51 protein-coding genes and 1 pseudogene (2 of these 52 only partly in view) are annotated in these 56,612 nt (G+C 59.9%); 22 read left to right on the forward strand and 30 right to left on the reverse strand.

From position 1 onward, the window contains the following. The 12 genes from purD to AC1MDT_RS24915 all read right to left on the reverse strand — a co-directional run. Positions 1–1,164, reverse strand: partial view of a phosphoribosylamine--glycine ligase gene (gene purD / locus AC1MDT_RS24860; RefSeq protein WP_480419395.1) — the 5' portion only. Its footprint begins 132 nt before the window's first position; 1,164 of the gene's 1,296 nt are visible here — the first part of the coding sequence; the start codon lies at positions 1,162–1,164; its stop codon lies beyond the left edge, outside the window. 157 nt (positions 1,165–1,321) lie between these two features. Continuing rightward, on the reverse strand, positions 1,322–2,929 hold the full coding sequence (gene purH, locus AC1MDT_RS24865; protein ID WP_480419396.1) for a bifunctional phosphoribosylaminoimidazolecarboxamide formyltransferase/IMP cyclohydrolase: 1,608 nt from the start codon (positions 2,927–2,929) through the stop codon (positions 1,322–1,324). Positions 2,930–3,010: 81 nt separating this feature from the next. Next, complete coding sequence (gene fis, locus AC1MDT_RS24870; RefSeq protein WP_007907419.1) at positions 3,011–3,331, reverse strand: DNA-binding transcriptional regulator Fis; 321 nt, start codon at positions 3,329–3,331, stop codon at positions 3,011–3,013. After that, a complete protein-coding gene (dusB, locus tag AC1MDT_RS24875) occupies positions 3,328–4,338 on the reverse strand; it encodes a tRNA dihydrouridine synthase DusB (protein WP_414908866.1) in 1,011 nt (336 codons plus the stop codon). The genes fis and dusB overlap by 4 nt, the downstream gene beginning before the upstream one ends. A gap of 184 nt (positions 4,339–4,522) precedes the next feature. Beyond that, entirely contained in the window at positions 4,523–5,734 is a 1,212-nt protein-coding gene (locus tag AC1MDT_RS24880) for a DUF3426 domain-containing protein (RefSeq protein ID WP_480419397.1), read from the reverse strand. A gap of 30 nt (positions 5,735–5,764) precedes the next feature. Then, positions 5,765–6,643, reverse strand: a complete 879-nt coding sequence (gene prmA / locus AC1MDT_RS24885; RefSeq protein WP_201115066.1) for a 50S ribosomal protein L11 methyltransferase — start codon at positions 6,641–6,643, stop codon at positions 5,765–5,767. Positions 6,644–6,983: 340 nt separating this feature from the next. Beyond that, positions 6,984–8,342, reverse strand: a complete 1,359-nt coding sequence (gene accC / locus AC1MDT_RS24890) for an acetyl-CoA carboxylase biotin carboxylase subunit (protein WP_480419398.1) — start codon at positions 8,340–8,342, stop codon at positions 6,984–6,986. 17 nt (positions 8,343–8,359) lie between these two features. Next, positions 8,360–8,821: an acetyl-CoA carboxylase biotin carboxyl carrier protein gene (accB, locus tag AC1MDT_RS24895; RefSeq protein WP_480419399.1), complete on the reverse strand. Its 462-nt coding sequence runs from the start codon at positions 8,819–8,821 to the stop codon at positions 8,360–8,362. A gap of 46 nt (positions 8,822–8,867) precedes the next feature. Further along, entirely contained in the window at positions 8,868–9,320 is a 453-nt protein-coding gene (aroQ, locus tag AC1MDT_RS24900; RefSeq protein WP_480419400.1) for a type II 3-dehydroquinate dehydratase, read from the reverse strand. A gap of 131 nt (positions 9,321–9,451) precedes the next feature. Continuing rightward, on the reverse strand, positions 9,452–11,197 hold the full coding sequence (locus tag AC1MDT_RS24905; RefSeq protein ID WP_480419401.1) for a protein-disulfide reductase DsbD: 1,746 nt from the start codon (positions 11,195–11,197) through the stop codon (positions 9,452–9,454). A 174-nt stretch (positions 11,198–11,371) separates the two neighbouring features. After that, on the reverse strand, positions 11,372–13,318 hold the full coding sequence (locus tag AC1MDT_RS24910) for a methyl-accepting chemotaxis protein (protein WP_480419402.1): 1,947 nt from the start codon (positions 13,316–13,318) through the stop codon (positions 11,372–11,374). 52 nt (positions 13,319–13,370) lie between these two features. Then, positions 13,371–15,041: a diguanylate cyclase gene (locus AC1MDT_RS24915; protein ID WP_480419403.1), complete on the reverse strand. Its 1,671-nt coding sequence runs from the start codon at positions 15,039–15,041 to the stop codon at positions 13,371–13,373. 325 nt (positions 15,042–15,366) lie between these two features. Here AC1MDT_RS24915 and AC1MDT_RS24920 point away from each other — a divergent pair, with 325 nt between their 5' ends. From AC1MDT_RS24920 to AC1MDT_RS24965, 10 genes are all read left to right on the forward strand, one after another. Continuing rightward, positions 15,367–16,518, forward strand: coding sequence for a DUF2515 family protein (locus AC1MDT_RS24920; protein ID WP_480422866.1), 1,152 nt, complete (start codon positions 15,367–15,369; stop codon positions 16,516–16,518). Further along, positions 16,515–17,252, forward strand: a complete 738-nt coding sequence (locus AC1MDT_RS24925; protein WP_480419404.1) for a hypothetical protein — start codon at positions 16,515–16,517, stop codon at positions 17,250–17,252. Before AC1MDT_RS24920 ends, AC1MDT_RS24925 begins: the two co-directional genes overlap by 4 nt. Then, entirely contained in the window at positions 17,231–17,737 is a 507-nt protein-coding gene (locus AC1MDT_RS24930; protein WP_480419405.1) for an Hcp family type VI secretion system effector, read from the forward strand. Before AC1MDT_RS24925 ends, AC1MDT_RS24930 begins: the two co-directional genes overlap by 22 nt. After that, positions 17,734–18,210, forward strand: a complete 477-nt coding sequence (locus tag AC1MDT_RS24935) for a hypothetical protein (protein ID WP_480419406.1) — start codon at positions 17,734–17,736, stop codon at positions 18,208–18,210. Before AC1MDT_RS24930 ends, AC1MDT_RS24935 begins: the two co-directional genes overlap by 4 nt. Before the next feature lie 151 nt (positions 18,211–18,361). Continuing rightward, positions 18,362–19,429, forward strand: coding sequence for a DUF2333 family protein (locus tag AC1MDT_RS24940; RefSeq protein ID WP_480419407.1), 1,068 nt, complete (start codon positions 18,362–18,364; stop codon positions 19,427–19,429). A gap of 3 nt (positions 19,430–19,432) precedes the next feature. Beyond that, positions 19,433–19,990, forward strand: coding sequence for an NUDIX hydrolase (locus AC1MDT_RS24945; protein WP_480419408.1), 558 nt, complete (start codon positions 19,433–19,435; stop codon positions 19,988–19,990). A gap of 401 nt (positions 19,991–20,391) precedes the next feature. Then, positions 20,392–20,763 carry a translation initiation factor Sui1 gene (locus AC1MDT_RS24950; RefSeq protein WP_414908858.1) on the forward strand — a complete coding sequence of 124 codons (372 nt, stop codon included), beginning with the start codon at positions 20,392–20,394 and terminating at the stop codon, positions 20,761–20,763. A 220-nt stretch (positions 20,764–20,983) separates the two neighbouring features. Beyond that, a complete protein-coding gene (speA, locus tag AC1MDT_RS24955) occupies positions 20,984–22,897 on the forward strand; it encodes an arginine decarboxylase (RefSeq protein ID WP_480419409.1) in 1,914 nt (637 codons plus the stop codon). 233 nt (positions 22,898–23,130) lie between these two features. After that, complete coding sequence (locus tag AC1MDT_RS24960) at positions 23,131–24,438, forward strand: contractile injection system protein, VgrG/Pvc8 family (protein ID WP_480419410.1); 1,308 nt, start codon at positions 23,131–23,133, stop codon at positions 24,436–24,438. Beyond that, positions 24,435–25,217 (forward strand): DUF4123 domain-containing protein, encoded by a 783-nt coding sequence (locus AC1MDT_RS24965; RefSeq protein WP_480419411.1) that lies wholly within the window; start codon positions 24,435–24,437, stop codon positions 25,215–25,217. The genes AC1MDT_RS24960 and AC1MDT_RS24965 overlap by 4 nt, the downstream gene beginning before the upstream one ends. A 13-nt stretch (positions 25,218–25,230) precedes the next feature. On the opposite strand, the gene AC1MDT_RS24970 is transcribed toward AC1MDT_RS24965, so the two are convergent. Next, the gene (locus tag AC1MDT_RS24970; RefSeq protein ID WP_480419412.1) at positions 25,231–26,580 is read right to left on the reverse strand and encodes an MATE family efflux transporter; all 1,350 of its coding nucleotides are present in this window, start codon (positions 26,578–26,580) and stop codon (positions 25,231–25,233) included. Between the two features lie 174 nt (positions 26,581–26,754). Continuing rightward, complete coding sequence (locus AC1MDT_RS24975) at positions 26,755–27,048, reverse strand: hypothetical protein (protein WP_480419413.1); 294 nt, start codon at positions 27,046–27,048, stop codon at positions 26,755–26,757. A 144-nt stretch (positions 27,049–27,192) separates the two neighbouring features. Between AC1MDT_RS24975 and AC1MDT_RS24980 the strand changes: the two genes are divergently transcribed. The 5 genes from AC1MDT_RS24980 (at position 27,193) to AC1MDT_RS25000 (ending at position 31,693) form a co-directional block, all read left to right on the forward strand. Continuing rightward, a complete protein-coding gene (locus AC1MDT_RS24980; protein WP_480419414.1) occupies positions 27,193–27,495 on the forward strand; it encodes a MazG-like family protein in 303 nt (100 codons plus the stop codon). After that, on the forward strand, positions 27,495–28,244 hold the full coding sequence (locus AC1MDT_RS24985) for a methyltransferase domain-containing protein (RefSeq protein ID WP_480419415.1): 750 nt from the start codon (positions 27,495–27,497) through the stop codon (positions 28,242–28,244). Before AC1MDT_RS24980 ends, AC1MDT_RS24985 begins: the two co-directional genes overlap by 1 nt. A 12-nt stretch (positions 28,245–28,256) precedes the next feature. Further along, a complete protein-coding gene (locus tag AC1MDT_RS24990; protein WP_480419416.1) occupies positions 28,257–28,871 on the forward strand; it encodes a DUF4136 domain-containing protein in 615 nt (204 codons plus the stop codon). A gap of 54 nt (positions 28,872–28,925) precedes the next feature. Continuing rightward, a complete protein-coding gene (locus tag AC1MDT_RS24995; RefSeq protein WP_480419417.1) occupies positions 28,926–29,483 on the forward strand; it encodes a DUF4136 domain-containing protein in 558 nt (185 codons plus the stop codon). Between the two features lie 239 nt (positions 29,484–29,722). Continuing rightward, complete coding sequence (locus tag AC1MDT_RS25000; RefSeq protein ID WP_480419418.1) at positions 29,723–31,693, forward strand: TadG family pilus assembly protein; 1,971 nt, start codon at positions 29,723–29,725, stop codon at positions 31,691–31,693. Here AC1MDT_RS25000 and AC1MDT_RS25005 read toward each other — a convergent pair. Both AC1MDT_RS25005 and AC1MDT_RS25010 read right to left on the reverse strand, forming a co-directional pair. Further along, positions 31,690–34,416 carry a PAS domain-containing sensor histidine kinase gene (locus AC1MDT_RS25005; RefSeq protein WP_480419419.1) on the reverse strand — a complete coding sequence of 909 codons (2,727 nt, stop codon included), beginning with the start codon at positions 34,414–34,416 and terminating at the stop codon, positions 31,690–31,692. The genes AC1MDT_RS25000 and AC1MDT_RS25005 overlap by 4 nt on opposite strands. Continuing rightward, positions 34,413–34,853 (reverse strand): TadE/TadG family type IV pilus assembly protein, encoded by a 441-nt coding sequence (locus AC1MDT_RS25010; RefSeq protein WP_480419420.1) that lies wholly within the window; start codon positions 34,851–34,853, stop codon positions 34,413–34,415. The genes AC1MDT_RS25005 and AC1MDT_RS25010 overlap by 4 nt, the downstream gene beginning before the upstream one ends. Before the next feature lie 75 nt (positions 34,854–34,928). On the opposite strand from AC1MDT_RS25010, the gene AC1MDT_RS25015 reads away from it, so the two are divergent. Continuing rightward, complete coding sequence (locus tag AC1MDT_RS25015; RefSeq protein WP_480419421.1) at positions 34,929–35,420, forward strand: A24 family peptidase; 492 nt, start codon at positions 34,929–34,931, stop codon at positions 35,418–35,420. A 94-nt stretch (positions 35,421–35,514) separates the two neighbouring features. Then, positions 35,515–36,303 (forward strand): response regulator, encoded by a 789-nt coding sequence (locus tag AC1MDT_RS25020; RefSeq protein ID WP_480419422.1) that lies wholly within the window; start codon positions 35,515–35,517, stop codon positions 36,301–36,303. A gap of 749 nt (positions 36,304–37,052) precedes the next feature. Here the strand turns inward: AC1MDT_RS25020 and AC1MDT_RS25025 are convergent. Genes AC1MDT_RS25025 through cpaB form a run of 8 tightly spaced genes read right to left on the reverse strand, consistent with a single transcriptional unit; the run spans position 37,053 to position 44,542 of the window. Next, positions 37,053–37,328, reverse strand: coding sequence for a DUF3613 domain-containing protein (locus AC1MDT_RS25025; RefSeq protein WP_480419423.1), 276 nt, complete (start codon positions 37,326–37,328; stop codon positions 37,053–37,055). A gap of 12 nt (positions 37,329–37,340) precedes the next feature. Beyond that, positions 37,341–38,054, reverse strand: coding sequence for a hypothetical protein (locus AC1MDT_RS25030; protein ID WP_480419424.1), 714 nt, complete (start codon positions 38,052–38,054; stop codon positions 37,341–37,343). Between the two features lie 10 nt (positions 38,055–38,064). Continuing rightward, positions 38,065–38,955 (reverse strand): type II secretion system F family protein, encoded by an 891-nt coding sequence (locus AC1MDT_RS25035; protein WP_480419425.1) that lies wholly within the window; start codon positions 38,953–38,955, stop codon positions 38,065–38,067. Then, on the reverse strand, positions 38,952–39,836 hold the full coding sequence (locus AC1MDT_RS25040) for a type II secretion system F family protein (protein ID WP_480419426.1): 885 nt from the start codon (positions 39,834–39,836) through the stop codon (positions 38,952–38,954). Before AC1MDT_RS25040 ends, AC1MDT_RS25035 begins: the two co-directional genes overlap by 4 nt. Positions 39,837–39,846: 10 nt before the next feature. Continuing rightward, positions 39,847–41,127, reverse strand: a complete 1,281-nt coding sequence (locus AC1MDT_RS25045) for a TadA family conjugal transfer-associated ATPase (protein ID WP_480419427.1) — start codon at positions 41,125–41,127, stop codon at positions 39,847–39,849. Next, positions 41,124–42,314: a CpaE/TadZ family protein gene (locus AC1MDT_RS25050; protein ID WP_480419428.1), complete on the reverse strand. Its 1,191-nt coding sequence runs from the start codon at positions 42,312–42,314 to the stop codon at positions 41,124–41,126. The genes AC1MDT_RS25045 and AC1MDT_RS25050 overlap by 4 nt, the downstream gene beginning before the upstream one ends. Beyond that, entirely contained in the window at positions 42,311–43,573 is a 1,263-nt protein-coding gene (locus AC1MDT_RS25055) for a type II and III secretion system protein family protein (RefSeq protein WP_480419429.1), read from the reverse strand. Before AC1MDT_RS25055 ends, AC1MDT_RS25050 begins: the two co-directional genes overlap by 4 nt. A gap of 21 nt (positions 43,574–43,594) precedes the next feature. Further along, positions 43,595–44,542 carry a Flp pilus assembly protein CpaB gene (gene cpaB / locus AC1MDT_RS25060; RefSeq protein ID WP_480419430.1) on the reverse strand — a complete coding sequence of 316 codons (948 nt, stop codon included), beginning with the start codon at positions 44,540–44,542 and terminating at the stop codon, positions 43,595–43,597. A 325-nt stretch (positions 44,543–44,867) separates the two neighbouring features. Here cpaB and AC1MDT_RS25065 point away from each other — a divergent pair, with 325 nt between their 5' ends. Beyond that, positions 44,868–45,080 (forward strand): Flp family type IVb pilin, encoded by a 213-nt coding sequence (locus tag AC1MDT_RS25065; RefSeq protein WP_480419431.1) that lies wholly within the window; start codon positions 44,868–44,870, stop codon positions 45,078–45,080. A 58-nt stretch (positions 45,081–45,138) separates the two neighbouring features. Further along, positions 45,139–45,561, forward strand: coding sequence for a response regulator (locus AC1MDT_RS25070; protein WP_480419432.1), 423 nt, complete (start codon positions 45,139–45,141; stop codon positions 45,559–45,561). Positions 45,562–45,718: 157 nt separating this feature from the next. Here AC1MDT_RS25070 and AC1MDT_RS25075 read toward each other — a convergent pair whose 3' ends face one another. Then, on the reverse strand, positions 45,719–46,573 hold the full coding sequence (locus tag AC1MDT_RS25075; RefSeq protein WP_480419433.1) for a MaoC family dehydratase: 855 nt from the start codon (positions 46,571–46,573) through the stop codon (positions 45,719–45,721). Positions 46,574–46,575: 2 nt separating this feature from the next. Then, positions 46,576–47,928, reverse strand: a complete 1,353-nt coding sequence (locus AC1MDT_RS25080) for a 3-oxoacyl-ACP reductase (protein WP_480419434.1) — start codon at positions 47,926–47,928, stop codon at positions 46,576–46,578. 273 nt (positions 47,929–48,201) lie between these two features. Between AC1MDT_RS25080 and AC1MDT_RS25085 the strand changes: the two genes are divergently transcribed. Together AC1MDT_RS25085 and AC1MDT_RS25090 are read left to right on the forward strand one after the other, a co-directional pair. Beyond that, positions 48,202–49,479, forward strand: coding sequence for an acetyl-CoA C-acetyltransferase (locus AC1MDT_RS25085; protein WP_480419435.1), 1,278 nt, complete (start codon positions 48,202–48,204; stop codon positions 49,477–49,479). Positions 49,480–49,696: 217 nt separating this feature from the next. Continuing rightward, a complete protein-coding gene (locus tag AC1MDT_RS25090; protein WP_480419436.1) occupies positions 49,697–50,488 on the forward strand; it encodes an AraC family transcriptional regulator in 792 nt (263 codons plus the stop codon). Between the two features lie 128 nt (positions 50,489–50,616). Here the strand turns inward: AC1MDT_RS25090 and AC1MDT_RS25095 are convergent, their stop codons facing one another. Both AC1MDT_RS25095 and AC1MDT_RS25100 read right to left on the reverse strand, forming a co-directional pair. Further along, the gene (locus AC1MDT_RS25095; RefSeq protein WP_480422867.1) at positions 50,617–51,384 is read right to left on the reverse strand and encodes a methyl-accepting chemotaxis protein; all 768 of its coding nucleotides are present in this window, start codon (positions 51,382–51,384) and stop codon (positions 50,617–50,619) included. 90 nt (positions 51,385–51,474) lie between these two features. Beyond that, a pseudogene (locus tag AC1MDT_RS25100) lies at positions 51,475–52,563 on the reverse strand (cache domain-containing protein); the annotation flags it as partial. A gap of 445 nt (positions 52,564–53,008) precedes the next feature. Between AC1MDT_RS25100 and AC1MDT_RS25105 the strand changes: the two are divergent. Then, on the forward strand, positions 53,009–53,902 hold the full coding sequence (locus AC1MDT_RS25105) for a PA4780 family RIO1-like protein kinase (RefSeq protein ID WP_201115026.1): 894 nt from the start codon (positions 53,009–53,011) through the stop codon (positions 53,900–53,902). Positions 53,903–54,063: 161 nt separating this feature from the next. Here the strand turns inward: AC1MDT_RS25105 and cueR are convergent, their stop codons facing one another. Together cueR and AC1MDT_RS25115 are read right to left on the reverse strand one after the other, a co-directional pair. Beyond that, positions 54,064–54,477 carry a Cu(I)-responsive transcriptional regulator gene (gene cueR / locus AC1MDT_RS25110; RefSeq protein ID WP_480419437.1) on the reverse strand — a complete coding sequence of 138 codons (414 nt, stop codon included), beginning with the start codon at positions 54,475–54,477 and terminating at the stop codon, positions 54,064–54,066. Next, on the reverse strand, positions 54,474–56,612 hold the 3' portion of the coding sequence (locus AC1MDT_RS25115) for a heavy metal translocating P-type ATPase (protein ID WP_480419438.1). It continues 255 nt past the right edge of the window; only the last 2,139 of its 2,394 coding nucleotides appear in the window; its start codon lies off the right edge, out of view; its stop codon occupies positions 54,474–54,476. Before AC1MDT_RS25115 ends, cueR begins: the two co-directional genes overlap by 4 nt.

Raw genomic sequence — 56,612 nt, forward strand, 5'->3', positions numbered from 1 at the left:
CATGGCGGTTGCGCAGAGCACCCGACCACCGGCCGTCACCACTTGACCGTCCTTGAGCGCAGTGCCGGCGTGGAAGACTTTACCTTCCAGTGCCGCAGCTGCATCCAGGCCATTGATGGCCACACCTTTGGCATAGTCACCCGGATAGCCGCCAGCGGCGAGCACGATACCGACACTCGGACGTGGATCCCATTGCGCTTCGACCTTGTCCAGGGCTTGCGCCAGGGCTGCTTCGACCAGCAACACCAGGCTCGACTGCAAGCGCAGCATCACGGGTTGGGTCTCAGGGTCGCCGAAACGGCAGTTGAATTCGATGACTTTTGGGTTACCAGCCTTGTCGATCATCAGACCGGCGTACAGGAAACCAGTGTAGACGTTGCCTTCATCGGCCATGCCACGCACGGTGGGCCAGATCACCAGGTCCATGACGCGCTTGTGCACTTCGCTGGTGACCACCGGGGCAGGGGAGTAAGCCCCCATGCCACCGGTGTTTGGGCCGGTGTCGCCGTCGCCGACGCGTTTGTGGTCCTGACTGGTTGCCATTGGCAGCACGTTCTTGCCGTCGACCATGACGATGAAGCTGGCTTCTTCGCCGTCGAGGAACTCTTCAATCACTACCCGCGACCCGGCTTCGCCGAATGCGTTGCCCGCCAACATGTCGCGAACGGCGTCTTCGGCTTCGGTCAGCGTCATGGCAACGATGACGCCTTTACCGGCGGCCAGGCCATCGGCCTTGATCACGATCGGGGCGCCTTTTTCACGCAGATAAGCCAGGGCAGGCTCGATCTCGGTGAAGTTCTGGTAGTCGGCAGTCGGGATCTTGTGGCGAGCCAGGAAATCCTTGGTGAAGGCTTTCGAGCCTTCAAGCTGAGCAGCACCCGCGGTCGGACCAAAGCAGTCCAGGCCACGCTTGCGGAACAGATCGACAACGCCGGCGACCAGCGGCACTTCCGGGCCGACGATGGTCAGGGAAACGTTGTTCTCGGCAAAGTCGGCCAGTTGCTCAAGGGCCAGCACGTCGATAGCGACGTTCTCGCACTTGGCTTCAATGGCGGTGCCGGCATTTCCCGGGGCCACGAAGACCTTCTGCACGCGTGGATCCTGGGCTACTTTCCAGGCCAGGGCGTGTTCACGGCCACCGCTGCCAATGATCAAAACATTCATTTCAAAAACCTCGGATGACGCTCATCTGGGACTGTAGGAGCAGCCGATCGACGCTCGATTGCTCGCGATGGTGGTTAACGATGACGCGGGGCATCAGAAGCAGTGCGGCGCCTTATCGTTTTTCGCGAGCAAGCTCGCTCCTACAGTGGACGTGTTATCAGTGACGGAAGTGGCGCATGCCGGTGAATACCATAGCGATGCCGGCTTCATCGGCTGCAGCAATCACTTCGTTATCCCGCATCGAGCCACCCGGCTGGATCACCGCGGTGATGCCAACCTTGGCCGCGTTGTCGATGCCGTCGCGGAACGGGAAGAACGCGTCGGAAGCCATGACCGCACCCTGCACTTGCAGACCGGCGTGTTCAGCCTTGATCGCGGCAATACGGGCAGAGTTCACGCGGCTCATCTGGCCCGCGCCGACACCGATGGTCTGACGGTTTTTGGCGTAGACGATGGCATTGGATTTAACGTACTTGGCGACTTTCCAGGCGAAGATCAGGTCGTTGATTTCCTGTTCGGTCGGGGCGCGCTTGGTCACGACTTTCAGGTCATCGGCGCTGATCATGCCGATATCACGGCTCTGCACCAGCAGACCACCGTTGACGCGTTTGTAGTCCCACGCCGCGGCGCGATCTGCCGACCATTCGCCGCAGGCCAGCAAACGCACGTTGGCTTTCGCTGCCACGATGGCTCGGGCTTCTGCGCTGACGGATGGCGCGATGATCACTTCGACAAACTGACGCTCGACGATGGCCTTGGCAGTCTCGGCATCCAGTTCGCGGTTGAACGCGATGATGCCGCCGAACGCCGATTCGGTGTCGGTCGCGTAAGCCAGTTCGTAGGCCTGACGGATGCCGCCTTCGGCGTCCGGGCTGACGGCAACGCCGCATGGGTTGGCGTGCTTGACGATGACGCACGCTGGCTTGACGAAGCTCTTCACGCATTCCAGCGCGGCATCGGTGTCGGCCACGTTGTTGTACGACAGTTCTTTGCCTTGCAGTTGGGTCGCGGTGGCGATACCGACCTCGCTTGGCTTGGCTTCCACGTAGAACGCCGCGCTCTGATGCGGGTTCTCGCCGTAGCGCATTTCCTGAGCCTTCACGAACTGGCTGTTGAACGTGCGCGGGAACTCACTGCGACCTTCGGTGCTGAGGGTGTCAGCGGCCTGGTTCACGGTGCCCATGTAGTTGGCGATCATGCCGTCGTAGGCGGCGGTGTGTTCGAAGGCCTTGAGCATCAGGTCGAAACGCTGAGCGTAGGTCAGACCGCCGGCCTTGAGGCCTTCAAGAACACTGGTGTAATCGCTGGCATTCACCACGATGGCCACGTCTTTGTGGTTCTTGGCTGCCGAACGGACCATGGTCGGGCCGCCGATATCGATGTTCTCGATGGCAGTCGGCAGGTCGCAGCCTGGCTTGTTGATGGTGGCTTCGAACGGGTACAGGTTGACCGCGACCAGATCGATCGGCTTGATGCCGTGCTCGTTCATGATGGCGTCGTCGATACCGCGACGACCGAGGATCCCGCCGTGGATTTTCGGGTGCAGGGTTTTCACCCGACCGTCCATCATTTCTGCGAAACCGGTGTAGTCCGCGACTTCCACAGCGGCAACACCGTTGTCGCGCAGCAGCTTGAACGTTCCGCCGGTGGAGAGGATCTCGACGCCCAGGGCTTCAAGCTCTTTGGCGAATTCGAGGATCCCGGTCTTGTCGGAAACGCTGATCAAGGCGCGGCGGATCGGCAGGCGGGTAGTCTGGTCGGTCATCTCAATTTCCATCAAAAGCAAAGGAGTCAGCAAAAAAGGCGACCGTTTTTACGCGGGCGCCTTTCTGGTTTGATTGAATGCTTACAGCAAATCGTACTGCTTGAGTTTCTTGCGCAGCGTGCCCCGGTTCAGCCCGAGCAGCTCGCTGGCCTTGGTCTGGTTGCCCTTGACGTAGTTCATCACGCACTCGAGCAGGGGGGCCTCGACTTCGGAGAGCACCAAGTTGTACACATCCGTGACGGCAGCGCCCTCAAGGTGGGCGAAATAATTGTGCAGCGCCTTCTCGACACTCCCGCGAAGGGTCTGACCTTCTTCGCTCGGCGTATTGAGGTGCTGTTTCAAATTCACGTTGTCGCTCACGGGTGTTGTTCCACTCACTAAAGTCTCGGTCATCATCGTCATGCGGCCACCCCCTCTCCGTCCCCTGTCAGGCTCTTATAACGTTCGGCAAAGAAGCCCTGAACGTTGGCGCATTGTGCTTCCGTATCTTCCAAACGATTGAAGTGGGCGCGAAACTCCCTGGCGCCCGGCAAGGTTGCGAGATACCAGCCCACATGCTTGCGAGCGATACGGACACCCATAACGTCTCCATAGAAAACGTGAAGTGCGGCCAGATGCTCTAGCAGAATGCGTTCCACCTCGATCAGTTCCAGTGCCGGGAGTTTTTCGCCGGTACGCAGAAAATGATCGATCTCGCGAAAAATCCATGGCCGCCCCTGGGCAGCCCGTCCAACCAACAGTCCATCGGCGCCGGTCGCGTCGAGCACGTACCGGGCCTTCTCCGGCGAATCAATATCGCCGTTGGCAAAGACCGGAATCGACACCGCCTGTTTGATCGCGGCAATGGTGTCGTACTCGGCTTCACCGGTGTACAGATCGGCACGGGTGCGGCCATGGACCGCCAACGCCGTAATGCCTGCCTGCTCGGCGATCTTCGCCACGGTCAGGCCGTTCTTGTTGTCCCGGTCCCAGCCGGTACGGATCTTCAACGTGACCGGCACATCGACTGCAGCCACTACCGCTTGCAGGATCTCGGTCACCAGTGCTTCGTCCTTCAACAAGGCGGAACCGGCGGCCTTGTTGCAGACCTTCTTCGCCGGGCAGCCCATGTTGATATCAATAATCTGTGCGCCCAGTTCAACGTTGGCCCGGGCCGCCTCCGCCAGCATCTGTGCATCCCCACCGGCGATCTGTACCGAGCGTGGCTCGGGATCACCTTCGTGGATCATGCGCAGGCGCGATTTGCGGGTATTCCACAAACTCATGTCGCTGGTGACCATTTCCGAGACGACAAGCCCGGCGCCCAGTCGCTTGCACAGCTGACGAAAGGGCTGGTCGGTGACGCCCGCCATGGGGGCGAGAATCAAGCCGTTGTGCAATGTATATGGACCGATGCGTACCGCCGACATAGGACTTCCCTGTTGTGGGGCCGGATCATGAGAGTTCGAAAAAGGGTTGGCATGATACCCGCTCTCGATGACTGGATAAAGGCTGAATTGAACAAAATCTGAACAGTTATTCTGTTATTGCCAGCGGTTTGGTTCGCGCGGGTAAAGTCAGAATGTCGCCATCAACCCTGATCAGCGGGGCGTTTCACTCGGGCGAATGAAAGCTCAGGCTGTAGTTCACCGCTTTTGGGCCTGGATCGAGAATATCCAGTGCAATGTGGATCGGCGTTTGCGGAGGCATTTCAGCCATGCCTTCGAGGTCACCGTTGAGGTATTCGCCGGGCTTGAACCGGCGGCTGGCAATCAGATGGCCATTGAGGTCAGCAAAGCGCAGCTCCAGCAGCGGGAAGGGCTGAGAGAAGGGCGCACGGTTATAGATAATCGCATCGACCACCAGGGCTCCACTGAAATCCGGATGGCTGCGAACCACCAGGTTGCTGCTTTTTATTTTCGCAATGTCGACTTTGGACGGCACCGTGCAACCGATTTGCGGGCACAGTTGCTGGAACCACGGACGGTACTGGTCCTGGCGCGCCAGTTCGTCGAAATGGTAGGCGACGTATTGACCGACAAGACCGGCGGCCCCGAGCAGGATCAGCAGCAGCCAGAAAAACCGGCGGCCCCAGGGGGAGCGGCGCTTTTGCCAATCGAGTTGCAGCGGATCATCGGTCAGGTCCTGCAGCACTTCGGCATGTACGGCCGGTTCACTGCGTTCGCGGCGCTTGCGCAGGGGGGCGATGGAAGGCAGGTCGTCGTCGATCTCGTCGGTTGCCGACAACCGTTCGTGATGAATTGGGGTGTCGAGTGGATCGTGCAGGCGCAACTGCGGAGGCAGAGGCCCGTCATCCAGTTCCACCGGCTCAAGCGACAGCGAAGGTTCGGTGCGCTCGTGTTGGCTCGGCTCGAGTTCCAGTTCCGGCAAGTCGTCTTCAGCGGCCTGTGCGCGATCGGCCGCTGACTCACTGAACAGGCTGTCGGACCAGGGTTCTTCGGTCTCGGGATTATCTCGATGAGCACTCAGGCTGTCTTCGCGGTGCCGGCCGAATTCGGTGGTCGGCTGGATTTCCCGCTGTTCGAGGCGCGCGAGTTCTTCGTCCAGGTCCAGGCTGTCCAGATCCAGTTCGGCGGCGGTCCATTGCTTCAGGCTGATGGCCCGTTGCTCCGGCGCATCGACGATGGGCGGTGCGGTTGGCACAACCGCTTCCTTGCCGGCCTGCTCAAGCAATTGCTTGGCGGCGTTAAACACCTGCAAGCACGAGCCGCAACGAACCACTCCGCGGGCCACGCTCAACTGAGCATGGCTGACACGGAAGCTGGTTTGGCAATGCGGGCACTGAGTGACGAAGCTGTCGGTCATGCGGCGATCCGGTTTATGCAGGCGTCCATTCTAGCGCCGACGGCCGGTAATGCGCACCCAGCCATCGCGATTGGCAATCGGGTCCAGATCGAAGTCCTGAGCGTAGGCTTTGGCGACGTCTTCGCCTTGTTCGGCGAGGATGCCCGACAGCGCCAAACGACCGCCGGGCTTGACCAGGCTGGACAGTTGCGGCGCCAGGGAAACCAGCGGGCCGGCGAGGATGTTCGCCACCAGCACGTCAGCCTGAACCTGCGGCAAGTCTTCTGGCAGATAGAGCGGGAACAAGGCTTCGGCGATGTTGTTGCGTCCGGCGTTGTCGCGGGAGGCCTCCAGCGCCTGCACGTCGATGTCGGTGCCGACGGCTTCCTTGGCGCCCAGCAGCAAGGCAGCAATCGCCAGAATCCCCGAGCCGCAGCCGAAGTCCAGCACGTTGCAGCCTTTGAGATCCTGGCCGTCGAGCCATTCCAGGCACAGCGCTGTGGTTGGGTGAGTGCCGGTGCCGAACGCCAGGCCCGGATCCAGCAGCAGATTCACTGCATCAGGCTCCGGCGCGGCGTGCCAGCTCGGGACGATCCACAGGCGCTGGCCAAAACGCATCGGTTGGAAGCCGTCCATCCAGCTGCGCTCCCAATCCTGGTCTTCGATGACTTCGCTGTGATGCTCGGGCAGCGGACTGCCGGTCAGCAACTCAAGGTGGGCCAATACGCTGGCGGCTTCGGTGCCGCCTTCGAACAGAGCCAGCAGGTGAGTGTGAGACCACAGCGGGGTGGTATTGAGTTCCGGTTCGAAGATCGGCTGATCTTCGGCGTCCATGAAGGTCACCGACACGGCGCCCACTTCAAGGAAAGCGTCTTCGTAGGTTTCGGCTTGTTCTGGGCTGATGGCGAGACGGACTTGCAGCCAAGGCATGGCGGGCACCTTTGAAAAATATTGATTGCAGCCTGGCGGGCTACGATAAGCACGCAAGTTTACGCGAGCGCGGAGGTTTTGTGGGAGTGGGCGAGCCTTAATGCCATTCAGTTCAGTCGCGACGCAATCTGTAGCAGCTGGCGAAGCCTGCGTTCGGCTGCGCAGCAGTCGTCAATCCAGACCGTGTGTTGTTTCAGGAAGACCGTGCACTCAGGTTTTACGACTGCTGCGCAGCCGAACGCAGGCTTCGCCAGCTGCTACGGGGGTATGTTGCAGTCCGCATGAAATCTCCAGAAACAACAAAGCCGCCCGAAGGCGGCTTTGTTGATCGGGCTAAAGCTTAGTGCTTGTCGCCAGCCAGCTTGTGTTCCAGGTAGTGGATGTTGACTCCGCCTTTGCAGAAGCCTTCATCGCGGACCAGATCGCGGTGCAGCGGGATGTTGGTCTTGATCCCGTCGACAACGATTTCGTCCAGTGCATTGCGCATGCGCGCCATGGCTTCGTCACGGGTTGCACCGTAGGTGATCAGCTTGCCGATCAACGAATCGTAGTTCGGCGGAACGGCATAGCCACTGTACAGGTGCGAATCGACGCGAACGCCGTTGCCGCCTGGCGCGTGGAAATGCTTGACCGTGCCCGGGCTCGGCATGAAGGTCTTCGGGTCTTCGGCGTTGATCCGGCATTCCAGCGCGTGGCCGCGGATAACCACGTCTTCCTGGGTGAACGACAACTTGTTGCCAGCGGCGATGCTCAGCATCTCCTTGACGATGTCGATGCCAGTGACCATCTCCGACACCGGGTGCTCAACCTGAACGCGGGTGTTCATTTCGATGAAATAGAACGCGCCGTTCTCGTACAGGAACTCGAAAGTCCCCGCGCCACGGTAATTGATGTCGATGCAAGCCTTGACGCAGCGTGCGAGGACTTCGGCGCGTGCTTTCTCGTCGATGCCCGGTGCCGGCGCTTCTTCGAGAACCTTCTGGTGACGACGTTGCAGCGAGCAGTCGCGGTCGCCCAGATGGATCGCGTGACCCTGGCCATCGGAAAGCACCTGGACTTCCACGTGACGTGGGTTGGTCAGGAATTTTTCCAGGTAGACCATCGGGTTGCCAAACGCCGCACCGGCTTCGGAGCGGGTCAGTTTCGCCGAGGAAATCAGGTCTTCTTCTTTATGCACAACGCGCATGCCGCGACCACCACCGCCGCCAGCGGCTTTGATGATCACCGGGTAACCGACTTCACGACCAATGCGCAGAGCGGTTTCTTCGTCTTCAGGCAGCGGGCCGTCGGAACCCGGAACGGTTGGAACGCCAGCAGCGATCATGGCGTGCTTGGCCGATACCTTGTCGCCCATCAGGCGAATGGTGTCGGCTTTCGGGCCAATGAACGCGAAACCGGACTTTTCGACCTGTTCGGCGAAGTCGGCGTTTTCCGCAAGGAAGCCGTAGCCTGGGTGGATGGCAGTAGCGCCGGTCACTTCAGCCGCGGCGATGATTGCCGGAATGTGCAGGTAAGAATGAGCGGCCGATGCCGGACCGATGCAGACGGATTCGTCTGCCAGGCCCAGGTGCATCAATTCTTTGTCGGCCTTGGAGTAAACGGCGACAGTCTTGATGCCCATCTCTTTGCAGGCGCGCAGGATCCGCAGGGCAATCTCACCGCGGTTGGCGATCAGAACTTTTTCCAACTTCGCAGTCATCAAAGGCTCTCCGCGGTTCAAACGATGGTGAACAGCGGTTGGTCGTACTCAACCGGCTGGCCGTCTTCGACGAGGATGGATTCGATCACACCGCTGGTTTCAGCTTCGATGTGGTTCATCATCTTCATCGCTTCAACGATGCACAGGGTGTCGCCTTTCTTCACGGTCTGGCCAACTTCAACGAAGGAAGGCGAAGACGGCGAGGATTTGCGATAGAACGTGCCGACCATCGGCGAACGGGCAACGTTGCCGTTCAGAACAGGGGCAGCGGGTGCCGCAGGAGCAGCAGCGGCAACCGGAGCAGCGGCCACTGGCGCAGGCGCCGGAGCCTGCATTGGAGCCGGTGCATAGTACTGCTGAGCCGGGGTCTTGCTATGACGGCTGATGCGTACGGACTCTTCGCCTTCCTTGATCTCGAGCTCGTCGATGCCGGACTCTTCCAGCAATTCGATCAGTTTCTTAACTTTACGGATATCCATGAATCATCAACTCCCAAGGGTCGGTCAGGGGCGTTACGCTTGTTGTTCAAGCCGTTGCCTGTCTTTCAAGCAGCTCTAGTGCGGCCTCCAGGGCCAGTCGATAACCGCTGGCGCCAAGGCCGCAGATCACTCCCACCGCTACGTCGGAGAAGTAAGAGTGATGGCGGAAAGGTTCGCGTTTGTGCACGTTAGACAAATGCACTTCGATGAATGGGATGCTCACCGCCAGCAGCGCGTCACGTAATGCGACACTTGTATGCGTAAAAGCTGCTGGGTTGATCAGAATGAAGTCGACACCTTCGCCGCGAGCGGCGTGGATGCGGTCGATCAATTCGTACTCGGCATTGCTTTGCAGGTAGAGCAAATGGTGGCCGGCTTCACGGGCACGGCGCTCCAGATCCTGATTGATCTGCGCCAGGGTGGTTGCCCCGTAGACGCCCGGTTCGCGGGTGCCGAGCAAGTTCAGGTTGGGTCCGTGCAGAACCAATAAGGTCGCCATCTGCTGTTCCTTGTTATCTGTGTGCAATTGTCAGAGCCCGGCGACTATGCCGCAAAGCCTTTGTGACTGTCCAGTTCTCTGCAATAGCCAGCACGATGACCGATGTTTGCGAAAAATTTATGACTGGGTAGTTAAATGCGGTCATTTGCTTTCGCAACACGTTCGGCGAAGTCCGTTGCGTTGATTTCGCCGATCACCCGCACATCGGTACGTTCGACACCATCTTTGCCAAAAAACATCAGCGCCGGAGGGCCGAACAGCTTGTAGCGGTCCAGCAGGGCACGTTGTTCGGCGTTGCTGGCGGTGATGTCGAAACGGATCAACCGATAGCCCTTGAGGCGTTCGATGACCTTCGCGTCGTTGAGCACTTCATGCTCGATGACTTTGCAGCTGATGCACCAGTCGGCGTACCAGTCGAGCAACAGCGGGGTGCCAGACGATTGGGCGTCAGCGAGGGCACTGTCCAGGTCTGACGGGGTGCTGACGGTTTGCCAGTCACTGGTGTCTTGCGTACTTTCGGCAACATTGCGGGGCTGGCCAATCGGATTGGTCGGATCGGTCTGACCGCTGAACGCTCCGTACCAGCAGGCCAGCGCGTAAAAAAGCAGGAACATCCCGAGCAGTTGGCCGAGACGTTTTCGAGGCGGTTTGTAGACGAATTCCAGCGCGCCCATGAATAACCCGACACCACCGGCCAGCAAGCCGATCAGCAGCAAAGTGATTTGCCCCGGCAATACGCGACTGAGCAACCCGATCGCCAACCCCAGTAACAATACGCCGATCGCGTTTTTTACATAGACCAGCCACGGCCCGCTTTTCGGCAGCCAGGCGGCGCCACCGGTGGCCACGAGTAACAGCGGCGCGCCCATGCCGAGACCGAGCATGAACAGTTTTAACCCACCTCCCAGCGCATCGCCGCTGGCACTGATGTACAGCAACGCACCGGCCAGCGGTGCCGAAACGCAAGGCGAAACCAGCAGGCTGGACACTACGCCCAACACGGCTGCGCCCCACAGCGAGCCGCCTTCGGTGCGGCCGGCGATCCGGTCCAGTCGACTGCTGATTGCATGCGGCAGCTTGAGTTCGAAGACGCCGAACATCGCCAACGCAAACACCGCAAAAAACAACGCGAACGGCACCAGCACCCAGGCCGATTGCAGCCGCGCCTGAAGATTGAGCTGGGCGCCGAACATCCCCATCAGCGCCCCGAGCAGGGCGAAGCATGCGGCCATTGGCAGCACGTAAGCGAGTGATAGATTGAAGCCGCGCAAACCACCGACCTGCCCACGCAATACCACGCCAGACAGGATTGGCAGCATGGGCAGCACGCACGGTGTGAAGGTCAGGCCCAGGCCTGCGAGGAAGAACACAGCCAGTTCGCGCCAGCTCCAGTTTTTGCCTGGGGCGCCGCTGTTGGCGCCGTTGCCATCGATGCTCAGGCGCTCGGTCTCTGGCGGGTAGCACAGGCCTTTGTCGGCGCAGCCCTGATAGGTGACAGCCAGGGTGAAGGGGCGTTGATCGGTGCGCGGCAGTTCTACATCGAGAATGCCGTGGTAGACCTCGACGTCGCCGAAATACTCATCGTGCTTTTTTTCGCCCGGGGGCAGTTGTGCGGCCCCAAGGCCGACATCGGCTGGATCGGCTCGAAACTGAAAGCGATGCCGATAGAGGTAGTATCCCTCGGTCGCGACGAAGCGCAATTTGATCGTTTGTGGCGTGCTGTCTACCAGGCTCAACTGAAAGGCTTGGCGCACCGGCAGAAAGTCGGCGCTGTTATTGATCGATCCCAGCGTTGTACTGGGTCGACTGTCCAGCAAGCCGGCGGCGGAAGCCGGCAGGGCGAGCACTAAAAGCAGCAGGCAGAGCAAACGGCGCATGACAATCTCGCGTATCGGAATTGGGGGCATGATAGCGGACAGTCGCGGGGTGTGCAGGGGTGGGAGTTTTGCGGTGATTGTTCTGGCGCCTTCGCGAGCAGGCTCGCTCCCACATTGGATCTGTGTCATGCACAAATCAAATGTGGGAGCGAGCCTGCTCGCGATGGCGGTCTATCAGACGCGGAAAGCTTGCACGGCTGTGTGAAGTCGTCCACCCAACACCAACAAATTCTCCCCTTGTTCGCGCCCCTCGCCAATCCTCAGCAAATTGTCCCCGCCCAGCGTGTGGATACGTTCGCTGTGATCGCGGATCTCGCTGACCGCGCCACTCTGCTGTGCAGTGACATCGGCAATGCGCACGGCGGTGTCGGCAATGGTCTGGATGGCGCCAACGATTTTATCCAGCGCGCCATCGGCGGCCTGGGCCTGATTGGCCGTAGCTTCGGCGTGTTCAACCTGGGCGCGCATGCCTTCTACCGACTGCCGCGCAGCGGTTTGCAGACCGGCGATCAGGACCTGGATTTCTGCAGTGGCGCCAGCGGTACGTTGTGCCAATGACCGAACCTCTTCAGCCACCACCGCAAACCCTCGGCCCATTTCTCCGGCGCGGGCCGCTTCGATGGCGGCGTTCAGGGCCAGCAGGTTGGTCTGGTCCGCAATCGAGCGGATCACCGTCAACACGCCGCCGATGGTCGCTGACTCCTCGGCCAGGTGTTCGATCATCTGCGCATTGCCTTGCACTTCACCCACCAGCGCATGCAACCCGGTGAGGCTCAGGCCGATGACTTTCTGGCCGTGTTCCACCGCCAGTCCGGCATGGCGGCTGGCGTCGGCCGCCTGGCTGGCATCGCCGGCAACTTGTTGGATGGTCGCTTCCAGCTCGCCGAGGGAATCGCGGATCAGCGCGGTGTCGCCGGCCTGATGTTCGGCGCCACTGTGCAGGTCATTGCTCAGTTCGGCCAGGGTCCGGCTGCTGCCGGCGACCTGTTCGGCATTGAGGCGAATGGTCCCGACCAGATCGACCAGATAGGCACGCAGACGATTGAGCGAGGCTTGAATGTCATGCAGTTCGCGGTTGGTCTTGCCCAGTTCAATGTCCCGACTGAAGTCTCCCTCGGCCCAGGTCGAAAGGGCGGGCGCCAGGTTGGTCAGCGTCCGCGCCAAGCGTCGTTGCAGGGTATCGATCAACAATGCAATGAGCAGAATCAGGCCGATCATGACCCCCTGCATCAGTCGAACTTCGCTCTGGATTTGCCCGTGCTGGGCGCGAACCACGGGTTCCAGTCCGGCGATGGCCTGTTGCACGGCGGCGATTTTCTGGTGAGTGGCGGTGCTGAGGTCGGCGCGTTTCTGAATCTGATCGCGAGTGCGGGCCAGTTCTGCCGGATAGCGCGTCAGCAGGCTGTTGAGCTCACGCTTGAGGCCGACGCCGGCATCTTCGGCGACGGTTTTTTCAGCGTTCTCCAGGCCCATCAACGCGGCAAAATCATCCTTGCCCGATTCACTGCTGGTGGTCACGCCGAGTAACGGCAGGGCGCCCAGCTGTTCAGCCTGAGTGCGGATGTTGGCGACTTCGCGCTCGACATCGGCCGCCAGTTCGCTGCGACCACTGCTGACCAGTTTGTCCCGGGCCAGGGACAGTTTGCCCAGGTGCTGGGAGGCCGAGAGCAGCGGTGTCAGGTAGCTCGGGTTGGTGCTGGCGTATTGGCTGAGCTGATCGAGACTGGCACCAAGTTCGCGTTCAGCTTGCAGCAGTAGCGCTTGGGGGTCGCCCGCCAGTTTACCGGCCGCGAGCAAGTCGGTTTTGCTGAATTCTTCGAGGGTCGACAGGCTGGGCCGCAAGGTGTCGGCCAAGGCCGGCGGCAACTCTGCAAGTTCCTGTTGCAGACCGTCGATGGCCTGGCTGGCACTACTCAGGCGCAGGGCATCACCGCTGGCGAGGTAATCCTCGATGTTTCGCGCGACTTCATTTTGAAATTGCTGGGACAACCCGAGGTAACGCTCCATCAATAGATAGGGGCGTTCGAGGGCTTTTTGTGACCACCACAGCGTAGCGCCGAGGGCCAAGCACACGGCGACTAAAAGGAGGGTGTTGAGATTGGTCAGCAGCTTCAGGCGCATCGCGGGACTACCAACGGCAGAATGGTAAGTACCTGAAGTTATTGCGTTTGTGTTACAGGGTTATGACTGAATCGATCGTTTTCGATGAAAAAGTGGCACTTTGCTTTGACGTCCGCGCGGCCTGGACGCGATTACGTCCGGCGTCCTTGGCGCGATAGAGCGCTTCGTCTGCCTGGCTGGCCATCAACAGGCTATCGGAGTGTTCGCACAGTTCCACCACGCCAGCGCTGAAGGTGCACCAAAGATCATGGGGCTGAGCAGGGTAGTGAATTTCGGCAAAGCGTTGACGGATTTCATTCAGCACGTTGTAGGCCGATTCCAGATCGGTGTCCGGCATGACAATGGCGAATTCTTCACCGCCGTAACGACCAATAAAATCGGTCTTGCGCAGCCGTTGCTTGAGGAACAGCGCCAGGCTCTTGATCACGCGGTCACCCATGGGGTGGCCATGGCTGTCGTTGACGCGTTTGAAGTGGTCGATGTCGAGCATCGCAAAGCTCAGCGGCTTGCTTTCGCGTCTGGCGCGGAACGAGCAGTCTTCAAGCAATTGCAGAATGTGGGTGTGGTTGTACAAACCGGTGAGGCTGTCGCGGACCATCCGCGCCTTCAGATTGCGTGCCCGTGCCGCGCGGTTGCGCACGGTGGTGATCAAGTGCCGGGGCTTGATCGGTTTGGTCAGGAAATCATCGCCTCCCTCGCTCATGGCGTCGAGTTGCTTGTCCAGATCGTCCTCCGCCGACAGGTAGATGATCGGCACACTGACATAGCGGTCGTTATGGCGAATCACCTTGGCCAGTTCAGTGCCGGTGCACGCTGGCATGTACATGTCGAGGATGATCAGGTCCGGCTGGAAGTCCGCCAGTTCGGCCATGGCCTGAATCGGTTCTATCAGGGTTCGCGTGACGATCCCGGCACTGTTGAGCAGACGTTCGGTATGCAGGACCTGGGCGCGGGAGTCGTCGATGATCAGCACTTTGTAAGGCTCGTACTGGGCAACGCAGGTCAGGACCTCGATTTTCTCCAGCAGGCTCGATGCTTCGAGGGTGCCGGTCAGGAACTCCTGACCGCCGGCGCGCACCGCGGCAAGGCGGGTCGGGGTATCGGTTTCGTGCAGGCTGAAGAACAACAGCGGCAATTGATGGTCGAGACCTTCCTGGGCTTCGGCGGCCAGTTTCAGGCCGATGCCGGCACCGCCGAAGTCCACGTCCATGACGATCGCTGCGGGCAATCGCTCGACCATCGAGGAGCGGAACGCCGCGACACTGTCCAGCGCCTGGGCGCTGAGCCCGAAAAATTCCAGTTGTTTGGCCAGGCGTTCGGCACGGTCATGATCCTGCAGCATCACGTAGATCGGCTTGCGCAGCGGCGGCAGGAAGGTTTGTTCGAACTGATCGCCATGGCGCAAGCCGGTACGCGACAGGCGCTGCATCAAACGATTGAGGTCGGTGATCAGCCCGCTGCTCAGGCGCCCGCGATTGGCGTCGACCGCCTCCAGTGACTGGCTGATGTGGCGCGCCAGTTGAGTGTGTTCCGGTTGTTCGAAACGTTCGGCGAAACGCAGCAGACGCAGATTGGCCTCGCTCAGTTCCAGTAAGTCAGTGCTGGACCACTCGCTGCGTTGCAGACGCTGCCATATCTCAAGAATTTGACGTGCCTGATGAATTACCCGCTGGGCAAAGTGGTGCTTGAGGCGCTCACGGCTGGGGTCTTCTGGCTCGGTCATATCCTGACTACTGGTTAGGGTAAATGCTGAGATCGACTAGTGGCTCTATGCTAGCACCTCTTTTCAATGGGATGAGTGTCGTAAGTCAATAAACTGTAGTGCGACGTGATTCAGTTTCTGACTGGCTGGTCTGGTTTGATTTGTCGCTGGCCGGTAGCAGCCAGCAGATAGGGTGTTTAAGGACGCTTCCTATTTATATCCGCGCAACTGCCTTCTGCCCGACGACCCTCGTCTGTCAGGGATTTCTGATTTTTCGGCAGGGTGCTTCGGGCGCGGCAAGCGACTGATAGGGTTCAGGGATTCCCCTAGAAGCCATCTGCAAATCATGACCCAGTGTTTCGAACAGCACCCTAGCGATGACCAGCGCCTGTACCACAACAGCACGCCTGTTGCTGACTGCGAATGTAAAGAGGTACGGCTTTATGGCAGCAAGACGCTTGTTACCGACGTGCCGATCCTTACGTGTGCCTGCCTTTGGCGTATCTACCAGCGCGAAGCGGAAAAGATAGTCGCACCTAACGGTGTGTTGATTGCCGATCCGGTGGAGCGCAACCGCGCGATCAACGCCGCTTACGCCCGATTGTGGCTGCATGACCCGCGTTTTCAGTGGGCCGGGCTGGCGGCGTTTGCCTCCAAGCAGGTCGGCTGTGGATTGCTGCATGCGGCGGACAGTGTCGAACTCATTCGTGATGAGCATGACGCGCGGCAGCGATTGCGCGCTAGCCGCCGAGAGCACGGTTTGTTGACTCCGGACAGGATGTCCGAACAGGCGAAAGGGTTGCGTGACTATAAGGAAGCGGATGCGCGTAATCCTGTGCCCTCTGTGGATTTTCGTCCAGCGGGGGAGGAGTTGTCGTTGCTCCAGCAACAATTCCGGCATGTGCACGACATGATGGCGCTGGGGAATACCACGCTGTTTCTGGATGTTTTTCCGCTGCATGAGTTTTATGCGAAGCGTGGGTTGAAGGAGTTGAAGCAGTGCCTGGACGCCCGGAAGGGTATTTACGGGCACCCGAAGTTCCCTGTGCTGTGGCCAGTGGGGCAGGAAAAGCTGAAGTTCGGGATGGAGTACATCGATATTTTGCGGGGGTTTGAGGCGATTGAGGCAGGGGACATTGCCAAGAGTGTCGAGCATTTAGCCTGGCATGAGCAGCAAAATATTCTACAGCCCACGATTTATCAGAACGGCCAACTGGTGGCTTTGCTGCGTGGCAACCATGCTTTTTATGTGACCGGTTTTCCTTCTGGCGTGGCCCAGGCAATTGAGTTGACGCTCTCCAGCCAATGCCAGCGTGTTGATGACGGACGCACCATTGGTTTCAGCAACAGCCCGCTGGCGGACTTATCGGATATCAAGCAGCGAATGCCTTTCGTATTTCGGGCTGCAGCGCGCTTTGATCAGATGCTCAATGACACAAGCCGTAGTGTGGTGGAGCAGTCGATCACCGAGATCGCATCAGGGCAGGGAATACGATGAATGTGCGGCAAGGTATTGGCCGCTGGAAGCTTGGGGCAGGTTTGCTGCTTCTGGCTGCCCTGATAGGGGTGGCTACGAATCAGTTAGTTGAGTCTCTATCGCAAGAGCCGGTAATCGCATTGGAGATGGGCGGTACCTATGAAACCTTGCGCAAGCATTCTTCAGTCCGCTTCAGCCCGATGGTGCCCGGGCATGTCTGGATGGGCATTCCCTACACGGATGCACGGCTTCGATTCATCGATCCTCAGTACGAATTCGTCACACCGAGAGCGCGCTTTTTCACTGTTGTATTTGACGACAATGTCGTTGGCAGTATCCGCATGTCCCCACAGGTTGTGCCGTTGCTGCTCGATGACGCCCTGAAGGTAGCTCTGGATTTGCAAGACCAGTGGCGCGGGGGCGGATGGAGGGTGGCCGGGAGGAAACGCTATCCACCCTTTGCCGACACGCCTGAATGGCGAGCGCAGTTGCGAGACGTGAATAAAGGAGGATCGGTCTACTGGAAGGCTGGCAAAAAATATCAAGTCACGATGCACATGCACCGTTTCAAATATGACAAGCGACCCGACGAAGAGCGCTACCTCATCACTCTGTCGATCGGCAAGCCGTGGACGCCTTTCGCAGAAGATGGGGACGAAGAAGATCAAATCGAATTGGATCAATCCATTCCGGACACCCCCTTATTCCCCACAAAAACCAAAGGAGCCCCACCATGCCAACTCCCGTCTTCATGACCCTCCACGGTGAAAGACAAGGCTTGATCAGCGCAGGTGCCTTCACTGAAGCATCGGTGGGCAACATTTACCAGTTGGGGCGTGAAGACCAGATCATGGTTCAGGCCCTGAGCCATGGTATTTTCGTGCCCAAAGGGGCGGGAGCGGGGCGCCGGATGCACAAGCCCTTGATCGTCACCAAGGCCATCGACAAGTCGTCGCCGCTGATTAACATCGCTATGTGTTCAGGGGAGCTGCTCAGCAAATGCCGCGTCGAGTGGTATCGCACCTCGGCCCGAGGAGTGCAGGAACATTTCTACACCATAGAGCTTGAAGACGCGGTCATCATCGGCGCCGAAGTGCTGATGCCGCACTGTCAGGACCCCGGTTCTGCTCACCTGACTCAGCTGGAAAAGGTCCACTTCAGTTACCGGCGGATCTATTGGCGGCATGAGATCAGCCGGACCATGGGCTCCGACGAATGGAACGCTGAGGCGCAGGCATGAGGCTGGTCAACGACTTTCAACTGTCCGCGTGGGAGCGCCAACAGGCTTATGCCAGTGAGCAAGCTTTGGATCTGGTGCACCAGGCGTTGCTCGACCGGCAACCCATCGATGGCCTGGACGCGTTGCGTGCCGGGTTGCTGATCGATATCGACAGCGAGGTACTCGACCAGATTGAGCGGGGCGAGTGGTGGTTGATCAGGGCTGAAGCCGACTACAGTGACTGGCCGACTCCAGTGCCAACCTTTGATCAGAAAGTCATGGCGCTAATGAGAAACCCGTCGCCCCAGCCCGCCCGGTCGCCGAGGATCTTCCGCCTGATTGATAGCGAAACCCTCGAGCCGCTGGTGCAGCAGCGCTACATTGCAACCGTGGACGGGCTTACCCTCCAGCGCAAAACCGACGGCGAAGGCATCGCCCATCTTTTTATGCCGGCCGAGGTGCGGCAGGTTTCAATGAGGGTGATCGCCGTTTAGCGCGGGCTGGACGCTTGAGTTCATTGGCAGCGGTTGTCGTCGGTTTAGTCGATAATTTTCGGGATAAGCCCAGCGGCGGGTGCCGGTCAAGGCACGTTGTTGTATGGTTGTAGTCGAACCGACGAACTCAAGTGATTGAAAGGATATCGCCATGCTGGACTGGAAGAATCGCGCGGGCCGCGCGCCTGAACGCGCAGCTGAACCAAAATCGGCTGCCCGTACTTATATAGGTGGCGTTTTGTTCAGCCGGGCGCTGGCCACGTTGATTGGTCTGTATCTGCTGGTGACCATCGGTCTGGGCTGGTACTGGAGCGAGGAGCCTGCGCTGTTTCCGGTTCAGCAGAATGCCCAGTTGGCGGCCGAGAAAGAAGGCAAGCAGATGGTCATCGGCTACACCACGGTGGAAACCCTCAAGACCGTCGCCGGTACGCTGCTGAACAAACCGGGTGGCTATATTTCCAACGACCGTTTCCCGCCGGGGTTGTGGATGGATAACATGCCGAGCTGGGAGTATGGCGTGCTGGTCCAGGTCCGTGACCTGACGCGAGCCATGCGCAAGGACTTCGCCCGCTCGCAATCGCAATCGGCCGAAGATGCCGATCTGGCCAAGGCCGAGCCGCGTTTCAACTTCGACAACAAGAGCTGGGTGCTGCCTTCCAGTGAGTCCGAGTATCAGGAAGGCATCAATTCCCTGAGCCGCTATCAGGCGCGCCTGTCTGATCCTACGCAAAAAAACGCGTTGTTCTATGCCCGCGCCGACAACCTGAACAACTGGCTGGGCGATGTGGGCACCCGTTTGGGCTCGTTGTCGCAACGGCTGTCGGCCAGCGTTGGCCGGGTCAAACTGAACACCTCGCTAAAAACCGAAGTCCTGATGCCGGGCCAGGTACCGCAAGTCGAAGAAGAAATCGTCGAAACCCCGTGGATGCAAATCGACAACGTGTTCTACGAAGCTCGCGGTCAGGCTTGGGCCTTGTCCCATTTGCTGCGCGCCATCGAAGTCGACTTCGCCGACGTACTGGCGAAGAAGAACGCCACCGTCAGCGTGCGGCAGATCATTCGTGAACTGGAAGCCTCGCAAGAGCCGGTCTGGAGCCCGATGATCCTCAATGGCAGCGGTTTCGGGATTTTGGCCAACCACTCGCTGGTTATGGCCAACTACATCTCCCGGGCCAACGCGGCGGTGATCGATCTGCGTCAACTGCTCAATCAGGGCTGAGTCATGGTCGATAACGCCAAAGAGGCCGCCCATCGCGCGGCCTCGGATGCCGAACAGATCGCCTGGGTCGACGAGCAGGACAACCTGCTCGGTGCCCTGGTCCGATCCGACTTGCGCGAGCGCGGGCTGATCGGGCGCGGTACCTACATCATGCTGTTCAATTCGGCCGGTGAGCTGTGTGTGCATCGACGGACCCTGAGCAAAGCCATTTATCCCGGTTTCTGGGACGTGGCGGCGGGGGGCATGGTGCTCGCCAGCGAAACCTACGCCGAATCGGCCGCCCGGGAGCTGGAGGAAGAGTTGGGCGTTAGCGGGGTGGAGTTGACCGCCCATGACCATTTCTTTTTCGAAGACACCGGCAATCGCCTGTGGTGTTCGGCATTTTCGGCGGTGTGGGACGGTCCGTTGATCCTGCAGCCCGAAGAAGTGCTGGAAGCGCGCTTTATCCCCATCGATCAGGTCATGCTGGAAATCACGCAGAAGCCTTATTGCCCGGACTCTCTGGCCGCGTTGAAGCGCTATCTCCGGGCTCGTGGCGAGGACGTCGCAAAAGAGGTGTAAATTGGCGTCGATTAGCTCTTAGCAAGTCGGCTTTTTGCCGTTACACTGCGCGACCTTTTCAAACTGAACCGGCATTGCATTTTGTAGGAGCGAGCTTGCTCGCGAAAATCGCAAGGACGACGCGTACATTCTGAATACACGCGTTATCGTTGACGACCATCGCGAGCAAGCTCGCTCCTACGGAAGCGTATCGTGTAGGAGCGAGCTTGCTCGCGAAGAACGAATGGACGACACGTACATTCTGAATGCACGCGTTATCGTTGACGACCATCGCGAGCAAGCTCGCTCCTACAAGGTTTCACCGTTTCAGTAGCGCTGCCCCTGCCTGAGTGGGGCTTCGCGGTCGATGGCACTTGCCCAAGTTGCCGCGACCAGTCTTTGTCCTCCCAAGAGGATTGCCGGTGGCCAAAAAAGCCGCATCCTTCGCCGCCCTTGGTGGCTTGGTATTCTCCACCGACGCAGGTCGTCATTGCCCGGAATGCAGTAAACCGGTGGATGCCTGCATCTGCAAACAGACCGTTATCCCGACTGGCGACGGCATTGCTCGCGTGCGTCGAGAAAGCAAGGGCCGTGGCGGCAAGACGGTGACGACCATCACCGGCGTGCCGTTGGCTGAAGACGCGCTCAAGGAACTGGCCACGACGTTGAAGAAACGTTGCGGGACCGGCGGAGCATTGAAAGACGCAATCATCGAAATCCAGGGCGATCATGTCGAGCTACTCTTGGGCGAGCTGATCAAACTCGGTTTCAAAGCGAAGAAGTCCGGCGGCTAGCAGCTTCTGTGAAAACCACCCTCGGCTTGATCCGGCCCTGAGCATTCAGGACTGGCGTCGTCTACATGGTTTTCACAGAGCCTGTTCTGACCGGTTCTAAACTCAGCGCTGAATGTGAGGTCTATGCCCCTTGCATGCAGGCTAATCGTCATTTTCATTCTTTAGACTGCGCCGGCCTGAACCCAGGCGACGCACCATGACTTCTTTATAGGGGACTTCAATGTCCGTACGACGCACACGCAAAGACGATGGCAGCCAATGGACAGTTGCGGACAGCCGCAGTGTTTACGGGATTCGCCATTGGGGGGCCGGGTATTTCGCGATCAATGACGCCGGTCGCGTCGAAGTTCGTCCGAACGGTCCGACCAGTCCACCTATCGACCTGTTCGAACAAGTCGACCAGTTGCGCAAAAGTGGCCTGTCCTTGCCATTGCTGGTGCGTTTCCCGGATATCCTGCAAGACCGCGTGCGTCAGCTGACCGGTGCCTTCGATGCCAACATCGAACGCCTGGAATACCAGAGCAAGTACACCGCGCTGTACCCGATCAAGGTGAACCAGCAAGAAGCGGTGATCGAGAACATCATCGCCACCCAGGACGTCTCCATCGGTCTGGAAGCAGGGTCCAAGCCTGAGCTGCTGGCCGTGCTGGCACTGGCGCCGAAGGGCGGCACTATCGTCTGCAATGGTTACAAGGACCGCGAGTTCATCCGTCTGGCGCTGATGGGCCAGAAACTTGGTCACAACGTGTTCATCGTGATCGAGAAAGAATCCGAAGTCGGCCTGGTGATCGAAGAAGCGGCGGCGCTGAAGGTCAAGCCACAGGTTGGCCTGCGCGTGCGTCTGTCGTCCCTGGCATCAAGCAAGTGGGCGGACACCGGTGGCGAGAAATCCAAGTTCGGTCTGTCAGCGGCGCAGTTAATGTCGGTGGTCGAGCGTTTCCGCGCTGCCGGCCTGGACCAGGGCATTCGCTTGTTGCACTTCCACATGGGTTCGCAGATCGCCAACCTCGATGACTATCGACACGGTTTCAAGGAGGCGATTCGTTACTACGGTGAACTGCGCAACCTCGGCCTGCCGGTCGATCACATCGACGTCGGCGGCGGCCTGGGCGTGGACTACGACGGTACGCACTCGCGTAACGCCAGCTCGATCAACTACGACATGGACGATTACGCTGGTGTCGTGGTCGGGATGCTCAAGGAGTTCTGCGATGCGCAGGGCCTGCCGCACCCGAACATCTTCTCCGAGAGCGGCCGTTCCCTGACGGCCCACCACGCCATGCTGGTGATCCAGGTGACCGATGTCGAGAAACACAACGACGACGTGCCACAAATCGAAAACAAGGAAGCACTGCCGGAAACCGTGCAGTGGCTGGTGGACCTGCTGGGTCCCACCGACATCGAGATGGTCACCGAAACCTACTGGCGCGCCACGCACTACATGAGCGATATCGCCGCCCAGTACGCCGATGGCAAGCTGACCCTGGCCGAGAAAGCCCTGGCCGAGCAGTGCTACTTCGCCGTATGCCGTCGCCTGCACAACTCGTTGAAGGCACGTCAGCGTTCCCACCGTCAGGTGCTGGACGAGCTCAACGACAAGCTGGCAGACAAGTACATCTGCAATTTCTCGGTATTCCAAAGCCTGCCGGATACCTGGGCCATCGGCCAGGTGCTGCCGATCATCCCGTTGCACCGTCTCGACGAAGAGCCAATGCGTCGTGCGGTGCTGCAGGACCTGACCTGCGACTCCGACGGCAAGATCAACCAGTACGTCGACGAGCAGAGCATCGAAACAAGTCTGCCGGTGCACGCGCTGAACGAAGGTGAGGATTACTTGCTGGGTGTGTTCCTGGTCGGTGCCTACCAGGAAATTCTCGGCGATATGCACAACCTGTTCGGTGACACCGACTCGGTGAACATCTACCAGAATGCCGACGGCAGTGCGTACCACGCGGGTATCGAAACCCACGACACCATCGAAGACATGCTGCGTTACGTGCACTTGTCGCCGGAAGAACTGATGACACACTACCGCGACAAGTGCGCCAATGCCCGCATCACCGCTGCCGAGCGCATCCAGTTCCTCGACGCATTGCGTCTGGGGCTGACCCGTTCCTCTTACCTGTCTTCTTGAGGTAAGTCACCGCTCTCATCAGGTTGTCTGAAAATGTTCCGCGCGCAGCGGAAATTTCAGATGACCTGGTGCGACGGATCTCTTTTTCCAAGCGAAATACCCTACGCTCCCGGCAATTAAAGCCAGATGGTCCTCTTTTTGCGTAGGCCATTTCCTAAGTTGTACTTCGGCACTCTACTCGGCCATGTCTCTCAGCGAGAATCCCCAGCCGTCCCTCCTGTAGAGAATCGCCGATGTTCGATCCAGTCAACGAACCTTCATTTCGTCTGGATGTAGCAGGTCTGCCTGACTCCTTTGAAGTCTTGGGCTTTACCGGTAGAGAAGCCATCAGCGAACCGTTTGTGTTCGATGTGGATCTGCTGATCGATGACCCGACGCTCGACCTTGCCCGCCTGCTGTACCGCCCGGTTTTTTTACGCTTCGGGCCGCAGGGCAACGGTTTTCACGGACTCTTGCATGAACTCGTCCAGCGTGAGCACGGCTCGGCTGCCAGGCTCTGCCGCGCGCGTCTTGGGCCGAAGCTGACTTGCCTGGCGCAGCGTTTCAGTCAGCGAATTTTCAGCGGGCGTTCGGTGCCAGACATCCTGGATCAAGTGCTCATCGAGCACGGCATCGTCGGCAAGCATCGGCGCTTCGAGCTGAGCGGCGACTACCCACCTCGTGATTTCTGCACACAGTACCGGGAATCGGATTTGCAATTTCTGCAGCGGTTGTGCGCCCATCATCGGCTTCACTACCGCTTCGAGCACGGGCCGCGAGGACACTGCGTGGTTTTTGGTGATGGTCAGGGCCATTTTCCGCTCGGTGACCGCGCCGACTTCCACGCCGAGCGCGAGCAACCGGCGGTGCGGCAGTTCGAGCTTCAGGCGGTACAACTCACCTCGCAGCGTGCCGAAGGGCGTTCGGATCTGCCGACGTTGCGCAGTGGTCAGTTGATGCCGCTGTCTGACCACCCCCTCGCCCACTGCAATCATCGCTGGCTGCTGACCCATGTCGAGCACTTGGGCGCTGAAGATTGTTACAGCAACCAGATCCGCGCCCTTCATTGGACGCAACCTTTCGTCTCGTCCCATTCTGCAGAGAAGCCACGGATGCACAGCCTGCAAAGGGCCTGGGTGGTCGATGTCAATGAGCAAACGCCCGATTCATCCAGGCCAGTTGCCGTGCAGTTTGACTGGCTCTATCAGGGCGAGGGTGCCACGGCCAGTCACTGTTGGCTGCCGTTGGCCGCAGGGCTCGGCACCGCAACCGTTGCGCAATTGAGTGAGGGCATCGAGGTGGTGGTGAGCTTCATCGAAGGTGATCCGGATCAGCCGTTGATCACCGGTTTTCTTCACGCTCCGTCACCGCTCGAAGAAGCGCAGGCGCCGAGGCCGACTGAGGATTGTCCGCCCGTCGGAGGCCTGCTGGGCTTACTGCGATCGGGCGAGCCATTGTCGTTGCTGTGCCTGTTGCCCGGTGGCGGCAGTTTCAGCCATTGCCCACTGGCCGTTTGCACGTGCCGGGTGGCGACGCGGCTTGGTCAGAGCGGTGCGGCATGATCGCCGCGAGCCCGCAATGGCTGTTGCTGGATGGACCGGGGGCGCCACTCGCGGGGGCAACCCTGCAACAGTCATTTGCGCAGGTCCCCCGGTTCTGGTTGTTCGATGGCACGGAGTTGCAGGCGCTACGTGAACAAGGACCGCTCCTGGTTAACCTTCGGGCATGCCCGGCGCTGGCCGAGTTGTGCCACCGCGAGTCGCACATCTGGCGCGGGCTGCTGCTGGTCAGTGAGGCATCCCCGGCGCAGTTGCTGGCACATTTGCGCCGCATGCTCACGGTCACTGTCGGCGTGCATCATCGGGCGTTATTGAGTTACTACAACCCGCAGACTGCCAGTTACTTTTTCGATGCTTGCGATGCGCTGGAGCTGAGCCGTTGGCTGGGGCCGATCAGCCAGTTGCGCTGGTTCGGCGGGACCTGGGCGGACCGCGCGATCGGCAGTCAGGGCTGGCAGCAGTTGATCAATCCGGGGCTTGCCGTCAGCCCATTGGAGGTCGAAGAAATACTCAACCCTCGTCAGCAGGAAAAACTGCAAACCTGTCTGCTGGAGCACCATGCCTGGCAATGGAGCCAATCGACCGGAGCCGATTACAGCAGTTTGTGGTCCCGGGTTCAGGAGGGTCTGGCGTTGGGGTTCAGCGAACGGCCGGTGCTCGATGGGTGGTTATGGCTGCGCTTGCAGCACCCCCGAGCCCCGCTGATACAACCTTTGTCAGGGCTGACTCCGCAGGAACGTCTGGATAACCTGCGCAAACGCTGGCAAAGCGATCAACCTTGAGTGCCATGCTGGCTCAGTGAGCCTGACTGGCGAACCAGCCGTCATTTTTGCGCAGCAGCCAGGCAAATGCGCCGAGGGTCAGGCTGCGCAGCAACATGAACAACAGAAAAGTTATCCACAGCCCATGATTGCCCAGACCTTGCAGCGCCCAGGCGAACGGCAGCAGCAGCGCCACCGTCAGCAGCATGCCGTTACGCATTTCCCGGGCGCGGGTGGCGCCGATGAACAGCCCGTCGAGCAGGTAGCTCCAGACGGCAATCAGCGGCAGCGCGGCGAGGTAAGGCAGGTAGATGAACGCCGTGTCGCGCACGCTCTGAATATTGGTCTGCATCTCGATGAACAGGTGCCCGGCGAACAGGAACAGTGCGGCAAATCCCAGACTCGCCAGTAACGACCAGCCGCAGGCCACCACCAGGGAGCGACGCAGGGCATCACGGTCGCGAGCGCCGATGGCATGCCCGCACAGAGCCTCCACGGCATGGGCCAAGCCATCAAGCGCGTGGGCGGTCAGCAGCAAGCCGTTGAGCAGCAGCGCATTGGCGGCGACGGTGGCATCACCCAGCCGGGCGCCCTGCACGGTAATCAGGAAAAACACCGATTGCAGCGCCAGGCTGCGAATGAAAATGTCGCGGTTGACCGCCAGCAATGGGCGCCAGCTCTGCCACAACGCCAAGGCGGCCCAGGCAATGTGGCCGGGGTAGGCGCGCAGTGCCTTGCGAGTCATCAGCAAACCGATCAGTGCGCCCGTCCATTCGGCGATCACCGAGGCCCGCGCGGCACCGACGACGCCCCAATCCAGTCCGAGGACGAACCACAGGTTCAAAGCAATATTGACCAGGTTGGTGCTCAATAGAATTGCCAGGGGCGCCCTCGCGTTCTGCGTGCCGAGGAACCAGCCAACCAACGCATAGCTGGCCAGCGCAGCCGGCAAACCGAACAACCGGGTGTGGAAAAACTCGCGGGTTAGCTGATCCAGTGCTGCCGAGGGTTGCATGAAGTGCAGCGCAACACTGCTCAACGGCACACCTAATGCTCCCAACACCAGCGCCAGCCCCATGGCCAGTAACAGACCCTGAAGCAAAATCTGCCGCAGTGCCGCACCATCGTCACGCCCGGCGGCCTGGGCGGCGAAACCGGTCGTGCCCATGCGCAGGAAGCCCATGGCCCAGGCAAGAAAGGTGTAAAGACTGGCCCCGACCGCGACCGCGCCCAACTGGTGGGCATGGGGCAAATGGCCGATGACTGTGCTATCGACCAGCGCCACCAGCGGCACGGAAATATTCGAAAGAATCATCGGCGCAGCCAGCGCCCAGACCCGACGATGGGTAGGGCGGTCGCGCCAGTCGGCGATTAGATTGGACATGCAGGCTCCTTGGGGGAGCGGGCATTGTAGCGGGACATTTGCAACCCTGTAGGAGCGAGCTTGCTCCGGGCGGCGTTCCGACGAAGAACGTTAACGATAACGCGTTCATCCTGAATAAACGCGTTGCTCTTAAGTCTTTCGCGAGCAAGCTCACTCCTACAAGGAATGGCGGGGTTAGTGGATGATCCAGCTCAACAACCACAAACCCAGCAGCAACCAGATGATCCCCATGATGATCGACGCATTCATGAACGCCCGAATCGCCGACCACAACAGCATCAACCCAATAACCAAAGCGATGATGCTGATGATCGAAGTGTCCATCCCCAACGTCCGGGACAATCCGTCGACAAAGTTGCTGCCGGCGTGGCTCAGGGCATTGAACAAGCCACTGAGACCGTCAACGATAAAGCGGATGACTGTGCCGAGTGCCTGGCCGAGCCATTCGAAAAAACTTTCTACCTGCATGTCGTTAACGTCCTGATGTAAGTAATTGAGCCTTGGGCCATGGATCGCTGTGGCGGGTTCCCCTCAAGCATAGTGGTTTTGCAGCGCTTGCCGCTTGCCTTCACTCGTTATCCCCCCGAAGCTATACGCCTTCAGGAGAGCCCGATGAACTTAGTTGAACTGACCGAACGCCTGCACGCCATCCGTGACCGCAATGATTGGCGGCCATTCCACAGCCCGAAAAACCTGGCCATGGCCGCCAGTGTGGAAATGTCCGAGCTGGTGGAAATTTTCCAGTGGCTGACCGAAGACCAGTCACGTCAGCTACCGGCGGACAAACTGGCCCATGCCGGGCAGGAAATCGGCGACATCGTGCTCTATTTACTGCTGCTGTGCAGCGAGTTGGGGTTGGACATGAATGAAGTCGTGCACAACAAACTCGCGGACAGTGAGCGGAGGTTCAGCTGATGAGTGATCGTCATTTCGATTTGCTGGCGACCCGTTTTGCCGAAAAAATCTACGGTGGGGCCAAAGGTGCGATCCGTCTGGCCGTGCTTCAAGCGGACCTGGCCGAAGCCTTGCCGGACCGACCCCTACGCGTGCTGGACATCGGCGCCGGCCTTGGCCACATGTCGTTGTGGCTAGCCCAGCGCGGCCATGACGTTACGCTGGCCGAACCCGCCGAGCCGATGCTTGAAGGCGCGCGCCAGCGCTTCGCCGAGGCCGGGCAGACGGCGAGGTTCATTCAGGCCCCATGGCAGGACCTGCTCGGTCAACTCACCGAACCTTACGACCTGGTGCTGTGCCACGCCGTGCTGGAGTGGCTGGCCGAACCGCATGCGATCCTGCCGGTCTTGCATCAGCTCACGACAAAAGATGGCTGGTTGTCGCTGGCCTTCTACAACCGCGATGCGCTGATCTACCGCAATTTGCTCAAGGGCCATTTCCGCAAAATGCGCAAGAACGATATGGCCGGTGAGAAGCAGAGCCTGACCCCGCAGCAGCCGCTCGATCCACGTGAACTGGCGGCGCAACTTGAGGGTATGTGGCAGGTCGAAACCCAGAGTGGGGTGCGGGTTTTTCACGACTACATGCCGGTGGAATTCCAGGCCCGCGCCGAACTGGCGGACTTGCTGGAAATGGAGCTGGCTCACCGTCGCCACCCAAGCTTTGCCGGGCTAGGGCGTTACTTGCACTGGATCTGTCGGCCGGTCTGATCGGAGCGCTAAATGAAAAGTCGTTCAGGGTTGTTGGTGATCTGTCTGGGGTTGGCCGCCTGCCAGGGCAGTAACCCTTATGTGGCAACCTCCAACCCCTTGCCCTCCGCCCCGCCTCAAGCGGCCAACACCTTCGACCGCAGTGCCTACCCGGCACCGACGCGTGACTATGGGCGCTATCGCAGTTGGGCCTGGCTCAACGGACACCTGCCTCAGGGCACTGCGTGGGCGGATTCGGCACAGATCGCTGAAGCGGTCAGTAATGCCCTCGATCAACGCGGATTGCGCCCCCTGCATGACAATCGGCCAGCGGACTTGTTTGTCAGCGCCGATCTGCGACTGGAAACCCGCTTGCGTCAGGTCCAGGACGACTATGGTTACTACGGCGCAGGTTATGGCGGCTACAACCGGTACGGAAACGGTTATGGCATGTACAACACGGTGCCGATCGTGCGCACCTATCAAGAGCAGGTCGTGGTCGTGCGGGTGGATATGTTCGACGCGGGCACCGGTCAGCCCGTGTGGAGTTCCAGCGCCGAAACCAGCAACAAGGGCAGTCAAAGCGAGCAAGCGGATGCCATGCGCAAGGCTGTGGAAAAGGCCATGTCGGCGTATCCTCCTAGTTAACTTCCGTAGTTAAGAAGCACTCTGCAGGATCATGTTTTCAATCGGAGAAAAATCATGTTCCGCCATTTCGTTTTACTGGCCATGGCCGTGCTGCTCAGTGCGTGCGCCGCCAACCGGGTCAACCATGACTACGACGCCAGCCGTGATTTCGCGGCCTATCGAAGCTGGACCTGGAAAGAACCTGCCCTGCAATATCGTCCCGATGACCCTCGAATCAAAAGCGACCTGACCGAGCAACGCGTGCGTCAGGCGGTTGCCGATCAGCTGGACCAGCGTGGCTTGCGCCCGGCCGCTGCCGGCAGCAAGGGTGATTTGCACGTGCAGACTTACCTGATCGTCGAAGAGCGTCAGCAACAGGTCAGCACCAACTATGGCGGCAGTTGGGGAAACCCATGGAACGGTTACTGGGGCGCGCCGATGTACAACGAAACCCGCAATATCACCTATAAGGTCGCGACCATTCAGATCGACCTGCTCGATGGCAAAGACGGCAAACTGGTGTGGCGCGGCAGCGACGAACAAATGCTCAGCCGTACCCCCAACCCGACTGATCGCACGAATGCGATATACGAAACCGTCAAGCGAATATTGGCCAACTACCCACCCAAATAAACCATCAACCCCTTGTAGGAGCGAGCTTGCTCCGGGCGGCGATCCGACGAAGGTGTGTCAGCTACATAGGTGTTGACTGACACACCATCGTCGGATCGCCGCCCGGAGCAAGCTCGCTCCTACAAGGGGATTTTTTTTGTGAGTGGTAGCGAGTTGCCAGCAGCCTCGTCAACCCTTGTCTACACTGCTGTTCACTTACAGAGGTAACCCTCGGCCGTGCGCTGGCAAAGGAGTGCGCGATGTCTTTTGGCATGCAGTTTCATGGCCCGGTTCGGCAACGGGGGGCGATTGGTTTGATGGCGGCGCTGACGTTGGCGCTGGCGCTGGTGTTTTCGCTGGTCGTGATCGACAGCGGTCGGCTCTATCTGGAAAAACGCACCCTGCAACGCGTCGCCGACATGGCCGTGCTGGAGGCGGTCAGCCGTAACGGAGATTGCCAGTCCCCGACGTTCAGCGCTGCGGGCTTTGCCCTCGAAAGTGCCAACCGAAACGGTTACAACGCTGCCAATGGCATGACTCTGAACGTTGCCTGCGGCTCATTGCAGACTGGGTCCGACAACCTTCGAACCTTCGCTGTCGATGCCAGTAAAAAAGAGGCGGTTCGCGTGGTCGTGACCCATACGGTATCGACCAGTATCGCTGGGGGGATCTATGCGCTGGTGGGGCCGGGCCCCGTCAGCCTGACCACGCTACTCACGGCGACAGCCGTCAGTGCCCCGGCACCCCTGCCACCCCTGGCGATGCTGACCATCGGCAGTACGGCGCTGGTGGTCGATTCAAGCAAATCGGCCGCGTTGAATCTGCTGTTGGGGCAAATGCTAGGCAGCAGCCTGAACTTGAGTGTCGCCGGGTGGCAAGGTCTGGTCGACAGCCAGATCAGCCTGCTGAGCTACCTGAACCAATTGGCCGTCGACGTGAATGTCAGTCCGGGGAACTACACGCAGTTGCTGAACACCAGCATCGGCCTGAACCAACTGCTGGACACGGCCATCACCGTACTTCAGGCCGGCGGCACGACCACCAGTGTGGCAATCAGCGGCCTGACCGGTCTCAAGGCTGCGGCGGGCAGTACCTCCATTGTTCTGGGGCAATTGCTGCAACTGCAAACCGGCGCGGTGTCCTCGGCGCTCAATACCAATTTGCAGGTGTTCCAGCTGGTCGAGGCCTTTATACAGTTGGCTAACAGCCAGAACGCTGCGGTCGCTAACATTCCTCTGAGCATTCCAGGCCTGGCCAATGGTGTGGTCAAGGTCAAAGTCATCCAGCCACCGCAGTTGTCGGCCATCGGCAATCCGGCGCTGGTCAATGGCCAGCTCAATGATCCCAACCGGATCTATGTGCGTACCGCGCAAGTGCGTACGGTGCTGTCGCTCAATTTGCCGGTGCTGTCGGCTATCAGTGGCCTGACCAGCGCCCTTACCAGCAACGCATTGGTGGGCGGGCTGACCGATGCCCTGGACAACTTGTTGCACCTGAATCTGGCCGGTACGCTGGGTTCACTGCTGTGCACATTGACCGGTACGTGCCAGATCACCGATCTGAAAGTCCTGCCCACGCCGACCATCGACATCGCGTTGGACGTGGCCGCAGCCGACAGTCACGTCACCGGTTACACCTGTGTCAGCGATGCCACCAAAACCCTGACCACCCAGACCAACACATCGCTGGTGAAACTAAAAGTCGGCAAGATCAATACCGCCAACGCCTTTTCTTCATCGGCCGATGTCAGTGTGCAGCCCTTGGCATTGATTGATATCGGCAAGGTCAGCTGCGTGTTCTGGGTCTGCAATCAAGGCACTCGCGTGCCCTTTTATGGCGGTGGCCTGGGCGTAGAAATCGACACCTCGGTTGCCAGCACCCAAAGTAGCCATGTCTACAACCAGCCACCGGAAATCATGCAGCCACCGCTTTACTACAGCTTGGGCACGCAAGGTATTGTCAACAGCCTGCAAGGGACCTTGAGCGGTATACAGGTGCAGGCTTACCAGCCGACGGGTTCAAGTCTGCTGGGTGGCTTGCTGGTCGTGGTGGCCGGTACCCTCAGCGGCGTGCAAAGTACCTTGGGTACTGCGATCCAGACATTGCTCAGCCCCGTGCTCGACCCCATTCTCAACGGGCTGCTGGCCAATCTCGGGATCACCCTGAACAAGGTCGATGTCGGTGCCAACCTGAGTTGCAAACCACCGGGACGCCCGTCGCTGGTGATCTAGTCAGCCGCCACTATTGGCAACTCAATGCAAAACCGTGCACCCTCGGTCGAGTTGCAGACGCTGAGTTTTCCGCCCATGTTCTCGACGATACCGTAACTCACCGACAACCCGAGCCCGGTGCCGACACCCACTGGTTTGGTGGTGAAGAACGGCTCGAAAATCCGCTCCAGCAGCCGAGGATCGATACCGCCGCCGTTGTCCTCGACCCACAGTCTGACCGATTGCTGGTCGCGGTCGGCGTACACCGAGATCCACGGATTGAACTCACGGTCGGCCTCGCGCTTGCTCAGCAACGCATCCCGAGCATTGACCATCAGGTTGATCAGCACTTGCTCCAACTGATCGACGTAACCGCGCACCTGCACCTCAAAACCGGTCTCGCTGACGCGCAGGTCGACCCCTTTGCCGCGCATGCCTTCGGCCAGCAACGACAACGTGCCTTCGATGGCATGAGCCGGGTTGAACGGATGCTGCTCGATCTCAGAGCGGCGGCCAAACACGCGCATGTGATCGACCACACGGGCGGCGCGCTGGACCTGGGCATCGATGCGGTTAAGTTTGTCAGTGAGGTAATCGACCTGCACATCGCCGTTGCTCAAACGCTTGAGCACATTGACGATCGCCATGCGCATCACATTCAGCGGCTGGTTGATTTCATGCGCGAGCCCGGTAGCCATTTCGCCGAGAGTGGCCATTTTGGCGCTTTGAGTGAGTTGCTGTTGCGAACGCCTGACCTCGGTGTTGTCGCGGCCCACGGCCTGAACTTCCAACAAGCGGCCTTGATCATCGAACACCCCTCGATCCGACCAGACCCACCAGGCATGCTCCCGCCCCGGCAGTTGCAGATTGATTTCCGCGGTACTGACCGGATACTCGGGGCTCAGTTGGCCGAGCCGCTGGAGGAACGTTTCGCGCTGTTGCTGCGACATCCAGCTGCCCAGATTCACCCCCGGCAGCTGCTCGGGTGAGCATTCCATATAGGTCGCCAACGGTCGGTTGCCGAAGGTCAGGCTCAGGTCCGGGCGATAGCGGCAGATCATCGCCGGGGAATCTTCCACCAGGATTCGATAGCGCTCTTCACTCTGTTTCACCTGCTCGGCGGCCAGGGTCGCTTCGGTCACGTCCAGCCACAGACCGACCGCTTCCACCGGCAGGCCCAGGTCGTCGCGCAGCAACTTGGCTTCGTCCAATAGCCAGTGGTAGTCGCCGCGACTGTCGCGCAGTCGATAGCGGGCGCGCACCGAACCTTCACGCAGCAACTGGCGTGTGCGCTCGAAATAGCGATCGCGGTCCTCGGGGTGAACCCGTTCCGCCAGCGCCCCGGCGGCGCAATCGGCAAGGGTCCAGCCGAGCAACGGCAGCAAGCTGTCACTGAAAAACGTCGGTTGCAGTGCACCTTCGACATAGCGCTGCACATAGATCACCGCCGGTGAACTGGCGATCAGGTTATCCAGCCGGGCATGGGCTGCCGCGGCGTGCTGTTGCTGATTCTTGATGTCGCTGATGTCGAGCATGAAACCCACTAGCCGCCGCTGTGTACCGACACCCTGGGCCTGGCCTTGCAAGCGATACCAGATCGGTGCGTGTGCCAACCGTACGCACAGGAGCAAGGGTTTGCCGTCATTTTGCAAATCCTGCAAGCGACTGTTCAGCTCTTCGCGGTCGGCGGGATGTATTTCATCGAGCCAGTCGTGGAGCGGCAAACGGGCACTTTCAAGGTTCAGGAGGGTGGCCAGTGACGGGGCCAGTTGCACTTCGTCACGTTCGCTGAAGAGCTCCCACCATCCGGCGCCGAGCAAGTCTTGCAGTGACTCCAGCCGCTCCAGTTGCAAATGGTGCCGGTGCTCGCGCAAGCGCTCCAGTAACGGGCCAGCGAGCGCGGCGGCGAACTGCAACCAGTCACGCTCGCTGACGTCGGGTGCACGTTGCTGCACCGGGTAAAAACCACAGAGTAACCAGGCGGCCACGCCCTGAACGTCGTGATAAGGCACCGCAAACCCTTCGGCATTGCCAAAAGTGCTTTGCAGGCGCGGATGCTCCCCGGGGGGCAGGTGTTGGGGCGCGGAGCCATTCAAACTGTCGAGTCCCGTGCCCAGGCGCTGGCCGTTATGCCACAACCCAGGCGCGTCGAAGGCAGCATAGTGCTGATGAATCTGCCAACCCTGTTCCTGCTCGTCGAGTAACGCTATGGCGATGCACGGGATCTGCAAGCGCTGGGCCAGGCCTTGCAGCTGCTCCATCAGCACGTCGGGCAGGCGCGTCAGGGTACACAGGCGTAATTGCTCGCCGATCTGCGCGGCGAGGAATTGGTACTGTTCGCGACTGCGGGCTTGCCGGCGTTCGAGCAGCAAGTCGCCGATGTCCAGCAACTGCAGCAACCAGGCATCGGCCAGCGGCTGGACCCAGCCGCGCAGGTGCAGGGGGTGTCCACTGAGGCTGTAGAAATCCAGGTCCAGTGTCTGTCCCTGCCAATCAGCAGGCGTGCCTTCGATGGCCAGTTGGCTGTGAGGCATGAGTAACTCAAGCAAGTGCGGCGTCTGCGCGGCGGGAATCTGCTGAGCCAGTGCATGCCGCAAGGGGCCGGTCAGGTGCGTTACTCGACCTTCAGCATTCAGGTGCACCTGCAAACCGACGCTTCGCACGCTCAGGGGGGCCGGCGCAACCTGTTGCGGTGGCGGGTGGCGGTTAAGCAGACGCCCGAACAGTTTGTCCCCGGAACTCAAAATTGCAGGCTCGAACTGGCAGTGAGAGTCGCCGGCAGATTGGGCACAGCGCCGATTCCCGGTAGCACCAGAAACGGGATGACCTGTTTCAGTTTACTGGTGGGGTATTTGATGCTGACCTGCAACACCCCTCCAATGTAAGTGACGGTGGCGTCGGTGGCGACATTGAAATTCAGCGCGGCGGGGATCCATTTCAGTTGCCGGGCCAGTTCCGTGGTGGCAATGGTAATGACCTGGGTGTTGTAACCGGGCGTGGTCGGATCGAGCGCCACGCTTCGGCGCACGGCTTCGGCGGTCGACTGGTTAAACGATTGCATCAGCAACAGCGGCAGGCTGTAAGTCACAACCCCATAAAACACGGCGAAAAAAATTATGAACACCAGCGCGAATTCAATCGCGACGGCACCTTTTTGTTTGCGGGGGAGGCTTGTTTTCATGAGTGCGTCTACCCTGACCATCATGGCGTAATGTCAGCATAGAATCATTCAGCCAAAAAGGGTGTTTTTTACCGCATGCAAAGCTTTGCCCTACTGATCTGGCTGGCGCTATGCGCAGCGCAGGATGCTCGAGAGCAGCACATCGCCAATGGGCTGACCTTTGGTGCAGGCGTGTTGGCGCTGGCGTACCTGCTGTGGACGAACTCGACCTGGCTGGGTGCCGAAGCGGCGCAGGGCGGCTGGGCCTTTTTACTGGCGCTGGCCTTCACCCTTCCCGGTTATTCGTTGCGACGCTTGGGCGCAGGCGATGTGAAACTAATGACAGCCTTGGGTCTTGCGACGGACGGTATGCATGTGCTCGGCACGTTTATCGGCGCCGGATTGGCCAGCGTCCTCTGGTTGCTACTGGCGCCAAGAGCCTGGCTACATATGAGTCAACGCGTTAGGGATCGCCTTCGGTATCTAGGGCCTGGAACGTCAAACAAACAGCCATATGCGCCCTTCGTGCTGGTGGGTTTTTTGCTGACGCTTGCCTGGTTCCATTCCTTGTCCATTCTATGTACATAGTCAGAAATTACGTCTACTTTCAAAGCACTAGTTGTACAACCCGCGGCTGTCGGTGCAGGAACGCTCAGCCCTTTGGTCATGCAGGGAGTCGCCCGTGAACAAGCCTACCTCGGCATTGAAAGTCCTTGTGGTCGATGATCAGCCATTGATCGTTGAAGAACTCTGCGAATTCCTGGGGAGCAATGGTTATCGCTGTGTGCCGTGTCATTCGGGCAAACAAGCGATCGCGCGTTTCAATCAAGACCTGGGTATAGGCCTGGTGCTCTGTGATTTGCACATGCCCGGCATCGACGGCATCGAGCTTATTAAGGAGCTGCAACGTTTGTCCGGCAAGCATCGGGCTTTCGAGGCGATCATGCTGACTGGACGTGCAGACAAGCAGGATGTGATCAAGGCGTTGCGGGCCGGATTTGCCGATTACTTTCAGAAGCCGGTTGATCTGGAAGAGCTGCTCAATGGGTTGCGGCGTCAGGAAGTGGCGTTGCAGGAACAGCAGAAGAATCTGCAATTGGGGCATTTGAATCAGAAGCTGCAGTACCTTTCCGAATCGCTCGATGATTTGTATCAGGATCTGGATAAGGTTCGACGCGGGCCGCAGTGGTCGGATTCCGCTGAGGGTGACGTCAGTGATTTGGATCGGATGAAGATTCCGGCAATTTTCAATCAGTTGTCACCACGGCAATTGAGCGTGGCGCAGTTGGTGGGGAAGGGGCAGACGAATTATCAGATTGCCTGTGAGTTGGGGATTACCGAGAACACGGTGAAGTTGTATGTGTCGCAGGTGTTGCGGTTGACGCATATGCATAATCGCACGCAGTTGGCGTTGGCTTTGGCGTTGCCGCCGGGTAGTTCTGGGGGGCGCCAAAGCGCTACTGCTCACTAAAAATTACATAAATTGACTGTGGGAGCGGGCCTGCTCGCGAAGGCGGCCTGACAGCCGACCATTTTCTCTCAGGTCTACATATCCATTCCTGCGGTAACGGCGGCTTAGGGTTTCGCCCTTACGGCGACTCACTTTTTTTACAAGCGCCTAAAAAAAGTAAGCAAAAAAACGCTCGCCCCGAGCGTCCGGCCCCTCGCTTAGGCTCGGCGTACCCTCGCTCCGGTCCTGCTCCGTGGGCCCGCCGCCATCGGCCATCCATGGCCGGGGGCGGCTAGCCCGGCATCCATGCCGGGCTGCCCACTACGCAGAACCTCCACTCGGCCTCCCGAAGGGGCGGGCAGATCAAAAGCTGCAGGCGAGCTAACGCTCGGCCTGTTGAGTGGTGAGAAGCGACGTGTGTGCGCCGATTTGTTTTTGCTTTTCTGTGGGAGCGAGCCTGCTCGCGAAGAGGGCGGCACAATCAGCGCAAATCCCAGCCAAAATAAACACGCTTCTGTAGCAGCTGGCGAAGCCTGCGTTCGGCGGCGAAGCCGTCGTAAAACCTGTGCAGGAGGTGTATCTGATGCACCGCGTCGGCTGATTTTACGACGGCTTCGTCCGATCGCGGCCCGCGCCGAACGCAGGCTTCGCCAGCTACTACAGATTGCGTGCCGGATGGTATTCACCATCATGAAAAACCAGAGCGAATACCCACCAAATTCAAGACTGCAGGGTTGCCCTGCAACATAGAATCTCCCACAGGTTATGCACTAACCCCCGGACCCATTACTCACCTGCCCACCCGTATTCTGATCAAAGTATTGCGGGATTTCATGCTGATAACTTTTCAACCACCGCTGCAGGCTCAGCTCTCGCTCAGCAGCGGTGGAGGTCTGGGGTTTGGTTGAGGCCGCCGTGTTACTGCTTTGCAGTTGCAGCCAGCCTTCAGTTTCCTGTTGTTGGGGCGAGGCGGGGCCGGCGTCGATGGCGTGGGCGGTGAGGGGCATGGTCAGCAGAGCGAGGCAGTAGAGGGTGGTCGGTTTCATCAGGACCTCTGCTTATTGAAGGGACGTGGTGGCGACGGCAGCCACCTGGTTCGCGGCGGTCGGGGCGGGTTTGCCGGAAGTCTTGAGTTTTTCCGCGCGGGTCTGGGCTTCGGTGACTTGGGAGGGACTCAAGCCGAAGCGGCTGACCAGTTCGGCGGCGCGGCTCCAGTCGTCCTGGTAGATCAGCAGTGTGACCAGGTTCAGTGCGGCCAACGAGTCGCTCTGCTTGAGTTCCATGGCCGTCAGAAACTCAAATCGCGCATCCTCTATATGTAGTTGGTTGAGGTACACGACGCCCAGGTCATTGCGGATTTTATCGTCGGTGGGCGCCAGCCGTGCGGCCCGTTGCAGGTGGGCCAAGGCCTGGACGTTGTCGTCCTTGGCGGCGGCGAGTTGGCCGAGGCCGTGTTCGGCTTCGGCCGCCAGGCAACTGCCGAGCAGGCTGCGGTACAACGGCTCGGCTTCGCTACGCCCCAACAAACGATAGACTTTGGCTTTGCGCAAGCGTACATCGGCCGCGTTGTCAGGGAGCCTTTGCAGGTTGGCCAGGCTGGCGTGCAATTTGCCGTCGTTGGCCATGTCGTCGGCGAGGTTCATCGACAACTGTTCATCCGAGCTTAATTTGCCGCAACTGGCCGTGTTGGTCAGAGCGCTCCAGGGGGCCTGGCCGTCGCTCGCGCACCCACTTAACAACAGCAGAGTCAAACCGGCGATCATGGCTTTCATCACGTTCCCTCTAAGAAGCAAAGGCTCGGGCCAAGGCAGTAAAACCCGGGCCGGCGAGCACGATCAATAACGCCGGGAAGAGAAATAGCATCATCACGGCGGACATTTTGGCGGACATTTTGGAGGTGTATTCCTGCAAGCGTGTCAGGCGGCGGTCATCGAGCAGCTGCTTGAGGGCCAGCAGGGATTTCATCGCGCCGCCGCCCTGATGGATCAACTGCTGAAGGATGACGCAGGTGTCGGTGAACTCATCCACCGCGAGCAATCGGCTGGCCTTGCTCAGTTCTTCGCCCAGTTCCAGACCAGAGTCGACACGGGCCAGCACCAGGCGCAGTTCTTGGGTCAGCGCCGGCAATAACTGTTTACCTTCGTGGCTGAGAACTCGCAGCGACTGCTCCACCGCCATGCCCGATTCGAACAGGATGCGCAGCAGCGGGATGAAGGTGGAAATCTCCGTCGCCAATAGTTTTTGACGATGGTGCGCGGCCGCGGCGAGCAGGCGCTTGGGCAACAAGTAACCGGCACCGGTGGCAAAGGCCGGGGCGAGCCAGTGGTTGTCCACATGGGGGAAAAATACGCCCTGGATCAGCAGACTCACGGCCAGCGCCAGCACCGGCCCCCCCACCTGGAATGCCGCGAACAGCGAGCGTCGCCGGGCGCTACGCCAGCCGAGACGGTTCAGCAGCGTCTGGGTTTCGTTGTCCAGATTGACCGCACGTTGACCGATCCGGCTGTTGCCCAGGAGTTGCAACCAGTGACCTACGTGATGGTCGCCAAGCAGTTTTCCGTCCAGCCGCTGGGCCACCTGACGAATCCGTCGACGCTGTTCCAGCAGCCCGCTGAGCAGCAGCAGGGCGGCCCCCAGAAACAGCAACGCGCTGATCAGCAGCGGTATTTTCATACACTGCGCAACATGCGCCAGAGCGCCAGGCTACCCACCACCTGCAGGGCGAACGCGCTCGCGAGCATGATTTGCCCCGAGCTGTCCTGCCACATGGCGAGTAAATAATGAGGATTGGTCACCAGAAAATAGCCAGCCAGGGCAATCGGCAAACCACCCAGTACGCACGCTGTCACCCGGGTTTCTCCGGTCATGGCGCTCAGTTGGCGTGCAGCCTGTTCACGTTCGCGAATCATCTTGATCAGGTTCTCCAGCAGCTCACTGGCATTGCCGCCGTAGCGGTGATTGACCTTCAAACCGAGGGCGAACAAACGCAGTTCGTCTTTCTCATACAGCTCCGCGAGGTCTGAGGCGGCGTCCGGCAGGCTGACGCCTAATTGCACATTGCGTTGAACCCGGCTCATGGCGTTTTTCAGCGGATCTTCGGCGACCTCGATAGCGCCTAACACTGCATCGGCCAAGGTGCGTCCGGACTTTAGGCTGCGCACTGTATGGTCGAGCAGCGGCGGCAATTGTTCGATCATGCGCTTGAGTCGGCGCTGATAACGCCAGCTGATATACAGTCGTGCAGCCAGGGGCGGAACCAGCAGAAAAAGCAGTAAAGCGATCCAGCCACCCGCGGCAAAACCGAGCAAGATGCCCACCGCCCAGAGCAGCAACCACCCTCCCAGTCGGTCGGTTGGCCGCCCCAGACCTGCTCGCAAAAAGGCCCGTTCCAGCCCCGCCCCAGTATGTTTTTCCACCCCCCGTTGAACTTGCCCCTGGCTCAGGCGCCCCAGCACGCGCTTGGTGCCGCTCTGGCGCAAGCCTTTGTAGAACATGCGGATCGACAAGCCGAGCAAGGTCAGGCAAATGAGGATGAGCAGTATCGATTTCAGCATGCTGAGGCCCTCAGTACGCAGAGGGGGTAAGCGCCGACTCGCGGCGCAGTTTGTCGCCGGCGGGGTTGACCGCCTCGCGCATAAAACCGAAACCGTTGCGTCGGTCGAGCCGGAACAGCGTGTTAGTGACATACACGTCTTCACGTATGCCGACCACCTCCACCACCTCGCTGACGCAACGGCGGCCATCGGGCATACGCGTCAACTGGATCACCACATCCAATGCGGCGCAGATCATTTGCCGCAAGGTGCGTTCGGCAATGGTCCGGCCCGTCAGCCCTACCAACGTCTCCAGACGCAACAGCGCATCCTGGGCATTGTTGGCGTGCACAGTGCTCATTGAACCGTCGTGGCCGGTGTTCATTGCAGTCAACACGTCGAGCACTTCCACGCCACGTATTTCGCCGAGGATGATCCGGTCCGGACGCATCCGCAGGGCGTTGCGGATCAGGTCGCTGGCCTTCACTTCGCCGTGCCCTTCGGCATTCGGTGGGCGCGTTTCCAGGCGCACCACGTGAGGGTGGCCGAGTTGCAATTCGGCGATGTCTTCGATGGTGACCAGCCGTTCGTGAGGATTGATCAACTGGCTGAGAATGTTCAGCAGCGTGGTCTTGCCGGTGCCGGTGCCGCCGCTGATCAGAATATTGCAGCGCTTGCCCACGGCGTCCCGAATGAAATCGAAAATCGCCTGGTCGATGGTTTGCATCGCCATCAGGTCGGTGCTTTTGAGCATGTCCTTGCGAAACTTTCGAATCGACAGGCACGGGCCGTCGAGGGCAATCGGTGGAATGATCGCATTGACCCGGCTGCCGTCGGGCAGGCGCGCATCGACCATCGGCGACGATTCATCAAGTCGTCGGCCAAGGGGCGCGAGGATCCGTTGCATCACCCGCTCGACGTGGTGGGCGTCGATAAAACGAAGGTCACTTAGATGCAGCACACCCTCGCGTTCGACGAACACCCGGTGTGGGCCGTTGACCAGAATCTCGGTCACCGCCGGGTCGCGCAGCAGTACTTCCAACGGGCCGAAACCGGTGAGTTCGTCGACGATTTCTTCAGCCAGGCGCTCCATTTCGTAGCGGGAAATCGCCAGGTGCAACCGGGCGATGTACTCCGCAATCTTGTCGATGACGAATTGCGACAGCACTTGCCGCGAGCTTTCCAGCAGGTTTTTTCCGGACTCTTCGATCGCGTCAATGATGTAGCGGTGCAGTACCAGTTTCAGGCCATCGTGATCTGTATTGCCCACCGGCCCACGTTGGGGGGCGCCGAAGAGTTTTTCGCCGCTCATTGCGCGCCCCTCAACCGGTTGAACCAGCCCATCCTGGGTTTGGCCCCGCCTTCGGCACGCTTGGCCAGACGTTCGCCGAGGGCACGCAGGCTTTGGGTCAGGCCTTCCCGTGGGGCCAGCTCGAACAGGGTTACGCCCTGATTTTTGGCGTTAAGGCGTACTTCCGGGCTGTAGGCGAGCGTCGCGATGACCTCCATGCCAAAACTCTTGCCCAAAGTGTCGGAGTCCGGCGCGACGTTGCGCAGGTAGCGGTCCACCAGCAGCCGGGCGTGATCGAGCTTCATGCCTTTTTCGCGCCACAGGTTGAGCACGGCCAGGTTGCGGCGGCAGTCGAGCACATTCTGGTCGGTGTACCACAACAGCTGGTCGCAATGGCTGACGAACGTGCGCAAGGCTTCACTGTCGGGCTGGCCGGTAAGGTTCACCACAATGTGCTGGAAGTGTTGGCGCAGGGCGCTGAGCAACATGTACAACTCAGCGGCACTGGTGTGCTCCAGCAGTTCGTCGTTGCTGGCGTAGGCAAGGATCCGCATCCCGGCCTCACAGCAGGTGAACGCGCTGTCGATCAGCGTTGTGTCGAGGCGCCGCAAATGCCGCAATGCATCGCCGAAATGAAACGAACTTTCCAGGCCAAGCAACGCCAGGCTGTCGCCGCGAGGCAGACCCAGGTCGAGCAACAACGTTTGTTGCCCGCTCTTATGCACCACTTGTGCGATATGGGTGCCAAGCAGCGCACCGTCGGCATTGTTCTGCACGCCGTAAAGCACGGTCAAACCACCCAGGTGCGTGTTCGGCGCTACTGGCGGCAGGCGCTTGCCAAGCCGTCGCACAAGACCTGCGACCTCACTGGCGCGTGAACCATAGGCGACGAAATCCCGGGCTCCGGCGCGCATCGCATTCAAGACAAGCTGATTGTCCATACCGTCGCCCAGCGCGACGATCGCCAGCATCGGCTTGGCCTCCAGAGCGCCTTCGATCAGCGTGCTCTGAGCCACCACATGTTCACGATCCAGCCCGACGAACACCAGGCTGGCGAAGGTCACGTCCACCAGCGCCAACAATTCGTCGAGGCTCTCGCCTTCGGCGCTGACCACCTGGCCCAACGGGGCGAGAGCACCTTGCAGCCACTCAAGGTCAGTGCTGTTGCGCGTGATCGCGAGGAAGGTTTGACTCAGATTCTGGCTCATTGGGATAACCCGCTGCGCTTATCGAAATTGCCGTTTTCGAGGAAGTACAGGCGATACCAGTTCGGGTCGTAGTTGCGCAATTTTTCACCGGGCAATGACGGCAATTGTGCGTTGGCCGCCAAGGGTTGAACCAGGTGCGGCGTGACGATCATCAGCAGTTCACGCTCTTCACGTTTGATCGATGAGTTGCGAAAAAAGGCGCCGAGAATAGGGATGTCGCCCAGGCCGGGGAATTTGCTCACCTGTGAGGAATTTTGGGTGCTGATCAAGCCACTGATGACAAAACTCTCGCCATCGGCGAGGGAAATACTGGTGTCCGTGCGGCGAATAGTGAACGCCGGGACGGTGGTGCCGCCGATGCTCACGGCGTTGTTGTAATCGAGTTCGCTGACCTCGGGTGCCACTTTCAGGGCGATGCGGTCGTGGCTGACCACGGTCGGCGTGAGTGTCAGGCGGATCCCGAATTCCTTGTATTCGATGGAATAGCTGTTGCTGTTGGCGCTGGGTATCGGGATCGGGATCTCACCACCGGCCAGGAAACTCGCGCTCTGCCCGCTGATGGCCACCAGGCTTGGGCGCGCCAGGGTGTAGGCGAAGCCGCTGCTTTCCATGGCGTTGATAATGGCGAGGAAATTGGCGCCGCCGGCGACGATGTTGTACACGTCGTTGGCCAAGGGAATGCTCGGCACGGCGATACGCGGATCAATGTTGCGCAGCGGCAGTACACCGGGCGTCACCGCCGTATTCGGCACGGTGCCGGGGGAGCTGAAAAGGAAGTTGGAGCTTTTGCCGAAGATGGACGTGCCGGCCTCTTTCAGTTTGGTCCGGCTGACTTCGACGAAGCGTATGTCGGTCTGCACTTGCGAAGGCAACACCGGGTCATCTGACGGTAATTGGGTCGCGGAGGTCATCGCCGTGGTAGCTCGCCCCTGAACGAACACCATGCTCTGACGCGGCGCGCTGGCGCAGGCCGTCCAGACCATCAGACTGGTCGCGCCGGGCGCCATGCCGGTGAGCAGGAAGGCTTGATTGCCGTTGACTCGCACGTCGGCGATTTTCGGATCGCCCACCGCCACGCGGGTGATCGCTACGGGCGACTGTATCGCCTGTTGCAGCCCCTCACCGACTTCCAGCACTGACGGCATCGAGCCCAGCGCGGCGCAATTTCCGACGGCGGCAACGGTCATCGTGAACGGAAGCCCGCTCAACAGGAAGACCCAGAGCAGGCCGTGGAACATGGGCATGGAAATTCTGCGCATTTAGATGCGTCCTTGCTCGACTCAGGGGGTTTGGGTGATTTCATTGCCGCGAATAACTTCCACGCTCGACTTGCGCGAGGCGACTGTGACAGCCGTGGCGACAGGTTTGGGGGGAGGAGGGGTCATGGCCAATTGACTGAACTGGATCAGCTCGCGATTGGCGCTAGCGAGGTTGGCCGATGAATCACGTTCCCCGGCCCAGTAGTGCGCCAGGCGTTTTTCATCGGCACTGCGCACGGCCAGGCGCAGCACGCCGGCCTGGGTTGCCAGCATCAGTCGAGTCAACAGCTGTTCGGGGACGGCGAGTAACACTGTGCGTGCGCTGCCGCGCAGTTGGTTCTGATTGCGCTTTTCGTCGTTGCTGAGTGCCGGGCTCGAGGGCTGGCCGTCGTTGGACAACCCCAGTTGCTCGCCCACCCCGAGCACCCGCAATGCCGGTACCACAAGCTGAGCCGACGGCTGCTGGTTGTTGCTGTCCATGTGCAAAAACAGCAGCACATCGACGTAATCCCCTGGCGTCAGTTGCCCGCCGGCGTTGATCACTTCGTCCACCGCGACGGCGAGGGCACGTTCATCGGGGCGAATCATCCGCGCCAGTCTGCCGCCAGCCTCGAAGCTTTCATCGTTGAGCCAGCTACCGGCGGTCAGCGCGCGCCAAGGCGTGCGGCCAATGGCTTGATCGAGACGGGTCAGACTGCCGGCGGGGGCGGTACGGAGTTTTTCCACGACAACGTCGGCGGCGGTGATTGCCACGAACGGCGGCACGTCATGCAGCAGCACGACCACCGGCTGGCGAGTAGGGTCATCCACCGGTGCAGGTGCCTGGGCGGTTGGCGTGGTCGGGACAAAGGCAGGTTGAGCGACAGGCTCAGGGGACGGTTGACGGCTCAACGCGAGGCCCCAGTAACCGGCAATGATGGCGCCCACCAGAAACAACCCGGCCAGGCCCATGGTAACGCGACTGTTCATGACGGCTCTCCCTTCCCTGCTGCTCAAACACTCCCGCCTTATCCGACGGAAACTTAGCAATCAGGCAGCTATGAACATAAAACTGTTTCGCTGTTAGAACGTAGCGCAACTAGGGCAAAAAGCCATTAGGGAATGCAAAAATATTTAGCGTAGGCAGGTATTTACGACGAAATAACGGCTTTTTTGACGTCAACTAAACCGATACTACTTAAGTATTAGTGCTTTCTTACAGTTGTTGGGACGAGGAATGCCGACAATGCTGGTGCTGGCATAGGGGAGTGATGTTGCGGTTGCGCAACACCCGTAGTCATCCAGGAGAAGAGCCATGTTCGCTACCAAGCTTGTCCAGAAGATCAAAGCCGAAATTGCTTTTTACAAAGGGTTGGCCAAAGACACCGAGGGCGCGTCCGGTATTGAGTACGCGATTGTTGCCGCGATGGTTGCGGTGGTGATTGCCGGATTCGGTACAGGCATTGGTACTCAGATCACGAGTATCTTTACACAAATCAAGACTGCTCTCACTACACTCGCCCCATAATTGCCAATGCTGAAAACGGACTCTAACGTCAGCGCTCAATCCATTGCAGGTGTCGCTTATGAGCTCTCCCATACTCGTCCGTCAGCAGCTTCTTGTGGTTGATGATGAAGAGGACGCTTTGCTGGAGCTGGCGGAGTTGCTCGAGGGCGAGGGTTTCAGTTGCTTTACGGCTACGTCGGTCAAGCTCGCGCTGCATCATCTGACGCGCCATCCTGATATCGCGTTGGTGATCACGGATTTGCGGATGCCCGAGGAGAGTGGCATGTCGTTGATCAAACGATTGCGCGAGCATACGTCCCGGCAGCATTTGCCAGTGATCGTGATGTCGGGGCATGCGGATATGGAGGATGTCAGTGATATGTTGCGATTGCAGGTACTAGACCTGTTTCGCAAACCGATTTATCACGTGCGGTTGTTGGAAACGTTGAATAATCTGTTTCCGCAACCTCGAATCGGGTTGGTCAATTCCGGACCCCGTTGATGGCGGTCCGCCAAGGTGACCGCGTTATCGTTCTTCGCCGGATCGCCCGCCCGGAGCAAGCCCACACATTGGATTTGTGTACACCACAGATCCCATGTGGGAGCGAGCTTGCTCGCGAAGGCGATCTGACAAGCGCCAGTCATTCTCTGCCGAACGATCAGGCAACCGGCCGCCAATGCCCGACCATATGCTCAAGATCCCCCGCGCCGACCAGCTGAAAGTCCCCACTGGAACCTGCCGCGCTGGCCAGCAATGTCACTTCACTGGGTAACCGCACCGGTTTCCGAAATTGCACCGCGATCTCGACATTCGCCGTGGGCAGGTGATCGGCGAGCGCCGCCAGCGTCCGCGCCTTGATCCACAACCCATGGGCGATGGCTGTCGGGAAGCCGAAGAGTCTGGCGCTGGCGGCACTCAGGTGAATCGGGTTGTAGTCGCCGGAAACCTTGGCATATTGTCGGCCAATGTTCGCTGGCGCTTTCCAGCGCGTCACTTCGATCAGCGACAAGTTCGATGCCAGAGCATTCTCGACCGCTTCCCCGTCGAGTTTGACGCCACGACACAGCATCTGACTCTCGGCTTCCCACAGTGTGCCCAACTGATCATCAAGCGTGGTCACCAGGTCGAACGTTGCCCCCTTCGCGTGAGGTTGCAGGTTCTGCACTTGCACGCTGACCCGCACACGCCCCACGCCGCCCATCGGCCGCAAGACGCGGATGCGATTGCTCAGGTGAATCAGGCCCAGCAGCGGAAACGGAAATTCATGCGCCGTGAGTAATTGCATCTGCAAGGCAAACGCGAGGACGTGCGGGTAGGTCGGTGGCAGTAATCCATTGTCGACAAAACCACAGACGGTGCGATACGCCGCCAGCCGCTTCGGATCGACATTGACCCAGCAGCGCAAACCTGATTCGGGCAGGGTGGTGCCGGTGATTTTTCGTCGCGTCGCGGCCCTGGCATACAGGCCCGCCAGGCTCGGTTCATGGTTGAGAGTGTGCCAGTCGATGATCATGTCTACGCCCCTAAAACACTTTGTCCACACACTCGCAGTGCCTGTCCGGTAAACGCCCCGGTTCCCGGTTGAGCCAGCCACGCGACGGCCTCGGCGACGTCTTGCGGCAGACCACCCTGGCCCAACGAACTCATGCGTCGTCCGGCTTCGCGCAACGCGAATGGGATGTGCGCGGTCATCTGGGTTTCGATAAAACCCGGCGCTACTGCGTTAATGCTGATGCCGCGCTCATTCAGCCGCGGCGCCCAGGCCTGGGCCAGGCCGATCAATCCGGCCTTGCTCGCCGCGTAATTGGTTTGCCCGCGATTACCGGCGATGCCACTGATCGAAGCCAACAGAATCACTCGGCCGTTGTCGTGCAAGGTGCCGCTGTCGAGCAACGCTTTGGTCAAGATTTGTGGCGCATTGAGGTTGACCGCGAGTACGGCGTCCCAGAATTCCGGGGTCATGTTGGCCAGGGTTTTGTCGCGGGTGATGCCCGCGTTATGGACCACGATGTCGACGCCGTCGGGGAGCTGTTCGACTAACTGCGCGGCAGCGTCCTCGGCGCAAATGTCCAGAGTGATGCTGCGTCCACCGAGGCGTGCGGCGAGGGCTTCGAGATCGGTCTTGGCTGGGGGCACGTCGAGCAGGATGACTTGTGCGCCGTCACGGGCCAGGGTTTCTACGATGGAGGCGCCGATGCCGCGTGCCGCGCCGGTGACCAGTGCTGTGCGGCCGGACAACGGGCGAGTCCAGTCCGTCACTTGTGTGTTGCAGGCGGTCAGGCGTATCACTTGCCCGGACACGAACGCACTTTTGGGCGAAAGGAAAAACCGCAGCGGGCCTTCCAGTTGGTCTTCGGCCCCTTCCTCGACATGGATCAACTGCAAGGTGCCGCCACTGCGCAACTCCTTGGCCAGTGAACGGCTGAAACCTTCGATGGCGCGTTGAACGCTGGCGGCAAACGGATCACTCAAGGTCTGCGGCGCGCGCCCGAGAATCACCAGATGCGCGCTGTGATCAAGGTTTTTCATCAGCGGCTGGAAGAACTCACGCAGTTGCTTAAGCTGATCGGTCTGCACCAAATGACTGGCGTCGAACACCACGGCTTTGAGTTTGGGGCCATGGCCGGGAATCCACGGGGTGGCCAGTGACGGTTCGGTGCCGTAGCTGTAAATCGCGTCCGTCAGGCGGTTGGCGAAGGCGCCGACTTTTTCCGCCAGCGGGCCACCGCCAATCAGCAGCGCCCCTTCGACCGGGCGTAGCCGGCCTGCTTGCCAGCGCTCCAGCCGTTCCGGCGACGGCAGCCCCAGGGCCCCGACCAAACGATGGCCGATGGACGAATTGGCGAAGTCGATATAGCGATCAGACATGGAACGCGCTCCAGCAGCTGGGATTCAAAGTGTGGACCATGAATGGCGATCAGTCGTTCGATCCACAAGATAAGGCCTACGCTTGACCATAGATTGGATTGAACCAGAGGTTTAGCAGGACTTTCAGGGAAATGCAGACTCTGTGGGAGCGAGCCTGCTCGCGATGGCGGTGTTTCAGTCCACTCATTATTTGGATGTGCCGGCGCTATCGCGAGCAGGCTCGCTCCCACAGGGTTGAGGTTCGTTTTTCAGATATTTCATCAGGAGCTTTTCATGACTCAGCTGCGCCGCGTCGCGATTATCGGCGGTAACCGGATCCCCTTCGCCCGTTCCAACGGACCATACGCCACCGCCAGTAACCAGGCGATGCTCACGGCAGCGCTCGAAGGCCTGATCGAACGTTTCAACCTGCACGGTTTGCGCATGGGCGAAGTGGCGGCGGGGGCGGTGCTCAAGCACTCACGGGATTTCAACCTGACGCGCGAATGCGTGCTTGGCTCGCGGCTGTCGCCGACCACCCCGGCCTATGACATTCAGCAAGCGTGCGGCACCGGTCTGGAAGCGGCGTTGCTGGTGGCGAATAAAATCGCCCTCGGCCAAATCGACTGCGGCATCGCTGGCGGCGTCGACACCACGTCCGATGCGCCCATCGGCATCAACGAAGGCCTGCGACAGATCCTCCTGCAAGCCAACCGCGCCAAGACCACGCCCGATAAACTGAAGACCTTTTTGCAGCTACGCCCACGCCATCTCATCCCCGAATTCCCTCGCAACGGTGAACCGCGCACCGGTCTGTCGATGGGCCAGCACTGCGAGTTGATGGCGCAGACCTGGAGCATCCCGCGAGACGCGCAAGATCAGTTGGCGCTGGAGAGTCACCAAAAACTGGCGGCGTCTTACACCGAAGGCTGGCACAACGACCTGATGACACCGTTCCTCGGCCTGACCCGCGATAACAATCTGCGTCCGGACCTGACTCTGGAAAAACTCGCCTCACTGAAACCAGCCTTCGAGAAAAGTGCCAAGGGCACGCTGACGGCGGGCAACTCCACTCCGCTCACTGACGGCGCGTCGCTGGTGCTGCTGGGCAGTGAAGAGTGGGCGAAAGAACGTGGCTTGCCGATCCTCGCCTATTGGCGCGACGGCGAAGCAGCGGCGGTGGATTTCGTCCACGGTGCCGAAGGGCTTTTGATGGCTCCGGTGTATGCCGTGCTGCGGTTGCTGGCGCGCAATGGCCTGACCTTGCAGGACTTCGATTACTACGAAATCCACGAAGCCTTCGCCGCGCAGGTGCTCTGCACGTTGAAGGCCTGGGAGGATCCGCACTACTGCAAAACCCGCCTGGGCCTCGACGCACCGCTGGGTTCCATCGACCGCAGCCGCCTCAACATCAAAGGCAGTTCGTTGGCGGCCGGGCATCCGTTTGCTGCCACGGGCGGGCGCATCGTCGCCAACCTGGCGAAGTTGCTCGACGCGGCGGGTAAGGGACGAGGTTTGATCTCGATCTGCGCCGCCGGCGGCCAGGGCGTTACTGCCATCATCGAGCGCTGACAATGTCATTGAATGGAACCGAAAACCTGTAGGAGCGAGCTTGCTCCGGGCGGCGTTCCGACGATGGTGTATCAGCAAATGGGGTGTCAACTGACACACCTTCGTCGGAACGCCGCCCGGAGCAAGCTCGCTCCTACAGGGGATCACCGATATTGAATAGCTGATCGGTATGGCCTAACGTCGGCCCCATAGCCATCCTGCAACATAAGGTCGACCAATGCCGACTAACGGACAACTTTCCCTCGAACGAACCATTCCGACCCTGACCGCGCTGCCGCGTCCGCTGTTCGCTCGGGCGGAAAGCCTGAATGCCGGTTCGTGGACGCCGCCTCATCGCCACGATTGGGTGCAGTTTTCCTATGCCATCAGTGGTGTTCTCGGTGTGCATACCGCCGAGGGCAGTTTCTTTGCGCCGCCACAGTGGGGGATCTGGATTCCGGCGGACCTTGAACACCAGGTCGTGACCTCGATGCGGGCCGAGATGCGCAGCCTCTATGTGCGCCGGGAAGAATGTGAATGGGCGGACGGCCGTTGCCGGGTGCTGGAAGTGACGCCCCTGGCCCGGGAGTTGATAAAGAGTTTTTGCCTCCTGCCGGTGGAATATCCACTGGGTGACAGTCAGGAAGCCCGGCTGGTGAGTGTGCTGCTGGACCAGTTGGCGAATCTGCCGGAGGTCGGCTTTTCGCTACCGTTGCCTCGGCATCAGCGATTGCTGGGGTTGTGCAATGAGCTGATCGAAAGCCCTGAACGCCTTGTGACCTTGCAGGAATGGGCCGAGCAATTGGGGATGTCAGAGAAGACACTGATGCGATTGTTTCAGCGCGAAACCGGATTGAGCTTTCGAGGGTGGCGCCAGCGCATGCGGTTGCTGTCGTCGTTGAGTTGGCTGGAGGAGGGGGACAGTGTGACGAATGCGGCGTTGTCTTGTGGGTATGACTCGACGTCAGCGTTTATTGCGGCGTTCAAGAGCCTGTTCGGGTTTACCCCGGGTGAACTCTTCAAGCAGTAACACCACCTGACCCTTGTGGGAGCGAGCTTGCTCGCGATGAGGCCATGTCAGTCAACATTGATGTTGAATGTCAGTCAGCTATCGCGAGCAAGCTCGCTCCCACAGTGGATGTGTGGTGCTTCTGAGTATCAGGTTCTAAAGCGGCGAACCAATCCATCCAGCTCATTCGACAGCCCCGCCAGACTCTGCGAATCCAGCCGCGCCGAGTTCGCCAGTTCCGCCACCAACTGCGCATCGCCATGAATCTGGCTGATGTGCCGATTGATGTCTTCGGCCACCTGATGCTGCTGTTCCGCCGCCGTGGCGATCTGGGTGTTCATGTCACGGATGACGTCTACCGATTCACGAATCAACCCGAAACTGCTGCGCGCTTCACCGATACGCGTCACCGACTGCTGCGACACTTCCAGGCTCGCGTGCATCTGATGCGTGACCTGACTGGTGCGCTTGGCAAGGTTACCCAGCAGCCCGTCGATTTCTGCCGTGGAGTCGGCCGTGCGTTTGGCCAGGGCCCGGACTTCATCGGCCACCACCGCAAACCCGCGACCTTGCTCGCCGGCCCGCGCTGCTTCAATGGCGGCGTTCAGCGCCAGCAGGTTGGTTTGCTCGGCGATCGAGCGAATGGTCCCGAGGATTGACTGAATGTCGTTACTATCCCGCTCAAGCTGTTGCATCGACTGGGCGGACTGTTCGATTTCCTGACTCAAGCGATCGACGCTGGTCACTGCCGCATCAATCTGCTGCTGACCTTCGCGGGCCTGACGCTGGCCACTATCGGCCGATTCAGCGGCCTGGCTGCAAGACCGTGCGACTTCGTTGGCGGTAGCGACCATTTCGTGGAACGCCGTGGACACCATGTCCACCGCTTCACGCTGGCGCCCGGCCGCTTCGGCCATGTCGCTGGAAACCTGAGTCGAGCTCTTGGAGGTTGCGAGGATTTTGGTCGCCGCGCCGCCGATGTTCTGGATCAGGTTGCGAATCGCCGCCAGGAACTGATTGAACCAGTTGGCCAATTGTGCGGTTTCGTCGCTGCCACGGATTTGCAGGTTCTTGGTCAGGTCGCCTTCGCCTTGGGCAATGCCTTCCAGGCCACTGGCCACGCTGCGGATCGGCTGCACGATGAAGTTGGCGAAGCTGGCGCCGACGATGGCAAACAACACGGCCAGCACGGCGGCGATGATTGCGATCAGCCAGGTCAGTTGAGTGGCCGAGCTCATCACGTCGGTCTGTTTGATCAGGCCAATGAAGGTCCAGCCCAGTTGCTCCGACGGCCAGACGTTGGCCATGTAACGCTCGCCGTTCAGCTCGACTTCCACCAACCCTTTTCCGGCCTTGGCCAGTTGCGCATAGCCCTCGCCGAGGCTGCTCATTGCTTTGAAGTTGTGTTCCGGTTGCTTCGGGTCCACCAGCACGGTGCCGGTGTTTTCCATCAGCATCAGGTAGCCGGTTTCACCGAGCTTGATCTGTTTGACGATCTCGGTGAGCTGCTTGAGCGTCACGTCGATGCTGACCACGCCGCCATTGGTGCCCAACTTGTTGTCGATGGTGCGCACGGTGCTGACGTAGGTCGCGTCATCCTGGGCCCAGTAATAGGCCTCGGTGCGGAATGGTTTGCCCGGTTTGGCCTGGGCCGCCTTGTACCAGGGACGCTGGCGCGGATCGTAGTTGCTGAGCTTGGCATCGTCCGGCCAGGACACATAACCGCCCGCTGCAGTGCCGAGAATGGCATAGGCATAGGACGGGTGGCTCTTACCCAGGTCCTGCAGGAGGGTGAAAACCTTTTTGTCCATCTCGCCCTGAGGAATGCTCTCGGCGTTGGCAGCCATGTAGGTTTTGAGGCTGTCGTCGGAGTTCTTGATCAGCGGTTGGCTCGCCAGGTAATCGACGTTTTGGCTAATGCCATCGAAAAACAGCTGCATGGCATTGCTGACCTGCCGGATCTCGCGGCCACTGCCGTCGACGAAACCGTCCTTGGCATCGCTGCGCAAGTTCAGCACAACGAGGGTGGCAACCAGCACCACCGGTAAGCAGGCGATAATTGCAAACGCCCACGTCAACTTCTGTTTGATGTTCATCCGCGCTCCAGATTTTTGTTGTAGGCCCACGCAGTGCAGATGACTCGCGGATTATTGGCTGCCATAAACGTTTGTGATCACCGGAGTCCTTGGTGCGCCATCGCTATTGCTGTCGGGACGATTGTCGGACAAATCAGTTTGTCATTGAGGACTTCGGCAGGCGGCGGCGAAAATTGAGGCCAATTGAGAAATATCCTACGAAGGGTATGAATTAGGGTGTCAGTTGCTATCGCAAATGCCTGCATAACCCGTCGTCAACAAGTGACGCAGGCTCAGCTATGATCTTGGACGGTCGATGACGACCGGCGGCAGTTGACCGATTAATTCGGCATATTGTGTGCTTCCCGACGTTCATAGGTCGGCAACCCCTCCCCCGAATGAGAGGATTGCCGTATAACGAATGACTTTCGCGTGTTTGGTAATAAAGGACCCACAATAAAAGCTGATGAAGACTCCAAAACGCATTGAACCCCTGATCGAGGACGGTCTGGTCGACGAGGTGCTGCGCCCACTCATGAGTGGTAAAGAAGCAGCTGTTTATGTGGTGCGCTGCGGCAACGAGTTACGTTGCGCGAAGGTCTACAAGGAGGCGAATAAACGCAGTTTCCGGCAGGCGGCCGAGTATCAGGAAGGCCGCAAGGTGCGCAACAGCCGTCAGGCTCGGGCGATGGCCAAGGGCTCCAAGTTCGGCAAGAAAGAAACCGAAGACGCCTGGCAGAACGCCGAAGTGGCGGCTCTGTTCCGTTTGGCCGGTGCCGGTGTGCGGGTACCCAAGCCGTATGACTTCCTCGAAGGCGTACTGCTGATGGAACTGGTGGCCGATGAATACGGCGATGCCGCGCCGCGTCTGAACGACGTGGTGCTGGAGCCGGACCAGGCGCGCGAATATCACGCGTTCCTGATTTCGCAGATCGTGCTGATGTTGTGTACCGGCCTGGTGCACGGTGACCTGTCGGAGTTCAACGTGCTGTTGACCCCGGACGGCCCGGTCATCATCGACTTGCCGCAGGCAGTGGATGCGGCGGGCAACAACCACGCGTTCAACATGCTGGAGCGGGACGTGGGCAACATGGCCTCCTACTTCGGGCGCTTTGCCCCGGAGTTGAAAAAGACCAAGTACGCCAAGGAAATGTGGGCCTTGTACGAAGCCGGCACCTTGCACCCGGCCAGCGTGCTGACCGGCGAGTTCGACGAGCCGGAAGAGTTGGCCGACGTTGGCGGGATCATGCGCGAGATCGAGGCCGCGCGCCTTGATGAAGAGCGCAAGCAAGCCGTTCGGGCGGCGGATGATGCGCCACCGAACAAAACCGAAGAACCGCCTCCGCCGTGGATGCAGTGATTGGTTAAAGACAAACCCGGCTTCGGCCGGGTTTTTTGTACGTGGCTGTCCCGAATCCTGTAGGAGCGAGCTTGCTCGCGATGAACCTGAGAGCGCTGCGGGGTGTCAGGCTTGCGGCGTTATCGTTGACGACCATCGCGAGCAAGCTCGCTCCTACAGGGTCAGGTAGAAACCGGTTCAGCGCAGCAGCCCGACTCAAGGTTTTTGAGAATCGGGCAGTCCGGGCGGTGGTCGCCCTGGCAATGTTCGACCAGGTCTTGCAGGGTGTCGCGCAACTGGCCCAGTTCGCGGATTTTCTGGTTCAACTCATCGATGTGCTGACGGGCCAGGGCCTTTACGTCCGCGCTGGCCCGTTGACGGTCTTGCCAGAGGGTCAGCAGTTTGGCGACCTCTTCCAGCGAAAACCCCAGGTCCCGGGAGCGCTTGATAAACGCCAGGGTGTGCAAGTCGTCGGCGCCGTATACCCGATAGCCGCTGTCGGTGCGATGGGCGGCCTTGAGCAAGCCGATGGACTCGTAATAACGGATCATCTTCGCGCTGAGGCCGCTCTCGCGGGCCGCTTGGCCGATGTTCATCGGTTGTCCTCCAGATCCTTGGGTTTCCAGGTCTTCAACAGTAGCGCATTGCTGACCACGCTGACGCTCGACAAGGCCATGGCAGCGCCGGCCAGCACCGGGTTGAGAAAACCGAAGGCTGCCAGCGGAATGCCGATCAGGTTATAGACGAAGGCCCAGAACAGATTCTGACGAATCTTCGCGTAGGTTTTGCGGCTGATGTCCAGCGCCGCCGGCGCCAGCCGTGGATCACCGCGCATTAAAGTGATTCCGGCCGCGTGCATGGCGACGTCGGTGCCGCCGCCCATGGCGATGCCGATGTCGGCGGCGGCTAGGGCCGGAGCGTCGTTGATGCCGTCGCCGACCATCGCCACCACGCCGGTTTTCTTCAGGTCGGCGACAGTGGCGGCTTTGTCGGCCGGCAGCACTTCGGCGTACACATCGGTGATGCCCAGCGCATTGGCAACCACGTTGGCACTGCCGCGATTGTCGCCGGTGAGCAAGTGGCTGCTGATGTTGCGTGCGCGCAGTTGTTGCACCGCTTGCAGCGCACCGGGTTTGAGCGTGTCGCCGAACGCGAACAGGCCCAGCACTTGCGGTTCGGGGCTTTGCTCGATCAGCCAGGACAGGGTCCGGCCTTCGGCTTCCCATGCGGTGGCGGAGTCAGCCCATTGACCTGCAATCAAACCACTCTCTTCCAGGAGGCGCCGATTGCCCAGCGCCAAACGCCGCCCCTCAAGACTGCCGGCAATGCCGCGTCCGGTCAGGGACTGGCTGTTCGTGACACTCTCCACGCTCACGCCGCGTTCGGTGCACGCGTCCAGAACCGCCTTGGCCAGCGGATGCTCACTGCCGCGCTGCAGGGCGCCGGCCCTTTGCAGCAGGGCGGTTTCATCACCGCCGATAGCACTCAAATGCACAATTCGCGGCGCACCCGAGGTCAGCGTGCCGGTTTTGTCGAAGACCACCGCACTGACTTCATGGGCACGTTCAAGTGCTTCGGCATCCTTGATCAGAATGCCGTAACGCGCTGCCACACCGGTGCCGGCCATGATCGCTGTTGGCGTGGCCAACCCGAGGGCGCAAGGGCAGGCGATCACCAATACGGCGACGGCGTTGATCAACGCCGTTTCGATGGGGGCGCCATACAGCCACCAACCGATCAAAGTCGCCAATGCCAACAGCAAAACCACAGGCACAAATACCTGGCTGACTTTATCCACCAGTTTCTGGATCGGTGCCTTGGCAGCCTGGGCGTCTTCCACCAATCGGATGATCCGCGCCAGCACCGTTTCCGCGCCAAGCGCCTGGGTGCGGACCAACAGCCGACCTTCCCCATTGATCGCGCCGCCGGTGACCCTGTCACCCGGTTGTTTGGGTACGGGCAAGCTTTCGCCGCTGATCAGCGCTTCGTCGGCATAGCTCTGACCTTCGACCACTTCGCCATCCACCGGGAAGCGTTCACCGGGTTTGACCATGACCAGATCATCAAGGCGCAATGCGCTGATGGCAACGTCTTGCTCGCGGCCTTCAATCACCTGAATCGCCCGTTCCGGGCGCAAGGCTTCGAGCGCCCGAATGGCGCTGGCGGTCTGGCGTTTGGCGCGGCTTTCCAGGTATTTGCCCAGCAGCACGAGGGCGATGACCACCGCCGAAGCTTCGAAATACAGGTGCGGCATGTGCCCGGCAGCAGTGGCCCATTCGAAAAGACTCAAGCCATACCCGGCGCTGGTGCCCAGGGCGACCAGCAAATCCATGTTACCGGCACCGGCGCGGACCGCTTTCCAGGCCGCGACATAAAAACGCGCACCGAAGATAAATTGCACCGGCGTGGCCAAGGCGAATTGCGCCCAGGCCGGGAGCATCCAGTGCACGCCGAAGGGTTGCAGCAGCATCGGCAGCACCAATGGCAAGGCGAGGGCGATGGCCATGATCAAGACCCAGCGCTCACGGAACAGGCGCTGTTGCTGATCGTCGGTTTGCCGGTGTTCGACTTCCCAGACACTGGCGCGGTAGCCGGCCTTGGTGACGGCCGCGATCAGGGTTTGCGGGTCGATCTGGCCGAGCAGTTCGAGGTGAGCGCGCTCGTTGGCGAGGTTGACGCTGACGGTCTTCACCCCCGGTACCTTGGTCAGCGCACGTTCAACCCGGCCGAC

It is taken from the genome of Pseudomonas sp. ASL7 (assembly GCF_056680375.1).

Excerpts from the sequence above, each read along its gene's own strand:
- purH (WP_480419396.1), bottom strand. The coding sequence starts at position 2,929 with ATGACCGACCAGACTACCCGCCTGCCGATCCGCCGCGCCTTGATCAGC.
- fis (WP_007907419.1), bottom strand. The coding sequence starts at position 3,331 with ATGACGATGATGACCGAGACTTTAGTGAGTGGAACAACACCCGTGAGC.
- dusB (WP_414908866.1), bottom strand. The coding sequence starts at position 4,338 with ATGTCGGCGGTACGCATCGGTCCATATACATTGCACAACGGCTTGATT.
- AC1MDT_RS24880 (WP_480419397.1), bottom strand. The coding sequence starts at position 5,734 with ATGACCGACAGCTTCGTCACTCAGTGCCCGCATTGCCAAACCAGCTTC.
- prmA (WP_201115066.1), bottom strand. The coding sequence starts at position 6,643 with ATGCCTTGGCTGCAAGTCCGTCTCGCCATCAGCCCAGAACAAGCCGAA.
- accC (WP_480419398.1), bottom strand. The coding sequence starts at position 8,342 with ATGACTGCGAAGTTGGAAAAAGTTCTGATCGCCAACCGCGGTGAGATT.
- accB (WP_480419399.1), bottom strand. The coding sequence starts at position 8,821 with ATGGATATCCGTAAAGTTAAGAAACTGATCGAATTGCTGGAAGAGTCC.
- aroQ (WP_480419400.1), bottom strand. The coding sequence starts at position 9,320 with ATGGCGACCTTATTGGTTCTGCACGGACCCAACCTGAACTTGCTCGGC.
- AC1MDT_RS24905 (WP_480419401.1), bottom strand. The coding sequence starts at position 11,197 with ATGCGCCGTTTGCTCTGCCTGCTGCTTTTAGTGCTCGCCCTGCCGGCT.
- AC1MDT_RS24910 (WP_480419402.1), bottom strand. The coding sequence starts at position 13,318 with ATGCGCCTGAAGCTGCTGACCAATCTCAACACCCTCCTTTTAGTCGCC.
- AC1MDT_RS24915 (WP_480419403.1), bottom strand. The coding sequence starts at position 15,041 with ATGACCGAGCCAGAAGACCCCAGCCGTGAGCGCCTCAAGCACCACTTT.
- AC1MDT_RS24920 (WP_480422866.1), top strand. The coding sequence starts at position 15,367 with ATGACCCAGTGTTTCGAACAGCACCCTAGCGATGACCAGCGCCTGTAC.
- AC1MDT_RS24925 (WP_480419404.1), top strand. The coding sequence starts at position 16,515 with ATGAATGTGCGGCAAGGTATTGGCCGCTGGAAGCTTGGGGCAGGTTTG.
- AC1MDT_RS24930 (WP_480419405.1), top strand. The coding sequence starts at position 17,231 with ATGCCAACTCCCGTCTTCATGACCCTCCACGGTGAAAGACAAGGCTTG.
- AC1MDT_RS24935 (WP_480419406.1), top strand. The coding sequence starts at position 17,734 with ATGAGGCTGGTCAACGACTTTCAACTGTCCGCGTGGGAGCGCCAACAG.
- AC1MDT_RS24940 (WP_480419407.1), top strand. The coding sequence starts at position 18,362 with ATGCTGGACTGGAAGAATCGCGCGGGCCGCGCGCCTGAACGCGCAGCT.
- AC1MDT_RS24945 (WP_480419408.1), top strand. The coding sequence starts at position 19,433 with ATGGTCGATAACGCCAAAGAGGCCGCCCATCGCGCGGCCTCGGATGCC.
- speA (WP_480419409.1), top strand. The coding sequence starts at position 20,984 with ATGTCCGTACGACGCACACGCAAAGACGATGGCAGCCAATGGACAGTT.
- AC1MDT_RS24960 (WP_480419410.1), top strand. The coding sequence starts at position 23,131 with ATGTTCGATCCAGTCAACGAACCTTCATTTCGTCTGGATGTAGCAGGT.
- AC1MDT_RS24965 (WP_480419411.1), top strand. The coding sequence starts at position 24,435 with ATGATCGCCGCGAGCCCGCAATGGCTGTTGCTGGATGGACCGGGGGCG.
- AC1MDT_RS24970 (WP_480419412.1), bottom strand. The coding sequence starts at position 26,580 with ATGTCCAATCTAATCGCCGACTGGCGCGACCGCCCTACCCATCGTCGG.
- AC1MDT_RS24975 (WP_480419413.1), bottom strand. The coding sequence starts at position 27,048 with ATGCAGGTAGAAAGTTTTTTCGAATGGCTCGGCCAGGCACTCGGCACA.
- AC1MDT_RS24980 (WP_480419414.1), top strand. The coding sequence starts at position 27,193 with ATGAACTTAGTTGAACTGACCGAACGCCTGCACGCCATCCGTGACCGC.
- AC1MDT_RS24985 (WP_480419415.1), top strand. The coding sequence starts at position 27,495 with ATGAGTGATCGTCATTTCGATTTGCTGGCGACCCGTTTTGCCGAAAAA.
- AC1MDT_RS24990 (WP_480419416.1), top strand. The coding sequence starts at position 28,257 with ATGAAAAGTCGTTCAGGGTTGTTGGTGATCTGTCTGGGGTTGGCCGCC.
- AC1MDT_RS24995 (WP_480419417.1), top strand. The coding sequence starts at position 28,926 with ATGTTCCGCCATTTCGTTTTACTGGCCATGGCCGTGCTGCTCAGTGCG.
- AC1MDT_RS25000 (WP_480419418.1), top strand. The coding sequence starts at position 29,723 with ATGTCTTTTGGCATGCAGTTTCATGGCCCGGTTCGGCAACGGGGGGCG.
- AC1MDT_RS25010 (WP_480419420.1), bottom strand. The coding sequence starts at position 34,853 with ATGAAAACAAGCCTCCCCCGCAAACAAAAAGGTGCCGTCGCGATTGAA.
- AC1MDT_RS25015 (WP_480419421.1), top strand. The coding sequence starts at position 34,929 with ATGCAAAGCTTTGCCCTACTGATCTGGCTGGCGCTATGCGCAGCGCAG.
- AC1MDT_RS25025 (WP_480419423.1), bottom strand. The coding sequence starts at position 37,328 with ATGAAACCGACCACCCTCTACTGCCTCGCTCTGCTGACCATGCCCCTC.
- AC1MDT_RS25030 (WP_480419424.1), bottom strand. The coding sequence starts at position 38,054 with ATGAAAGCCATGATCGCCGGTTTGACTCTGCTGTTGTTAAGTGGGTGC.
- AC1MDT_RS25035 (WP_480419425.1), bottom strand. The coding sequence starts at position 38,955 with ATGAAAATACCGCTGCTGATCAGCGCGTTGCTGTTTCTGGGGGCCGCC.
- AC1MDT_RS25040 (WP_480419426.1), bottom strand. The coding sequence starts at position 39,836 with ATGCTGAAATCGATACTGCTCATCCTCATTTGCCTGACCTTGCTCGGC.
- AC1MDT_RS25045 (WP_480419427.1), bottom strand. The coding sequence starts at position 41,127 with ATGAGCGGCGAAAAACTCTTCGGCGCCCCCCAACGTGGGCCGGTGGGC.
- AC1MDT_RS25050 (WP_480419428.1), bottom strand. The coding sequence starts at position 42,314 with ATGAGCCAGAATCTGAGTCAAACCTTCCTCGCGATCACGCGCAACAGC.
- AC1MDT_RS25055 (WP_480419429.1), bottom strand. The coding sequence starts at position 43,573 with ATGCGCAGAATTTCCATGCCCATGTTCCACGGCCTGCTCTGGGTCTTC.
- cpaB (WP_480419430.1), bottom strand. The coding sequence starts at position 44,542 with ATGAACAGTCGCGTTACCATGGGCCTGGCCGGGTTGTTTCTGGTGGGC.
- AC1MDT_RS25065 (WP_480419431.1), top strand. The coding sequence starts at position 44,868 with ATGTTCGCTACCAAGCTTGTCCAGAAGATCAAAGCCGAAATTGCTTTT.
- AC1MDT_RS25070 (WP_480419432.1), top strand. The coding sequence starts at position 45,139 with ATGAGCTCTCCCATACTCGTCCGTCAGCAGCTTCTTGTGGTTGATGAT.
- AC1MDT_RS25075 (WP_480419433.1), bottom strand. The coding sequence starts at position 46,573 with ATGATCATCGACTGGCACACTCTCAACCATGAACCGAGCCTGGCGGGC.
- AC1MDT_RS25080 (WP_480419434.1), bottom strand. The coding sequence starts at position 47,928 with ATGTCTGATCGCTATATCGACTTCGCCAATTCGTCCATCGGCCATCGT.
- AC1MDT_RS25085 (WP_480419435.1), top strand. The coding sequence starts at position 48,202 with ATGACTCAGCTGCGCCGCGTCGCGATTATCGGCGGTAACCGGATCCCC.
- AC1MDT_RS25090 (WP_480419436.1), top strand. The coding sequence starts at position 49,697 with ATGCCGACTAACGGACAACTTTCCCTCGAACGAACCATTCCGACCCTG.
- AC1MDT_RS25095 (WP_480422867.1), bottom strand. The coding sequence starts at position 51,384 with ATGGCCGAAGCGGCCGGGCGCCAGCGTGAAGCGGTGGACATGGTGTCC.
- AC1MDT_RS25105 (WP_201115026.1), top strand. The coding sequence starts at position 53,009 with ATGAAGACTCCAAAACGCATTGAACCCCTGATCGAGGACGGTCTGGTC.
- cueR (WP_480419437.1), bottom strand. The coding sequence starts at position 54,477 with ATGAACATCGGCCAAGCGGCCCGCGAGAGCGGCCTCAGCGCGAAGATG.